36 protein-coding genes, 9 tRNA genes and 1 riboswitch are annotated in these 43,946 nt (G+C 46.7%); of the genes, 39 read left to right on the top strand and 6 right to left on the bottom strand.

Translation table 11 applies throughout. From position 1 onward, the window contains the following. Nucleotides 1–122 precede the first annotated feature (122 nt). The 19 genes from A8709_RS13015 to A8709_RS12925 all read left to right on the top strand — a co-directional run bounded on the left by A8709_RS13015 (nt 123) and on the right by A8709_RS12925 (nt 8,541). Nucleotides 123–197: transfer RNA gene (locus A8709_RS13015), tRNA-Glu, on the top strand. 22 nt (nt 198–219) lie between these two features. Next, nucleotides 220–292, top strand: a tRNA-Val gene (locus A8709_RS13010). Between the two features lie 73 nt (nt 293–365). After that, a tRNA-Met gene (locus A8709_RS13005) sits at nt 366–442 on the top strand. A gap of 30 nt (nt 443–472) precedes the next feature. After that, nucleotides 473–549, top strand: a tRNA-Asp gene (locus tag A8709_RS13000). 19 nt (nt 550–568) lie between these two features. Beyond that, nucleotides 569–641, top strand: a tRNA-Lys gene (locus A8709_RS12995). A 207-nt stretch (nt 642–848) separates the two neighbouring features. Beyond that, nucleotides 849–1,514: a Crp/Fnr family transcriptional regulator gene (locus A8709_RS12990; protein ID WP_065852816.1), complete on the top strand. Its 666-nt coding sequence runs from the start codon at nt 849–851 to the stop codon at nt 1,512–1,514. 27 nt (nt 1,515–1,541) lie between these two features. Continuing rightward, on the top strand, nt 1,542–2,381 hold the full coding sequence (locus A8709_RS12985) for an ABC transporter ATP-binding protein (protein ID WP_065852815.1): 840 nt from the start codon (nt 1,542–1,544) through the stop codon (nt 2,379–2,381). Next, nucleotides 2,371–3,078: an ABC transporter permease gene (locus A8709_RS12980; protein WP_244163177.1), complete on the top strand. Its 708-nt coding sequence runs from the start codon at nt 2,371–2,373 to the stop codon at nt 3,076–3,078. Before A8709_RS12985 ends, A8709_RS12980 begins: the two co-directional genes overlap by 11 nt. Nucleotides 3,079–3,110: 32 nt before the next feature. Continuing rightward, nucleotides 3,111–4,142, top strand: coding sequence for an ABC transporter substrate-binding protein (locus A8709_RS12975; RefSeq protein ID WP_065852814.1), 1,032 nt, complete (start codon nt 3,111–3,113; stop codon nt 4,140–4,142). A 12-nt stretch (nt 4,143–4,154) separates the two neighbouring features. Next, on the top strand, nt 4,155–5,075 hold the full coding sequence (locus A8709_RS12970; RefSeq protein ID WP_065852813.1) for an MBL fold metallo-hydrolase: 921 nt from the start codon (nt 4,155–4,157) through the stop codon (nt 5,073–5,075). 152 nt (nt 5,076–5,227) lie between these two features. After that, the gene (locus A8709_RS12965; RefSeq protein WP_065852812.1) at nt 5,228–5,479 is read left to right on the top strand and encodes a DUF1450 domain-containing protein; all 252 of its coding nucleotides are present in this window, start codon (nt 5,228–5,230) and stop codon (nt 5,477–5,479) included. Nucleotides 5,480–5,592: 113 nt separating this feature from the next. Then, nucleotides 5,593–6,102: a ferritin gene (locus A8709_RS12960; protein ID WP_065852811.1), complete on the top strand. Its 510-nt coding sequence runs from the start codon at nt 5,593–5,595 to the stop codon at nt 6,100–6,102. A 133-nt stretch (nt 6,103–6,235) separates the two neighbouring features. Beyond that, on the top strand, nt 6,236–6,862 hold the full coding sequence (locus tag A8709_RS12955; protein WP_065852810.1) for a GyrI-like domain-containing protein: 627 nt from the start codon (nt 6,236–6,238) through the stop codon (nt 6,860–6,862). A 53-nt stretch (nt 6,863–6,915) separates the two neighbouring features. Further along, on the top strand, nt 6,916–7,371 hold the full coding sequence (locus A8709_RS12950) for a coiled-coil domain-containing protein (protein WP_065852809.1): 456 nt from the start codon (nt 6,916–6,918) through the stop codon (nt 7,369–7,371). A gap of 24 nt (nt 7,372–7,395) precedes the next feature. Continuing rightward, a complete protein-coding gene (locus A8709_RS12945) occupies nt 7,396–8,094 on the top strand; it encodes an AIM24 family protein (protein ID WP_065852808.1) in 699 nt (232 codons plus the stop codon). Between the two features lie 102 nt (nt 8,095–8,196). Next, a tRNA-Gly gene (locus A8709_RS12940) sits at nt 8,197–8,271 on the top strand. Nucleotides 8,272–8,277: 6 nt separating this feature from the next. After that, a tRNA-Arg gene (locus A8709_RS12935) sits at nt 8,278–8,354 on the top strand. A 20-nt stretch (nt 8,355–8,374) separates the two neighbouring features. Then, a tRNA-Pro gene (locus A8709_RS12930) sits at nt 8,375–8,451 on the top strand. A 19-nt stretch (nt 8,452–8,470) separates the two neighbouring features. Further along, nucleotides 8,471–8,541, top strand: a tRNA-Gly gene (locus tag A8709_RS12925). A gap of 261 nt (nt 8,542–8,802) precedes the next feature. Here the strand turns inward: A8709_RS12925 and A8709_RS12920 are convergent. Further along, complete coding sequence (locus tag A8709_RS12920) at nt 8,803–9,540, bottom strand: M14 family metallopeptidase (protein ID WP_065852807.1); 738 nt, start codon at nt 9,538–9,540, stop codon at nt 8,803–8,805. Between the two features lie 289 nt (nt 9,541–9,829). Here A8709_RS12920 and A8709_RS12915 point away from each other — a divergent pair, with 289 nt between their 5' ends. Both A8709_RS12915 and A8709_RS12910 read left to right on the top strand, forming a co-directional pair. Then, nucleotides 9,830–12,217, top strand: coding sequence for an FAD-dependent oxidoreductase (locus tag A8709_RS12915; RefSeq protein ID WP_244163176.1), 2,388 nt, complete (start codon nt 9,830–9,832; stop codon nt 12,215–12,217). Between the two features lie 132 nt (nt 12,218–12,349). Then, nucleotides 12,350–13,297 carry an acetylxylan esterase gene (locus tag A8709_RS12910; protein WP_065852805.1) on the top strand — a complete coding sequence of 316 codons (948 nt, stop codon included), beginning with the start codon at nt 12,350–12,352 and terminating at the stop codon, nt 13,295–13,297. 3 nt (nt 13,298–13,300) lie between these two features. On the opposite strand, the gene A8709_RS12905 is transcribed toward A8709_RS12910, so the two are convergent. Both A8709_RS12905 and A8709_RS12900 read right to left on the bottom strand, forming a co-directional pair. Next, a complete protein-coding gene (locus tag A8709_RS12905; protein ID WP_065852804.1) occupies nt 13,301–14,896 on the bottom strand; it encodes a helix-turn-helix domain-containing protein in 1,596 nt (531 codons plus the stop codon). Next, nucleotides 14,874–16,616 (bottom strand): sensor histidine kinase, encoded by a 1,743-nt coding sequence (locus tag A8709_RS12900; RefSeq protein WP_065852803.1) that lies wholly within the window; start codon nt 16,614–16,616, stop codon nt 14,874–14,876. Before A8709_RS12900 ends, A8709_RS12905 begins: the two co-directional genes overlap by 23 nt. 523 nt (nt 16,617–17,139) lie before the next feature. Between A8709_RS12900 and A8709_RS12895 the strand changes: the two genes are divergently transcribed. The 9 genes from A8709_RS12895 (at nt 17,140) to A8709_RS12855 (ending at nt 30,685) form a co-directional block, all read left to right on the top strand. Then, on the top strand, nt 17,140–21,738 hold the full coding sequence (locus tag A8709_RS12895; RefSeq protein ID WP_065852802.1) for a 3-keto-alpha-glucoside-1,2-lyase-like domain-containing protein: 4,599 nt from the start codon (nt 17,140–17,142) through the stop codon (nt 21,736–21,738). 279 nt (nt 21,739–22,017) lie between these two features. Next, complete coding sequence (locus tag A8709_RS12890; RefSeq protein ID WP_065852801.1) at nt 22,018–22,980, top strand: ABC transporter permease; 963 nt, start codon at nt 22,018–22,020, stop codon at nt 22,978–22,980. A 31-nt stretch (nt 22,981–23,011) separates the two neighbouring features. Further along, nucleotides 23,012–23,902 (top strand): carbohydrate ABC transporter permease, encoded by an 891-nt coding sequence (locus tag A8709_RS12885; RefSeq protein ID WP_065852800.1) that lies wholly within the window; start codon nt 23,012–23,014, stop codon nt 23,900–23,902. Nucleotides 23,903–23,931: 29 nt separating this feature from the next. After that, entirely contained in the window at nt 23,932–25,560 is a 1,629-nt protein-coding gene (locus A8709_RS12880) for a type 2 periplasmic-binding domain-containing protein (RefSeq protein ID WP_065852799.1), read from the top strand. Between the two features lie 232 nt (nt 25,561–25,792). Then, nucleotides 25,793–26,926, top strand: coding sequence for a Gfo/Idh/MocA family protein (locus A8709_RS12875; RefSeq protein WP_065852798.1), 1,134 nt, complete (start codon nt 25,793–25,795; stop codon nt 26,924–26,926). Between the two features lie 25 nt (nt 26,927–26,951). Further along, the gene (locus A8709_RS12870) at nt 26,952–28,049 is read left to right on the top strand and encodes a Gfo/Idh/MocA family protein (protein ID WP_065852797.1); all 1,098 of its coding nucleotides are present in this window, start codon (nt 26,952–26,954) and stop codon (nt 28,047–28,049) included. An 86-nt stretch (nt 28,050–28,135) separates the two neighbouring features. Beyond that, a complete protein-coding gene (locus A8709_RS12865; RefSeq protein WP_065852796.1) occupies nt 28,136–28,657 on the top strand; it encodes a GNAT family N-acetyltransferase in 522 nt (173 codons plus the stop codon). A 123-nt stretch (nt 28,658–28,780) separates the two neighbouring features. Next, nucleotides 28,781–28,942, top strand: a riboswitch (cyclic di-AMP (ydaO/yuaA leader). 3 nt (nt 28,943–28,945) lie between these two features. Next, nucleotides 28,946–29,842: a C40 family peptidase gene (locus tag A8709_RS12860; RefSeq protein ID WP_244163175.1), complete on the top strand. Its 897-nt coding sequence runs from the start codon at nt 28,946–28,948 to the stop codon at nt 29,840–29,842. A gap of 225 nt (nt 29,843–30,067) precedes the next feature. Next, nucleotides 30,068–30,685, top strand: a complete 618-nt coding sequence (locus A8709_RS12855; protein WP_208607677.1) for a hypothetical protein — start codon at nt 30,068–30,070, stop codon at nt 30,683–30,685. Between the two features lie 141 nt (nt 30,686–30,826). Here A8709_RS12855 and A8709_RS12850 read toward each other — a convergent pair whose 3' ends face one another. Then, nucleotides 30,827–32,014: a glycosyltransferase family 2 protein gene (locus A8709_RS12850; RefSeq protein ID WP_065852794.1), complete on the bottom strand. Its 1,188-nt coding sequence runs from the start codon at nt 32,012–32,014 to the stop codon at nt 30,827–30,829. A 96-nt stretch (nt 32,015–32,110) separates the two neighbouring features. Here A8709_RS12850 and yyaC point away from each other — a divergent pair, with 96 nt between their 5' ends. Next, nucleotides 32,111–32,650: a spore protease YyaC gene (gene yyaC, locus A8709_RS12845; RefSeq protein WP_065852793.1), complete on the top strand. Its 540-nt coding sequence runs from the start codon at nt 32,111–32,113 to the stop codon at nt 32,648–32,650. A 71-nt stretch (nt 32,651–32,721) separates the two neighbouring features. Beyond that, the gene (locus A8709_RS12840) at nt 32,722–34,677 is read left to right on the top strand and encodes an ABC transporter ATP-binding protein (protein WP_065852792.1); all 1,956 of its coding nucleotides are present in this window, start codon (nt 32,722–32,724) and stop codon (nt 34,675–34,677) included. Between the two features lie 981 nt (nt 34,678–35,658). On the opposite strand, the gene A8709_RS12835 is transcribed toward A8709_RS12840, so the two are convergent. Next, the gene (locus tag A8709_RS12835) at nt 35,659–36,267 is read right to left on the bottom strand and encodes a CcdC protein domain-containing protein (protein WP_065852791.1); all 609 of its coding nucleotides are present in this window, start codon (nt 36,265–36,267) and stop codon (nt 35,659–35,661) included. A 162-nt stretch (nt 36,268–36,429) separates the two neighbouring features. Between A8709_RS12835 and A8709_RS12830 the strand changes: the two genes are divergently transcribed. The 4 genes from A8709_RS12830 to A8709_RS12815 all read left to right on the top strand — a co-directional run bounded on the left by A8709_RS12830 (nt 36,430) and on the right by A8709_RS12815 (nt 38,472). Next, a complete protein-coding gene (locus tag A8709_RS12830) occupies nt 36,430–36,726 on the top strand; it encodes a hypothetical protein (RefSeq protein WP_065852790.1) in 297 nt (98 codons plus the stop codon). Next, a complete protein-coding gene (locus A8709_RS12825) occupies nt 36,720–37,355 on the top strand; it encodes an HAD-IA family hydrolase (RefSeq protein ID WP_065852789.1) in 636 nt (211 codons plus the stop codon). The genes A8709_RS12830 and A8709_RS12825 overlap by 7 nt, the downstream gene beginning before the upstream one ends. A 209-nt stretch (nt 37,356–37,564) precedes the next feature. Next, nucleotides 37,565–38,038 (top strand): signal peptidase II, encoded by a 474-nt coding sequence (lspA, locus tag A8709_RS12820; protein WP_065852788.1) that lies wholly within the window; start codon nt 37,565–37,567, stop codon nt 38,036–38,038. A 92-nt stretch (nt 38,039–38,130) separates the two neighbouring features. Further along, a complete protein-coding gene (locus A8709_RS12815; protein WP_065852787.1) occupies nt 38,131–38,472 on the top strand; it encodes a hypothetical protein in 342 nt (113 codons plus the stop codon). A gap of 91 nt (nt 38,473–38,563) precedes the next feature. On the opposite strand, the gene A8709_RS12810 is transcribed toward A8709_RS12815, so the two are convergent. After that, entirely contained in the window at nt 38,564–40,714 is a 2,151-nt protein-coding gene (locus A8709_RS12810; RefSeq protein WP_065852786.1) for a DNA topoisomerase III, read from the bottom strand. A gap of 179 nt (nt 40,715–40,893) precedes the next feature. Here A8709_RS12810 and A8709_RS12805 point away from each other — a divergent pair, with 179 nt between their 5' ends. From A8709_RS12805 to A8709_RS12795, 3 genes are all read left to right on the top strand, one after another. Next, complete coding sequence (locus A8709_RS12805) at nt 40,894–42,519, top strand: sensor domain-containing diguanylate cyclase (RefSeq protein WP_065852785.1); 1,626 nt, start codon at nt 40,894–40,896, stop codon at nt 42,517–42,519. A 21-nt stretch (nt 42,520–42,540) separates the two neighbouring features. Next, complete coding sequence (locus tag A8709_RS12800) at nt 42,541–43,224, top strand: NAD(P)H-binding protein (protein ID WP_065852784.1); 684 nt, start codon at nt 42,541–42,543, stop codon at nt 43,222–43,224. A gap of 123 nt (nt 43,225–43,347) precedes the next feature. Next, nucleotides 43,348–43,641, top strand: a complete 294-nt coding sequence (locus A8709_RS12795) for a Dabb family protein (RefSeq protein ID WP_065852783.1) — start codon at nt 43,348–43,350, stop codon at nt 43,639–43,641. The last annotated feature ends 305 nt before the right edge of the window (nt 43,642–43,946 follow it).

Genomic DNA, 43,946 nt, shown 5'->3' with positions numbered 1-43,946 from the left:
GGTGTCCGAGCTGGCCGAAGGAGCACGATTGGAAATCGTGTAGGCGTCACAAGCGTCTCGAGGGTTCGAATCCCTCTCTCTCCGCCATAAGAACTTTTACATGAAACAAAGCTTGTATACGAGGCCCGTTGGTCAAGTGGTTAAGACACCTCCCTTTCACGGAGGTAACAGGGGTTCGAGTCCCCTACGGGTCACCACTAAAATTTTGTTTATTCCCATGGAGGCTTAGCTCAGCTGGGAGAGCATCTGCCTTACAAGCAGAGGGTCGGCGGTTCGATCCCGTCAGCCTCCATATTATCTTTTCAGAAGAAATTTGGATATCTCGAACTTCTCTGGTAAATAATAAAATATCATGCTTGTAATGTCGCGGGGTGGAGCAGCCCGGTAGCTCGTCGGGCTCATAACCCGAAGGCCGCAGGTTCAAATCCTGCCCCCGCAACCAACCTCATAGTCGAGGATCTTTACATAGTGTGGAGCTGTGGTGTAGTGGCCCAACATGCCTGCCTGTCACGCAGGAGACCGCGGGTTCGAATCCCGTCAGCTCCGCCATTTTTTTTATGCAAGACATGAGTCATTAGCTCAGTTGGTAGAGCACCTGACTTTTAATCAGGGTGTCGTAGGTTCGAATCCTACATGACTCACTTTTTATGTAATTTAAGATCGAATCTCATATAAATTGCTTTAAGCAAAACCCTTCAATTCATGTTGAAGGGTTTTTTGTTGTTTATTTTTTTATTTTGTCAGCTAAACGACATTTCACACACGGCATTTATGATAGTATACATATAACGCATCGGAATACTAGGAAATAAGAGTGCGCAGTAAGTGACGAATGAGGTGGATGATAGATGGATTCAATCATAAATCAGAACGATTTTCAGGAAAATGACAGTGTGAAGGAAGTTATTCTTCGTGCTTTCCATCAATATGGCGTACCGAGAGTGTACAACAAAAATGAATTTATTTTTCAAGAGAATGATCCGCCTCAGGCTGCTTTTTATGTGGAAACGGGATTGATCAAAATTTCACAGTCGTCCCAGGAAGGGCAAGGGATAACGTTGTTCCTGCGCTACGCGGGTGAGATTTTTGGCAATGCAGAGCTGTTAACGAATCTGCAACGCAAGCGGTATGCGAAGTGCTTGGTTGATAGTCAGATCATTGCATTGGATTCGCGTAAATTCCTTGAATTAGCCAAGGGAGATTCAGAATTCGCCTATGCGTTAGCTGTAATTGGAGCGAGAAGGCTTCTGCAAACGCAGAATATTGTGGAAATCTTAATCAGTCGGCCTGTGGCTTGGAGATTAGCGTGGTTTCTAGTTCAGATGGGCAAACAGCAGGATGGCAGGGTAGAGGTGCAATTGCAATTAAGCCATGAGGAAATCTCCTATGTAATTGGTTGCAGCAGGCAGGCCGTTACCGAAACACTAAGCAAGTGGAAAGAAAAAGCGTTGATAGATTACACAAAGAAAAAAGTTGTGATTATGAATCCGAGCCGTTTTTTTACAGACATCTAATCCTAAGTTGGGCTGGAAGGTGAATCCATGATAGAAATTAACAAGGTTAGCAAAGCTTTTGCCCAAAAGAGTGGAAAATCTTATCATGCATTGGATCAGGTTTCTTTTACCGTCAAAAAAGGTGAATTTGTTTCTTTGCTAGGGCCTTCCGGCTGCGGGAAATCCACGTTATTGAATCTCATTGCAGGCTTTGAGAAGCACTATGACGGACAGATCGAAGTGAATGGGGAGAAAGTAAGGGGACCTGGACCAGATCGTGTTGTTGTTTTTCAGGAGCATGGTTTATTCCCCTGGTTGACGGTGCTGGATAATGTTGCATTTGGATTAAAGCAAAGAGGAATGGCGAAAAAAGAACGCTACGAGCTTGCTTATGAACAGATTAAAGCTGTGCATTTAAGCAAATTTATCGACCGGTATCCCCATGAGCTTTCCGGAGGGATGAAGCAGCGTGTTTCCATCGCCAGGGCGCTCGTCATGGATCCTGATATTCTCTTAATGGATGAACCCTTCGCAGCCTTAGATGAGCAGACACGGTTTATTTTGCAAAAAGATTTGGAAGAAATATGGCAGAAAACACAAAAAACGATCTTGTTTATCACGCACAATATTCGTGAAGCGATTGTTCTCTCAGAGCGTGTGTTGGTCATGTCTACGCAGCCAGGCAGAATTAAGAAGGAATTTGCCGTGCAAGCAGGAAGACCCCATGATATCGGTGATCCACTGATCCATCATTTGGAGAGCACCATAATGGAAACTCTCACAGAGGAGCTGGAGAAGGTTGTAAGAGCGGAGGTGGGCCATGAATACAGCATTAAGAAGAATCATTTTCCTAATTCTACTGCTAGTAGTATGGGAGATGGGATATAGAATTTTTCAATGGGGCTGGAAGTTCCCTTCACCCGTTCAAACATTCGAAGCATTCTATTACGGATTTACACAAGGGCATTTGCTTGGTGCCATGGTTTCAAGTCTTCGCCGTCTGTTGATTTCCTTTGTCATTTCGATCGGGATAGGAACGACGTTGGGATTTCTGTTTGCCCGGTATCGATTCTTCGATGAGACCTTTGGTTTCCTGGTTGTGGCCCTTCAGACCGTTCCGAGTATTGCATGGCTGCCTTTCGCCATCATTTGGTTTGGGCTGAATGATACGGCCGTTATATTCATAACGACAATCGGAGCAACTTGGACCATGTCCATGTCTAGTCGTACAGGGATTATGCATGTTTCGGTCATCCATATACGGGCTGCAGAGATGATGGGCACGGGCAGAGGTTTTCGCATGTTTTTTCAGGTGATGCTGCCAGCAGCCTTCCCACACCTCATAACGGGAGTACGAGTCGCATGGGCTTTTGCATGGCGCGCGCTGACAGCGGGAGAGCTGATTGCCAAAGGCTTGGGGCTTGGTCAGACGCTGCAGGACAGCCGTAGTATAGGCGATACAGCTACAATTCTTTGTGTCGTCGTGATTATCGCAGTGATTGGAACGATCTCGGATCATTTTTGCTTCAAACGGCTTGAGGATAACATTATGCTGCGTTATGGCTTAATTACAAGTAAAAGATAGCTAAATCATAAGAAAAAGGTGGGGGAAATAACATGAAAAAGCTTGCAGGTTTACTTAGTTTGTTACTTATGTTTACTTTGGTCATTTCAGCTTGCGGAACGAAGAGTAATTCAGCTTCATCCACAGAGAATCTTACAGTGAAAGTGGGTATTTTGAAAAATGTGACCCATGCTCCGGGCTTTGTCGCTTTACAGAATGGCTATTTCCAGAACGGTTTCGGGAAAAATGTGAAAATTGAAGTCACTGGTTTTGATAACGGCTCTGACTTCTCTACAGCCATGGCAACGAATCAAATCGATATTGGCTTTGTTGGTCCAGGGCCTGCAATAAACCAATATTTGAAGAGCAAAAACTTCCGAGTCATTTCGGGCTCGAATAACGGCGGCGCTGTTTTAATTGCAAGGAAGGATGCGGGCATCAAATCGGTGAAGGATTTGGTTGGGAAAACCGTGGCGATTCCTACAAAAGGCAGTACGAACGAAATATCACTGCGTTTATTATTGCAGCAAGAAGGTTTGAAAGTCTCAACGGATACATCCGGCGTACAGATGATCACGAGAGCCCCTGCAGATACGCTAGTTGCGATCAGACAAAAAGAGGTTGATGCTACCTTGATCCCTGAGCCGTGGGGCACACAAATGGTTGAAGAAGGAATTGGACAGGTGCTAGTCGATTGGGATAAAATCCCGCCGAATAACGGCGATTATCCGCTAACTCTCTTATTGGCTAGTGACGATTTCCTTAAAAACCATCGCGACTTAGCAAAGAAGGCAATTAAAGCGAATTTAGACGGGATTAATTTTATTAAAGAAAACCCAACCAAAGCTTACGATTTAGTGAGTGCGGAGCTCAAGGAGCTTAGCGGTAAAGGGATGGATGCCAAGCTGATCAAAGCGGCCTTAGACCATTTGAAACTAACGGATGAAGTGAATGCGGATGCGATTAAGGCGATGGCCAAGGTTTCTTTTGACGCAGGGTATATCAAGGGCTTGAAGGAAGATGAGCTGGATTTAAGCAAATTCATCGACTTATCCCTGTTAAATGAAGTTAAGAAGGAGAAATAGGAGGTACATCCCATGCAAATACAAACGCAAGAAAAGCTATTGCCAGCGTTCCACGAGCATTTAAAGGTTATTCTATTAGGGACGGGGACTCCCCGCGCATTTTATGGCAGAGCCAAAGCTGGGGTTGCTGTCTTAGCTGGTGATAAAGCGTTTTTAGTCGATTGTGGAGGCGCAGCCGTTGATCAATTAATCAAAGCGGGCGTGATGCCGCAGCGGATTTCGGATGTTTTATTCACACATCATCATAGTGATCACAATTCAGGATTCTTCGATGTGTTTATTTCAAGCTGGCGCACGCATGTCATTGCAGATCGTGTATTTGAGGGACGCTCAGTCCCGATGAATGTGTACGGACCGACAACGACGAAAGAAATTATCGGGAAAATGCGTGAATCCTTCGATTTTGACGCGAATCTTAGGGTGAATTATAATCTCTCTGCGGACCAAGGCGCGAAAATAAATTATCATGAAAGCAACGAAGGCATTGTATATGATCATGACGGGTTGAAGATAACCGCTTTTGAAGTGGACCACAAACCTGTTTACCCTGCGCTTGCCTATAAGTTTGAGTATAATGGAAAATCGGTAGTTATTTCTGGCGATACGATTCCTGTAGAAAACATGGTTACGTACAGCGAGGGAATCGACCTGCTTATCCATGAATCTTACAACAAGGAATGGTTGGATGCCCTAATTGCGAAGTTCCCTGAACAAGCGGCATCGCTTTCGAATCCTGCCAAATATCACTCGACTACGCTGGAGGTTGCTGAAATCGCTAGACGGGCTGGCGTTAAGCATCTTGTACTGACCCATCATATTCCGGCTCCAGCAGCAACAGTTGAAGCAGAAGCGGAGTATAGTCAAGGCATGCAGGAGATTTATCCGGGCAAAATAACCATGGGACGCGATCTTATGGAATTTGATTTAAGTTAACCAGCAACTCGTGAGCTTTCTTTCATCCTTTTAGTAGGAGAGGGAAAGCTCTTTTTGTCGTACAAGCTTAGATAATTTTTAGTTGACATTGATTATTATTATCACTAATATCAAGAGTAGCGTTACACGTGAAGAGCGGGGAGAGATCGCGGATGAAGACGATTAAATACTGCTGTCGAAATGAGAAATTCGGATCCAAACAAATATATAAATCCATTAAGAATGAGTTCCCAGACCTGAAGCAGAAGAAGAAAGATTGCCTGGGCAATTGCAGACACTGCAAGAAAGAATGCATTGCGATGATCGGGAAGAAGAAGCTTCTATGCGCTGAGTCACCTGACCAACTGTATGCGCAGATTAAGCAAATTATCACGTCTTCTAAGGTTGAAAGTGTGATGGCTTGAACACGGATCTGCTAAAATTGTTACTTCCGTTTGTATTTGTATGCACAATTCTGGTAATCTTGTATGTATGGGGAATACGCAAGAGATAACCATAATGAAAGGTGTGTGCACAGATGCTAAACGATACACTAACTGAAGCGCTCAACGAGCAGATGAATTATGAGTTTTATTCCGCGCACGTCTACTTGGCGATTGCTGGTTATTGCGCTGCGGAAAGTTTGGATGGGTTCTCGAACTTTTTCATTGTACAAGCTGAGGAAGAGAAATTTCATGCGATGAAGATTTTCAAATTTATTAATGACCGTGGAAAAAAGGTCAAATTCGCAGGCATGGATACACCGGTGAACCGCTATGAATCCATCTTAGATGCTTTTGAACATGCGTATTTGCATGAACAAGAAGTGACGAAGCGCATTTATCACCTTTCAGACTTAGCCCTGAATGATAGAGAGCACGCAACGATGCAGTTCTTGAAATGGTTCATTGACGAGCAGGTCGAGGAAGAAGCAATGTTTGATAGCATCATCAACAAGCTGAAACGTATCGATACAGATAGCAATGCTTTCTTCATGTTGGATGCTGAGTTTGCACAACGCTCATTCACGCCACCAACTGCGGAATAATTACATACGTTTTTAAAGGATAAAAACTTACTTGTTTCGCATATCTGTGCGAGGGGTAAGTTTTTTTCTGTTCGCTGACGTATAGTTGTCAGGGTTTATTTTGTATAGTAGAAGAAGGAAGGGAGATGTAAACATGGATAAATTAGATCTAACGAAGGCTTACAAAATGTATTACAACGCGCCATCTAAACCACAGTTGGTTGAGTTTGAAACGATTTGGTATTTGTCGATTGTTGGACAAGGGGACCCGGACAGTGATACCTTCGCCAATGCGACAGAAGCGCTCTATACGGTCGCCTATAGTGTGAAAGGGGATTATAAGAAGCAGGAGTTGGATTTTGCAGTAGCTAAGCTAGAAGGGCAATGGTGGGTGGATGGGGACCCAAAAAAGGCGTTAGAAGTGCCGAGAGAAGAGTGGCATTGGAAACTGCTTATTCGGATGCCTGATTATGTAACATCGGATCGTGTTGAAGAAGCACGTAAGTTGGCTGCAGCCAAGAAAAAAGATCTCAAGGTAATAGCCGATATACAGTACGAATCTTTACACGAGGGCGTCTGTGTGCAAATGATGCATGTGGGTCCTTATTCGACAGAGCCAGAGACGCTTGCCCAGATCGAGCATTTTATTGAAGGGAATCATCTTCGTTATAGTGGGCTTCATCATGAGATCTATCTATCTGACCCGCGAAAGACAGCGTCTGGGAAATTAAAAACGATTTTGCGGTACCCGGTTCAAACGATAGAAGTGGTGAAGGGGTGAATTTTGCTGTAAAATAGAATATAATGTCGAGATGCATGTGGGGAGGCAATCGGATGAGGCTTCGTAAAATCATAAAAATGGGACAAGCCGTAGTCGTGCTTGTGTTCTTCATTGGGATTATGTGTCCTGCGCCTGTTGCCCAAGCCTCATGGCTAGATCGGATCAAAGATATCTATCAGTTGCCAAGTAATGTAGAGCAAATCCAGAAAGATTATGAAGCAACGAAACAGCAATTAGAGGATCAAAAGAATAAATTAACCGATGCTGTCGAGCAGTCGAAAGCGATTGAAGAACGCCTACAAAGCCAGAATGAGACCCTCAAGAAAGATAACGAGCAATTACAGGAACGGATAAAGGCCATGGAGCAAGTGGCTTTAGATAAAGATAAACGGAATCGCAAGATCATGTATATGATTATTACGGCTGCGGCATTGATTATTGGCTATTTCATGTTCGGTCGGGTATTTCGATTCATCGTTTGGCGGAGACAGAAGCGCGGGCTTCGATAGCGGGTAAAATTCGGGGGTGTGTGAATGAAAGTTATCTATGAAGAAGCGAGTTCACAAGCCCGAATGGCTACGATGCAGCTCGATAAGGGCGAGGCTGTGCATGTGCTGCATCCCAACCAAATCGTAGCGTTCCAAGGGAGACCGGAGCAACGAGAAGATTCTTTTATGAAGTTGCCGAGCATGTTCCGGAAAAAGCGGCTGATTCAGTGTTTGATGAAGGGGCCTGCTCAATTCATGCTAGGGCTTCCTGAAGGCTATAGCTTGGCTGTTGTGCCCCTAGAAGACGAGGACGACCTGCTGTTTGAGTTTCGTCATGTGTTGTTCTATACGGAAGGCGTGACCTTCACAACGCATTTACAGAGCGTTAAGAATACAGTGATTACGCAGGATTTGGTGAAAATGCAGTTTCATGGGCCGGGTTCCCTTGGCCTGTTGACGGCGGGGCCGTTATTTCATATGGCTCTAGATGAGAAGCTGCCCTTATATGTCGATGTCAGCTGTCTTGTCGCGTATCCGCGGCAGGCGAAGCTTCGATTGTGTGTTTATGGCAATACGCTGGCCAGTCAGCATATGAATTATCATTGGGAGATCACAGGCCAAGGCCATGTATTGATGCAGCCCTGTAAGCCGGATCCCAAATTGGATGAGCATATGAAATCGGATGGTTTGCTGCGGCGAATCGCGCGGGAAGTTTTGCCTTTCGGCGGGGTTTTTATCAAATAAAATCGGCTAGAAAAAAACAGTTGCAATTGTTATGAATTCCTGATATATTATTCCTTGTCGCCTCAGAGAAACACTTACTGAGCGAGAGGCAATTAACACGATGCGGAAGTGGCTCAGCGGTAGAGCATCGCCTTGCCAAGGCGAGGGTCGCGGGTTCGATCCCCGTCTTCCGCTCCAATATTTGCGCCCTTAGCTCAGCTGGATAGAGTATTTGACTACGAATCAAAAGGTCGGGAGTTCGAATCTCTCAGGGCGCGCCATTTTCACTCTATATACACTTCGGGACGTAGCTCAGCTTGGTAGAGCACCTGCTTTGGGAGCAGGGGGTCGCATGTTCAAATCGTGTCGTCCCGACCATTTTAGAAATTGTTGATATGCGGGCGTAGTTTAATGGTAGAACTTCAGCCTTCCAAGCTGATCGCGCGGGTTCGATTCCCGCCGCCCGCTTAAATAAGAAAGGACCACCTTCGGGTGGTTCTTTCTTTTATCTAGGGAATTGAACCCCAGGGTTCGACCGTCCGTGCATACATCCATGAATCAACCTAAGTAGGACGAGCGTCCAAATATACCACCAGTTGCTTCCGGAGGAAGCTTTTAATAAGAATTTGGAGTATTCCCGCCGCCCGCTTAAATAAAAAAGATCACCTTCGGGTGGTCTTTTTTATTTAATTCGGCAGGGAGTAGAATTGGCTCAGTAGGGCGAGCGTCCTAATATACCGCGCCGGCCACGGGCCGCAACTCCCTTACGTAGCGCATGATCGCCCGCGTAACGGCATAAATCGGTTGATCGATGTAATCGCGGTTATGGTCGTGTGGAGCCCTTCCTTTGCCTTGGTCGCCGTTTTCGACACCGTCGATGTCAACGAACGGCACGAAATGGATGCAAAATCGATCGAGAAATGCAGAATGGTCCGCGATCAAGAACGCTAGCAAACCTTCTAGTACGTAGTTCACCGTCGATTCGCACGCGTGGTGACGACTGGAGAGGAAGATATGCTCTTGCGCATTCGCGTTGCCGATGAGGAAGAGCGGCACATCACTCTTTTTTTCGGTAAGACAGAGGGTATCTCGGCGCACGATAGAATTGTCTTGGAACCTCTCATAAAATTGTTCGAGGTGGTGCAATTGATAGGGCAGTGAAAAAGCGAAGTAAGCCTCTGGATGGTCGGAATTAAAGCGGTAAACGAACGATTTGGCGTTCATTACGCTTTGTTCCCCGAGCCATGTCCAGTTTATGCCGTCCAGGCTGTAAGCGGGTCCCCAAGGTCCAACCACTTCACCATGCATGAATTCGAAGACGACTTCCCTTTCTTCGTCGCATCGGACGCAGAAGTTCCAGTAAAACCACCAATAGGAATCCCGGATGTCCTGCTCCAGTCTCACGACTTCACCCAAAGAAATAACCTTTATATTGCCACCTGCATAGTCCGAATGGATCTGGATCACGCACGTAACCCTCCTTTAGGCCGTCTCTCTGCGGTATGTGGCCTATCCCAATATATGGAATAAACGCCTTCGCACAATGTTGTGACAGCGTTTTCTTCATGTCCACCTCAGTATAGCGACTAAAAGCCGCGAGCTACATAGCGCCGTTTTTGATTTGATACCTCTATTTTGTTTTCGACAAATTCACTTTCGGATGCCAAAATGAAGGCATCAAATCAAAAATGGTGATATTTTAAAGTACACGCACTCACGTTAAAGTGGAGAGGAGGAAAAGAAAGCGCAATCATCCATGGATAGGTGGATGTGGCTGCATAAAGGGAGACTAAGAGAAATGGCGAGTGACTTCAAGGATACGAGCACAGCGGGCAATCAATCAGGGCGAAAGCACCAATATAAGACGGAAACGTATGATGTTGTCGTATGTGGAGGTGGACTAGCAGGCTTCTGTGCGGCAGTGGCATCAGCCAGACATGGAGCAAGAACCTGTCTCGTGCAGGATCGACCGGTATTCGGAGGCAATAGCTCGTCCGAAGTGCGTGTTACGCCGCATGGCGCGGGGGCATTTCATGTTTATGCGAAGGAAACAGGGATCATTTCGGAGTTAACGATTGAGGAACGCGCGCGAAATCATGAACCGATATTTGAAAACGGCTGGACCAACAGCGTGTGGGATATGACGATGTATGACATGGCGCAGCAGACCGAGAATTTGACCTTTTATTTGAACACGTCCATTTTTGATGTGCGGATGGCTAATGAGCGGAGAATCGCGTCAGTTGTGGGTTATGTGGCTAATGCGGAGCTTGAGCTTGAGCTCATCGCGGATGTGTTTGTGGACTGCACAGGCGATGGCATCGTTGCGGATCGTGCGGGTTGTGAATGGCGCATGGGTTCCGAGGGACGCGAGGAGTTCAATGAGCCGCATGCCCCCTTACAAGCCAGTGGGGATGTGATGGGCAATTCTATTCATTTTAAAACGAAGGATATCGGCTATCCAGCTCCGTTTACTGCACCCGATTGGGCAGCGAAGCTTGATAATCCGGACTTTTTCTATAAGCAGGGTCGCAAGCCGAATGATATCCGAGGTGGCTATTGGTGGATCGAGATTGGGGTGCCTTGGCATACGATTTATGAAAGTGAAGATATACGCCATGAGCTGACACGGTATGTGCTTGGTATTTGGGATTGGATGAAGAATAAAGATCCGCTCACGAAAGAACTTGCAGCCAATCACGCGATTGACTGGATTGGGCAGGTACCTGGCAAACGGGAAAGTCGTAGAATTATGGGGCAATACTTGATGACGGAGCATGATCCGATCAACCGAACGGTATTTGAGGATGAAATCGCCTATGGAGGCTGGTTTCTGGATTTGCACACACCAGGAGGACTCCATGCTCCGACCAGCGAACATGCCAGTTCGGAAGGGTATAGTGAGACGACAGAATATGCAGTGAAAAGCTATTGTGGTCCTTATGGCATTCCGCTTCGGTCGACGATTGCCAAGGATGTTGACAATTTGATGATGGCGGGACGAAATATCTCGGTGACCCATGCTGCGCTTGGCACTGTGCGTGTCATGGCGACGACGGCGCTCATTGGGCAGGCTGTAGGAACGTCGGCAGCGATCGCGCTGAGGAAAGGGTTAGCACTTGCTGATGTGCCAAGCGAGGCGATTCGTGAAGTGAAGCAGACGCTGCTGCGCGACGGGTGCTTCTTGCTGAACACGACGAACGAGGATGAGCTCGATCTAGCGCGCAACGCGCGCGTGACAGCAAGCAGCCAAGCGGCAGTAAGCGGCGCTGAAGTGAAAGAGGAATTGCGCGCATCTGGTGAACTGGGGCATCACGATGAGCTCCTGCGTCAACGTAAGGGGCAATGGATTGCAATTTCGGAAGGAGTTCTGAACCGCGTGTCGGTCTGTGTGACGAATCAGAGTGACACACCTCAAATCGTGGTCGCGAAAATCATTCCGGTGGATCATATCTGGGATTATCGCTCAGAAGCGAACCCTGCGCTAGCTACTACAGAATTGGAAATCATGCCAGGAACGTACCAATGGATCGATTGGGATGTACAGTTGAGTGAAGCGGATGGTCTGAAATTGGGGAGCTATGTGCGTTTGGATCTACTTGCAAATCCATACATTGCTTGGCATTGTGGAGACGGGATTGTACCAGGACATACGTGTGCGTATGAAATGGGATCAAGCAAAATGCGCAGGGATTGGAACGGACCTACGCGGAGTTTCCGTGTGGAGCCTGCACAGCATGCGTACAGCCCGGAGCACGTCATCAGCGGGGTAACAAGACCGTACCACTTCACGAATCTATGGCGCTCAGATGCGAATGAGGAGCTTCCACAGTGGCTTGAATTGCAGTGGGAGGAGCAGCAATCCATTAGGCAGATCGAGCTGACCTTCCCAGGCAATATTCTGTGGGAATATCACGGATATGCGCCATTCCATCACGATCCACAGTGTCCGAAGGATTATCGGATTGAAGCCGAGCAGCAGGGTACGTGGGTACAGGTGCTTGCGGTGAAAGGGAATTACCAACGGCATTGCCGCCATACGCTGGAGAAGGCGATTCAGACGAAGAAGCTGCGTATTGTAATTGATGCGACGAATGGCGATCCATCGGCAGCAATCTATGAAGTACGGTGCTATCAAACTTAATATAAGGTTGGCGAATAGCCCTAGGTGTATGTAACTAGGGCTATTTACACCGCTTTTTTTATCTTTCATTTCCAATAGATGTCATGTACACTTGGGATATTATAACAAATAACACGAAGGAGATTTACCTTTATGAACGCAATCGAAAGTCGAATTCAGGGTCTAACGCAGTATAGGCCAGATTTGACGGCCCCTCAAGACCTGCATGCATTTTGGGAGAGGGTCTATGAGGAGGCTGCTCAAAAGGTAACGTATACGAGGGAGCCAGAAGAAACTCCTTTCGTCAAAGCGACAGTGAGTAGGATCGTATTGGAGGGGGCTGCAGGGACGCCGATCCACGCTTGGCTTCTACTGCCTAACATAGGTAATAGTTCGGAAAAGGTCCCTTGTGTGGTTACCTTTCCTGGCTATTCAGGCTCGAAAGGAAAGCCCGAGGATCATGCCGCATGGTTACTTATGGGATATGCTGTACTAGCCGTTGACGTTCGCGGGCAAGGCGGAGACAGCGGTAATACGCTAACACAGGATTATGGCATGACGAAGGGCTGGATTACACAAGGCATCCTCGATGCCGAGAAAAGCTATTATCGCGCAGTCGCGATTGATTCGCTGCGTGCCCTGCAATGTGCACTGGAACAACCGGAAATCGACAGCGAACGCGTATTCGTATTCGGAGGAAGCCAAGGGGGCGGCTTAGCCCTGCTCATGTCTGCGCTTGAGATGCGCATTCGGGCTGTAGTTGCCCATGTGCCAAATCTATGTCACATGGATCTCGGTCTGCTGAATTCCGTTAGCTCGCTTAGCGAGGCTGCGGATTTCGTGACGCGATTCCCAGAACACTTGTCAAGTGTTCTGAAGACGATTTCCTATTTTGACATTATGAATCTCGGAGATTGCATCGGGCAGCCTGTCCATGTAACGGTTGGGTTGAAGGATACGACCTGCTTGCCGGAGGCTATTTTTGCCGCTTATAACCGAATCGAGTCCACACATAAATCCATTGAAGTGTATCCATTCATGGGGCATGCGATGCCACCGGGGTTCCATGCGGCAGCACATGCGTTTTTCGCTAAGTGGTAAGTCTTACATCGATTTCCGATGTTCTTTCGGGGAAACGCCGAAATAATTTTTAAAAGCGCGTGAGAAATGATAGAGATTGCCATACCCTACCTTTTCCGAGATCTCATTGATCCGTAAGGTGGGGTCTTTGAGCAGCTTCTGTGCCTCCTCCATGCGGACCTTGATGAGGTAAGCGGTGAAGGTTAAACCGGTTCTCTCCTTAAATAGCTTGCTGAAGTAAGAATAGTTCATCGAGACGCGATTAGCGACCTCAGCGAGCTGTAAATCGCGGTTATAATGCTCACGTACAATGGTTTCCGCAAGTGTAATAACCGTTTCGTTGAGACCCGCGTGGTCAGAAATCTGATGCTTCGTATCAGTTGCATAGCTCTTCAAGTAGTGGCGAAGCTCCGCAAGCGTATGAAACGTATCGAAGGCTGCTGCTTGCTCCCCTTCTTCGAATAGGAAGCGATCATGCACATGGCGATGAATTTCGGACAGGATGAGATCATAGATCGCCTTGAGCTGCTCTAAGGACATCTGGGAACGCAGTGCATCGCTAAGATGGCGATCAACCCAGAGGGAGATACGTTCCAGATGAAGGGTTTCGACCGCTTGCTTAATTTCCTCTATATCCTTCTTCGCAGGCAGCCAAGCTTCGTTGCGGACCGCAGGCTCTACGGCTGCTAATACCTCGCCCGGTTCTCTTACAATCCGCTCAGACATCGCATAATACGCCTGCTTATAGAGGTGCGATAATTCATTCAAGCCTTGCCCAGGCTGACTGATTGAGGCGATAGGTGTTCGCTGCTGGCCTTTTCTAAGCGTACGTACGACTCGGTTAAGTAAAGCTAGTACAGTCGGATGGGCAAGATTATTAACGTAGTTAAATACAAGCCCAATACTTCCTTGCGTATCGTGAAAAGCGAGATAGCTTAGAAGTTGTGTGATCCCCTGCTCGTGAATGAGGTGCTCGATACAGTCATTCACGATGTCCAAATGCTCTTCACTGAAGGTAATATCATCGAACGTTAGATTAGCTACGACGAATAGTGGATGAGTGAAATAAGCTTCGAGCGATTGCTGAGATTCGGAGTCTTTATTCCCCAGAGAGGAGTCCGTTGCAGAGTCAGAAGCTGTGGGCACTCGCTTCGATCCATGGATCATAAGCGGCAGCCTTGCAGCAAGCAAGGCTCTGGCATCTAGCTGACTGCGTTCAGCGAGCTGATCGTTCAATTGATCGGTCTGTATGCTGACGATGGCAGCCTGCACTTGTTTGCCAAGCTCATCGGAGGCCGCTGGCTTCAAGAGGTAATCCAGCGCGCCGTATTTGAAGGCTTCGCGCACATAGGGATAATCACCGTACCCGCTCAGCATAATGAATTTCGTATGGGTCAGCTGCGTGGACAGCTGTTTAATTAATTGAATACCGTCTAACTCCGGCATTCGAATATCTGTAATGATGATATGTGGCTGCAGGTGCAGCGCTAGCTCAAGCCCTTGTAGACCGCCGATAGCAAGGTGAATGTCACGGATACCGGGTACATTAGCCCTCTCGAGCTTGGCCTTTACGCCACAGGCAATCAATTCCTCGTCATCAATAATTAATAGTGTGTACATCGTCATCCTCCTGGATCTTTCTTGATTCATAAGGAAGGGTTAATATCGTCTCTGCATATTGACCTTGTGTGCTGATTAACCGTAAAGGATATTGTTCGCCATAAAATAACTTCAATCGTTCATTAATATTACCCAGACCAATACTTTCTCGCTCTTTCTCGCCTTTACCCACATACACGGAAGTACGGAACTGCTCGTTGAGCTGGGTTAACCGTGCAGCCTCGATGCCAACGCCATTATCTTTTACACATAACCGAATTGTAGAGTCATTCTCTAATGTAACATGGATATCGATGGTGAGTGTATCTTGCTTCGCAAAGCCATGCTTTACACTATTCTCTACAATAGGCTGCAGGATGAACTTCAATACTTGTGTGGCGAGAAGTTCACTAGGGACGTGAATTTGGAAATGAATACTATCTCCAAATTTAACCTTCTGTAGATTTATATACTGCTCTAAGTAGCGAAGCTCGTCTTCTAAAGCAGCAAATTTGGCGTGACTTTCCATGTTATATCGCATCATTTTTCCAAAGTCGGCCATAGCGTCGGATACCTCATATTGACCGGCAATCTCCATTTTGGAACTGAAAATATCTAAGGTGTTGTAAATGAAATGCGGATTAATCTGGGCTTGGAGCGCCATGAGCTGGGCATCCTTATGCATGGTTTCTTTCTTGACCATATCACTGAGCAATAACGTAATTTTATTGAGCAAAATGTTGAATTTCTCGGAAATGACCCCGAATTCATCCCTGCGTAGGATCGGAATGGGCTTGAAGCCCATTTCAATGGCGTGATCCATCTGTTTAATGCTCGTTTTCATTTTACTTAGCGTTAGCTTGAGTACGTAGTAAAAGGCAAACAATAAGATGATAAAGGTAAGAATGGAGACGAGATTTGCTGCAACCTGAACGGATCCTAGCAAAGGTGGGATAGGAATCGCCATTACGATACTATGTTGAACACCTTTCAATGTATCGGTGACGTATAAATAGCCTGCTTTCTTCGCAAAGCCTTGTGTGAATAGGGCGGGTGTTGCGTCAAATAGGGCTTGAGTGTCTGGCTTGTGATCATTGGATACAATCGTATGATTGGCATCCAAAATAAACACAGATTGATTCGCAATATTTGGATTTAAAGCGGGTTCAAGCAAATCACTTAAACGCACATCGATAATGGACATACCTAGATAAGTGCCTTCAATGGAAATCATTTTTTGGATATATCGGAAAATGTCACCGCCATCGGCCCTATTCAGTAGCCAGAGGGACTTCTTCGTAGAGGCCATGAATGTATTGTACCAAGGCTCGAGCTGTACCTTTTTCTCGGAGTAAAAGGAGCCAAATCCTTCAGGGATGGAATCATTGTTCATATAGATGTAAATTTGCTGGGCATTAACCTTCTGGAATAACATGGCATAGTTAACCAGCGGTGCTGCGTAATTGAAATAGGTATCCAATGAATTTTTCTCTAACGAATACGGTTCACCGAGAAATTGCTGAAAGCGATAATTATAAGTGATATTATTGCTAACGCTTTCAATAAGGTCGATTTTATTCTCAATTGTATGCTTAATCTGCTTCACAGTGGTCTGGGAGTTAGCCAGTAATTGCGATTGGATATAGCGCTGCGATTGGTTGTATGTATACAGACCTAGCACGCTGAAGGGAATTAATATGAAAAAAATAAAGGCAAGCGTCACTTTACTTTTAATACTCATGGCGTTTAGGGTGCGTGGCAAGAGAACTCCTTCTTTCTTCGTAGTAGGCTTGTAAGGAGGATTCGACATGCGGTGAGCGATACCTTTCTGGAGAAGAACATATCCCAAATGAAGGTATCAAAACAAAAACGATGATATTTTTATAAGCGCTTACAAAATATATAGTGAGGATATGTTTCAGAAGTTGCTTTGCTTTATGGATGTATTGATATCAAGTCGGATGGCTTCAACGGTAAATGCAATAAAAATCGGGATTAACAAAATTATTTACAGGTTGGCATATGCAATGTTCCGTGATTGTTAGTTACTTCACGCATTTGCATATGCCTCTTTATCCTCTCCCGCTATAAACGAGAAAACCTTATAAAGGCGAGTGAATTGAAAGGAGGTGGTTAAGACCGCATAAATCAGCGAGATACGGCTAGGAGAGAACGTAATCGAATTAGAGAGAATGAGAACGATTTGGAAATGGTTATGTTCGCAAAAACGGGTTTTACAAAAAAAGTGTACTGGAGGATCGAAAATGAGAAAGGGCAGGATTACTAAGGTTTCAGTTACGCTGGCTTTTGCATTATTACTGCAGTTATTTGGAGCGGTAGGGCAGGCTCCAACTGCAAGCGCGGCCCCCATTGTTGCGGATAGCACATGGAAGGCTATTGATACGACATTGGCGGTAGCACCTGGAAGTGCGCTGGACTTGTCCTACTTGAATCAAACACCAGCTGGAACGAAAGGCTTCGTAAAGATTGATGCGGATGGTGATTATTATTTTACGGATGAGCCCAATAAGAAAGTAAAATTCTTTGGTACCAACCTTAACGGCAGCTATGGTACGGATCCAACCCGGGAAGAAATGGTTATTATCGCCGACCGGCTTGCTGCTATGGGTTATAATGCGGTGCGACTCCATGACAATGATGATAATGTTGAGTGGGCAGTAGGACTTATGGTGAAACCTACTTCCACGACGGTTACATTAAATCCGGTCAAACTGGATAACTTTGAGTACTTCGTTTCTTTGCTGAAGGCACGAGGCATTTATATCGATCTCGACCTTCTGGCTTATGCGGATTACTCTAGTGTACCAAGCTTAAGCAAAGACAAATACGGCTCATTCCCTGCCAAATATATGGCAACGCTTTTTCCGGACGGTAAAGCGATTTGGCAATCATTTGCTCAGCAGTGGCTTACTCATGTTAATCCGTACACCGGACTTGCCTTGAAGGATGATCCTATATTGATGGGGCTGTCTCCCATGAATGAAACTATTCTTTATAATGCTAATTTTTCAAACGCAGGTGTAAAAGAATGGTTGAAAGCAGACTTTAATACGTTTCTGGCTGGTAAAGCACGTCTGCCTATCACAACATTTCCAGATATGTTTTGGACTGCAGATCCGAGTATTCGTGATGATCTTGCCGAATACTTCACAGAAAAAGCGTTATCTTCCCATAATGAAATGAAAAATTACCTTAAAGATGTAATTGGCGTAAAGGTACCCATTGGAGGAATTAACTACATTAATGATTCTTTGGCCAACTACTGGCGAACAAACACAGATGTTCATGAAACACACTTATATAATGGGCTTGTAGATGGAAGGGGAGCCTCATTCTCTTTTACCCCGGCGTCACATCCTCGTTACAGTATGGTATTTGCTCCAGAATCAGCAGCTAATTATCCGCCGCAATCTGGAGGGACTCTATTTAAAAATTATATTCCTGGTCTTGCCCTTGGGCAGCTGTACCAGAAGCCTTTTGCATTAACTGAATATAATCAGGAGTTTCCAACGAAAGGCAGAGACGACCTTGGATTGATGGTGGCCGCGACCGGCGCCTTCAATGGCTGGGATATGCTAAACAGGTTTGAATATGTTGCCCGTGTAAGTGAGGCTACTAAACAAAGTGCAACTTTGGGTGGTTTTACTTCATTTGATACCCTAACAGATACCTTGGTAACGATGTCCGAATATCAAAGCACCCTTCTTTTCCGTAAAGGTCATATCACTCCAAGCGAACCTAAATTTGTCATTGTCAGGGATCAGACATCGGTTAAGACGCATGGGGCATCAACGGAGAATGAAGATTTAGAGATTAATCGAATGTATATACCGCATCTGTTCAAGATGGTTACCGTGTACGCAGATAAGCCTGGTGAACCCTATGCCATCTATAAAATCACACCTGAGCTTACACCTGAGCAAATCGCAAGCGGTAATCTTCCTGCCCAGAATAAGATATCCATTACGAATAGCATGACCTTAAAGCAGGTTGCGGAGACGTTTATTAATGCTATTGATGATGTCAATCTGAAAAACAACATGCTCTCTAATCTGAATCAAAATAAGCTGGTTTCGGACACGGGTGAGCTTATATTTGATCTTAATCTAAATACCTATCTGATCAATACCCCTTACGTAATTGGAGCTGTAGGCACGTTGAATAACAACTTATTTGAGCTTGGTCCTGTATCTATGAAGGCAAGTGTGGATAAAGGAACCGTATCCGCAGCAACGCTTGATGATAAATCGCTAGACAAAAGCGAGAGAATGCTGGTCATCTATACAACCGATGCAGCGGCGACAGGGGAAGATACGATTCAAGATCCTCTCGATAGCAAGAAGAGGACCTATGTAAGAGGGAAATTGCCGACACTTGCCAAACACGAGACAATGGAATTCCATCTGAAGACGACACTCATCCCAGCAGGGTACAAAGCTTACAAGCTGGCGACAAACGGTGTACGGCTGCAGGAAATTCCCGTGATGGCCACAGGAAAAGACGTATTTGTCCAGCTTGATACGGATAAAGGCTTCGCCTTTGAACTGGTTTACGATCCATTGTACACGAATGATTTTGAGTCAGGTGCAGCGGATTGGACCTCAGTTAAAGGAAACTTTGCGCTTCAAACAGAGAGCAGCGGCAATCATGTTTATCAATCGACAAAGGAATCGACTGCTGTGGTTGCACAAACGAGTGGAACCGACTATTTTGTTGAGTCAGATGTGCGAATTGTTAGTCATAAAGATACGGTAGGACTTCTCGCCCGGTATGTGGATCCAGACAATTATTATAGCTTCACCTATGATGCGCTGTTCGGAAAGGCAATCATTGAGAAACGCAGCAATGGTACATCCGTTGTGCTTCAAACAGCGACCGGTGTGACATTACCGTTGGATGTTATGAACAAGTTGAGGTTTGAAGTGGTAGGCAGTAACCTATATGGCTATATCAATGGTCAATTGGTGGTTACAGCAACAGACAGCTCGATTGCAAGCGGCTCCGCCGGAATTTTAACGAAGGACCTTGAACTCCCGGCAGGCTTCCCTTGGGGCGCAGCAACACAACAATGGATAGCTGCGCTAGGAAGCGCAGTGAGTAGTGAAATCAATGCAATTACTGGCTCTAATGAGACGTTTCTGACTGGATTAACCGAATTCCTGAAGCGGGTGAAGGGCCCAGTCTCCTATGATAATTTTATCGTTGCTTATAGAGATGTGACAGCACCAACGGCACCTTCGAATGTGGCAGCAACTGTGCTATCGTCCTATGAAATATCGTTATCTTGGACTCCGTCTATAGATATTGATAGCGTGGCCAGTTACATCATTTATCGCGATGGTCAACAAATTGCATCCATAAATGGTGTGAACACAAGCTACAAGGATACAGGTCTGAGCTTAGGTACAACGTATCATTACACGGTCAAAGCCACTGATCCTGCGAATAATGTATCCGCAGCAAGTGAAGAGGTGGCAGCTACGACGAAGAATACGCTGCTTGAGGACAATTTCGAATCGGGAAGCGCGAGTGCATGGTCCGTTGTCTCAGGATGGGGGACTTTCAGTGTCGTGACCGACGGCAGCACGAAAGCCTACTTGTCCGATAATGCGGATAAAGGAGCTACGAAATCCGTAGCAGGACTCCCCACATGGACCAATTACAGTGTAGAAGCTAAGGGTAAAATGGATCAACAGAGCGGTCGCATGGGTCTAGTTGCCCGATACGTTGATTACAACAACTATTACACCATGACTTATGATAATTACTCGAAGAAAGTGTTTATTTCGAAGCTCCAGAATGGTGTTACAACCGACTTGGTTGTTTCAGCGGCCTTAGCGCCCCTGCCTGCAGGTGTTTACAACACGTATCGCTTCACCGTGAATGGGAATACCCTGCAAGCTTATGTGAATGGACAGCTGCTTGCCATGGTTACGGACAGCACATTCACTACAGGTATGACAGGTGTGTACACGCACATGTTGAAAGGTTACTTTGACGACGTTGTGGTTCATGTGATTCCTGACCCTGACACGGTGGCGCCTACCGCGCCTACAGGATTGACGGCTACCGCATTATCGTCCAGTGAAGTTGCCCTATCATGGGAGCAATCATCGGACAATGCGGGTGTGACAGGCTACACGATTGCACGTGATGGGCAAGATATTGCGACAGTTACGGGTGCGGTATACACCTTCAAAGACACAGGACTAAGTCTAGCGACGACCTATCACTACACGGTTAAGGCATTTGATAAGGCTAACAATGTCTCCGATGCAAGTAGTGAAGCTATCGTAACGACCAAAAGCACACTGTTGGAAGATAATTTCGAGTCTGGAAACGCGAGCAGTTGGAGTGTTGTTTCTGGATGGGGAACATTCTCTGTTGTAACAGACGGCAGCACGAAAGCCTACCTCTCTAATAACGCGGATAAAGGGGCGACCAAATCCGTTGCAGGTGCATCTACATGGACGAACTACACGGTTGAGGCCAAGGCTAAGATGGAGGCGACAAGTGGTCGAATCGGTCTAGTCGCTAGATTCGTTGATTACAACAACTATTACACAATGTCTTATGATAATTTTTTGAAGAAAGTCTTCATCACGAAGCTGCAAAATGGCACCTCAACCGATTTGGTCATTTCAACGGCTATAGCGCCACTGGCTGCAGGAATGTATCATACACTTAAATTCACTGTGAATGGGACTACACTGCAAGCTTATGTGAATGGGCAGCTTATCATCACAGCCACGGACAGCACGTTCTCAGCTGGGAAGATCGGTGTGTACACGCATCAGCTGAAAGGCTATTTTGATGATGTGGTGGTCAGCGTTACGCCATAAGAAATAAGCTGGAAACTAACCCGTCATTGGTAACTTTTACTGATGGCGGGTATTGCATGTTGGAAACAGTAGCAAGGGGGCATTGAAAGAAAAACATATCCCAAATGAAGGTATCAAAACAAAAATCGTGATATTTTTATAAGCGCTTTCAAAATGTATAGTAAGGATATGCTTCAGAAGTCGCTTTGCTATAGCAGCCGTGAAGTTGGTAAATAAAAAGAGAAACATTGCCATCTCTTATGCTAAAAGGGAAGGCAGTATATCGGGGAGGAACACAATGTGGATGGAACCGTAAAGTCGAAAATCAGTGTACAATCCCCAGGGGTAGCCACATCAAGTAAATGGCTTCGCTTCAAGAGTCAGTTCGCACTGCAAAGCATGGTTTGGCCGGGGATCTTGTTTCTGCTCGTATTTTCGTATGTTCCTATGTATGGCATTCTGATTGCATTTAAGGAATACGATCTATTCTTGGGAGTGATGGGTTCACCGTGGATCGGATTCACACACTTCAAAGATCTCCTGACTGATCCGAATTTCTTGAATGTATTGAGGAACACACTGGCGATGAATGGTTTGGGGTTAATTCTTGAGTTCCCTGCACCCATTGTATTTGCACTCTTCTTGAATGAACTAACGAAGAAGCGCTTCAAGAGAATTGTGCAAACGATTTCGTACTTGCCCCATTTTGCTTCGTGGGTCATTTTTGGCGGCTTAGTCCTGACCGTGCTGTCACCTTCGAATGGTATCCTCAACCTCATATTAACGAGTTTGCATATCATCGATGAACCGATTAATTTCATCGCCAATCCACATCTATTCTGGATCATTATGGTGTGTGCCGAAATTTTGAAGAACATTGGATGGGGTGCAATTATCTATATCGCTGCGATTGCAGGTGTAGATCAGGAAATGTATGAAGCAGCGAGGATCGATGGTGCAGGCAGACTGCAGCGCATGTGGTATGTCACGCTGCCAGCTATTATGGGGACGGTTGTTATTATGCTTATATTTAAGATTAGTGCGATCTTGAATACGGGCTTCGAACAAATTATGGTGATGCAGAATCCGCTGAATCTGGATGTGAGTGAAACGCTTGATACCTACGTCTACAAGGTTGGACTAAGGCAGATGAGGTACTCCTATTCAACGGCGGTGGGTTTAGCGAAATCAGTAGTGGCACTGTTGCTGTTGTTTGCTGCGAACTATGCATCCCGTAAAGTAACCGATAACAGCTTGTTCTAATAAGGATGCCTGCAGACAAGGAGGAGCACAAATGGAGTTGCGTTCCAAAGGGGACAAATGGTTTGATGTATTTAATATCATCTTCATGTTGTTTGTAGTTGTCGTAACGTTGGCACCGTTCTGGTTTGCCTTGGTTGGTTCGTTTAATGATGGCGTCGATTACTTGAGAGGAAGCGTTTACTTATGGCCTCGTGAATTTACGTTGGCGAATTATCAAGCTGTACTTTCAGATAGCGGTCTATATCACGCGTATTTCATTACAATCAGTAAAACACTGGTTGGCATGTCCACGCATATCGCGTTAACAGCGCTTGTAGCGTACGGGATGTCTCGTAAAGAATTAAAAGGTCGTAATTTTTATCTCCTGATTATGATGATAGCCATGTTCTTTTATGGAGGTTTAATTCCAACGTACTTGCTTTACAAGCAGATTGGACTACTAAATAATTTCTTGGTCTATATTATTCCCTCGATGTTTAGTATTTGGGATATGATTATTATCATGTCCTTCTTCCGGACGCTGCCGGAACCCATTTTTGAATCTGCAAGGATGGATGGGGCAGGTGAGTATCGTATTTTCATCCAATTGGTATTACCGTTAACGAAGCCTGTTCTGGCAGCTATTGCCTTGTTTAACGGGGTATACCAATGGAATACGTATATGGATGCCATGATGTTTACAACGAAGAGCTCACTAGAGACTGTTCAACTCGTTCTTATGCGTTTGGTAACGGATGCCTCCTATGGAGAAGCATTAGGTCAACAGGCTTCCATGTATATGCCAGATGAAGCGAAGCATATTAGTCCTGCTACATTGAAACTTGCCATGATGGTTGCAACAACAGCGCCTATCGTCGCAATCTATCCTTTCTTACAGAAGTATTTCGTCAAAGGTGTACTGATTGGTTCTGTGAAAGGTTAATTTTACCGATACTAAGGGGGCAAAACAAAGTGAAAAAAAGCATGATTAGTTTAGGGCTTGTAACAACCATGTTCGGCACATTATTAGTCGCATGTTCCACAGATAAGGGGGCAGAGACATCCGCTTCACCAAAGTCATCGGCTGCTGCTACAGCTACAGCGACAGCTAAACCAGATGATAAGACACCTATCAAGATTACTTGGTTCGTGGATCAAGAATCCTACAAGAAAATCTGGGATCCGGTAAATAACCTGTTGGACAAGAAAATTACGGAAGACACGGGTGTATCCATTGAATTTACATCGGGTAGTGATGATAAACTAAGTGCACTTATCGCCTCTGGAGACATTCCGGATATGATTACTGTAGATAAAAGTGTACCGCAACGGGGTGTCCTTGAGAAATCAGGCTTGGTCGCTCCATTGGATGAGTTAATCAAGAAATACGATCCATCGTTCAATGTTGCTAAATCCATGCAGGACTGGTTCCGTAATCCAGATGGTCATTTCTATGGTTATGCCAATTATTTCTACGCGAAAGAGACATTTAAACCAGGTGATGCGATATTCAGTAACCAAGGTTTATACGCTCGTAAAGATATTATGGATCAACTTGGCATCAAACCTGAGGATTTCAGTACCAAAGAAGGCTTAGTTACAGTGCTCAAGAAGGTAAAGGATGCCAAGATCAAGTATAATGGCTTCGACGTTACTCCTGCCTACTTCGATCCATGGGTAATCTCAGGCTTCTTCGGTAACCCACGTGAGGATGCACAAGGGAATTTGGTGGATCGTGAGAGAACACCAGAGGCACTAGAAGCTTATCAGTTCCTTAACAGACTCTATCGTGAAGGCTTGTTGCCGGAAGATAGCCAAACATTGACGCCAACACAGCTTACTGAAAAAGTAAATAATGGTGCAGTCTTTGCTCTAACGAACAAAGCGATTAAGTGGGATGCGTTATATGCTAAAGATCCGAAGACCGTTTACGTAGCTGTGGGACCTGTTAAGGGTGATAAAGGGAATCAGCCGGCGATTGATCCGGTAGCAGCTTCTGGCTGGACGCTTACGATGGTTAACAGCAAAGCGAAGAATCAAGATCGTATTATTAAACTCATGCACTACCTCTCCTCCGATGAAATGAGCTTGAATGTCACCTATGGTCCAAAAGGCATCACATGGGACTATGATGCGGATGGCAAAGTAAAGTTAACGGATGAGTTCATTAAGGCAAGATCAGAAGATGCGGCTAAAGCGCAATTGAAGTATGGCAATACGACATTAAACTGGTTGATTAACTATGCACCGATTAACCGCACGTTACCTTTGAATGGTGCAATGGAAATTGAAAAATCAAAAGGAAATATATACTTCAGTAAGTATTTGTATGACGCGCTTCCGTTTGAATCAATTTCACCGCTAGGTGGTACGGAAGAAGCGGGTATCAATGCGAAGCGTGATGAATTACGTATAAAAACAAGAGCCAAAATGATTCTTGCGAAAACACCTGAGGATGTAGAGAAATTCTACAAAGATGGCATTGAAGCAGAAGAGAAGCTTGGATCCAAAAAATTGGAAGACTATCAAAACAAGAAGTTCCAAGAGGCCAAAAAAGCGTTAGGCATTCAGTTCGCTTGGCCAGCTAACGTCAAGAAGTAAGCAGGTAAGGGATATAATCAAACAATGGCATATGCAACGTATCGTGATGGGTCACTTTCTTCACACGCTTGCATATGCCTTTTTGTAGATTTTACAAAGGATAGGATGCATAGAGAGGAACAGAGCAGATGAGACAGGCGATGAATTTCAACACGGATTGATGAGCTACAAGCGATCCGTAAACGATGGCCCACTCTTTTTTAAAAATTACAAGAAAGAAGCGTGAATCCACATGGAAAATATTTTGAAAATCGGCATTATCGGCTGCGGAGGGATTGCGAACCAAAAACATATGCCTGCTCTCGCCAGTCTGTCGCATCTTGGGAAGATGGTTGCTTTTTGCGATATTGTAGACGAAAGGGCGATCAAGGCAGCTGCTGAATTCGGCGATGCTGATGCCAAAGTGTATAGCGATTACAAGGAACTATTGAAGGACGAATCCATTGATGTGGTGCATGTGCTGACGCCTAATCTCTATCACGCTCCTATTACTGTGGACGCTTTGGAAGCAGGCAAGCATGTGATGTGTGAAAAACCGATGGCGATTAATTCTACCGAAGCGAAGCGAATGTTGGATGCCGCGAAGAAAAGTGGCAAAAAGCTGACGATCGGTTACCAAAATCGCTTCAACGAAGAGTCGCTTGTTGTGCATAAAGCTTGCTCATCTGGCGACTTAGGCGACATTTATATGGCCAAAGCGCACGCGGTACGTAGAAAAGCTGTACCCACCTGGGGTGTTTTTACAGATAAAAAGCTGCAAGGCGGCGGAGCATTAATCGATATTGGGACGCACGCTTTGGATCTAACGCTTTGGTGTATGGACAATTATAAGCCTAAATCGGTAACGGGTTCTGTCTACTATAAGCTGAAAGACAACACGGAGGGGAATTTGTTCGGCCCATGGGATCCAGCAACGATCGATGTGGAGGATTCTGCTTTTGCTTTTATTAAAATGGAGAACGGCGCCAGCATATTCTTGGAATGCTCCTGGGCTCTTAATACAACAGAAGTGAAAGAAGCTAAAACTTCGTTGTTTGGTGTGGAAGGCGGAGCGGAAATGAAAGCAGGCCCGGATGGCAAAACGGAGCTTGTCTTTAATACCGCGAAGTACGGCAAACTCGTTGATTTTAAGCCGAATACGCGCGCCAGTGTTGCTTATTTCAACGGTGCCGAGGGGAGTCCTGGCGTATTAGAGGCTAAGCAATGGCTAGAGTGTATCATTCACGATACGGAGCCACTCGTCAAAGCGGAACAAGCGTATGTCGTCACCCAAATATTAGAGGCTGTATATCGGTCGGCTGAAACTGGACAGACAGTGGAGTTAGCAACAAACAGTGACCACAATACGTTACTATACTCGAAATAAAAAGCAGGATGACGGAGGGGTAAGCTTGAGGAAAGTTAAAGTAGGGATTATTGGCTGCGGAAATATCAGCTCGGTCTATTTCGAGACCGGGAAAAAGTTTGAAATCATCGATATCGTGGCTTGCGCAGATTTGGAATTGGAACGGGCACAATCCAGAGCGGAAGAGTTTCATATTCCTAAAGCTTGTACGGTAGATGAGCTGATTTCTGATCCGGAAATCGAGATTGTCGTTAATTTAACGATACCAAGTGCTCATGCGGAGATACATAAGCGAGCTTTGGAAGCTGGTAAACATACATACGGGGAAAAACCTATCGCCATCGAACTGGAAGATGCACAGAACATTCTGGCCCTAGCGAAGTCAAAAGGCCTGCTAGTTGGCTCTGCACCGGATACATTCCTGGGTGGAGGTATTCAGACCTGCCGTAAAATCATCGATGATGGCTGGATAGGCGAGCCTATTGCCGCAACAGCCTTTATGATGTCGCATGGACCCGAAAGTTTCCATCCGAACCCTGATTTCCTATACCAAAAGGGAGCGGGTCCGTTATTTGATATGGGACCCTATTATCTCACTGCTTTAGTGAATTTAATCGGACCTGTTCGCCGGATCGCAGGTTCTACTCGTGTGACGTTCAAAGAACGGACAGTGACGGGCCAACATCAGTATGGCAGGAAATTCCCTGTTGAGACTCCGACGCACATCAGCGGTACGTTAGATTTTGAGAATGGCGCGATTGGAACGATTGTAACCAGTTTTGACGTCTGCGGAACTCATATTCCGAGCATTGAAATTCATGGAACATCGGGATCATTGATCGTTCCGGATCCTAATCATTTCGGCGGTTCGATTTATCTCAAAAGACAGGATTATGCTGAGTTTAAAGAAGTTCCTTTCACACATGGTTTTACAACGAACAGTCGCGGTCTAGGCTTAATGGATATGGCCTATGCTATCGTAAATGGGACGGAACATCGGGCGAGCGGCGAATTGGCCTATCACGTCTTAGAAATCATGCATGGGATGTTCATCTCCTCGGACGAAGGCAAGTACTATGATACTAAGAGTATCTGCAAAATTCCGGAACCCTTGCCATTGGATATGCCGAAAAACGGGTTTTAAGGGGATTTAAACGTGTGCGAACTAAGCTGAATTTGTAAGTTTCCTCGCAGTTGGTTACCCTATAGGTAGAAGGAAGGTGCCAACAGATGGAGAAACAAACATCGTTTGACGAGGTATTCAAGCTGATGGAAGCAGCTTTTCCGGTTACGGAAATAAGAACGTATGAAGGGCAGCGCGGGCTGCTTACGCATCCCAACTATCGGCTGCATGTGAATAGAGATGAGAGTGGGGACATCCGTGGCTTTTTGGCCAGCTGGAACTTTAGCGCATTCCGGTTTGTAGAGCATATTGCCGTCAATGCGGCTATACGAGGTGGAGGCATTGGAAAACAAATGCTGACGGATTATATAAACAGCGGGACAACGCCCGTTGTGCTTGAAGTGGAGCCGCCGGATACCCATGATGCCCAGCGTAGAATTGAATTTTATCGCCGCTGCGGTTTTCATTTGAATCTATTTCCCTATGAACAACCTCCTTTAAGAGATGGGCAGCCGCACCTGCCTTTACATATCATGAGTTATCCCAATCCATTGACGGAAAATGAGTTCGTTCCCTTCAAAAATATCCTGCTCACAGAGGTATATGGACAGTCTGTAGGCTCAGTTTAATGAAATGATGTGAAGACAGCTGCTCGCTTAATGAGCGGCTGTTTTTTGCTTTTCGCACAGAAAGGAAACACTTACCATTTCGCAAAAGTTGTCAGACTTTATCGAACTATGCTAGTCTAACATAGACAAAAAATGCCGAATCTGGAGCATCAAAAGCTCTAGTACGGGGGACTTCTTTACTTGGGGTGAATGAATACACAGTTAGTCGCAGACTAATTGAGTGTACTAGGGAAAACCTCTTCCCGAACCCGTCAACTAACCTCGGAGGCTTCAAGGAGGCACAACGTTTTGAAAGTTTTCGCAAAAAGGTTTATTTGTTCATGCGCTCTTCTAGGCGCCGCATTAGTGATGTACACCGCACCATCTGCTCACGCAGCAAGCATCGATTCCTCGGTGAAGGTTCAGGTGAATGATGAATTGCTTCAATTCCCTGAAGTTCAGCCGTTTATCGATGAGGAAGGTGTGCTTCAAGTTCCATTGCGTGTGCTCTCAGAGAAGCTAGGCTATCAAGTTAGCTGGGCCAAGCAAGGCAATGGCGTTCTTGTTACGCTCGTGAACAAAGACATGTCGATTCATCTGGGTACAGACGAAGATCACGCACTTGTGAACAGCAAGGTGATTACGTTAGAAAGCAGCCCAACTTTGCATGAAGGGAATACGTTTGTTCCACTTCGTTTCATCACCGAAACATTCGGATCCGCGATTGAGTGGAATGATGCGAACAAAATCGCCATCGTAGATGTCGACGGTAAGTCGCATAAACCAGCTTGGATCGCACCTCCGCCAGCACCGAAAGCAGCTCCTGCAGCACCAAAAGTCGTACAGCCTACCGTTTCAGAACAAATTATTCAAGCTGCGACGGCTTATCAAGGAACGCCTTACCGTTGGGGAGGTACAACACCGAGTGGTTTCGATTGTTCAGGTTTTGTACGCTATTTATTCGAGGCAAAGGGCATTGACCTGCCGCGTACTTCTGTGCAAATGTATGATCAAGCGGGAACGCGAGTGACCGATTTGAAGACGGGGGATCTGGTATTCTTCGCTTCAGGCATTGTGAATCATGTCGGCATTTATTTGGGAAATAATCAATTCATTTCCGCGACAACATCCGGTGGTGTAGCCATCGATAGTCTCAGCAGCTCCTACTGGGGTTCGAGATATGTAGGCGCTAAACGCGTTCTGTAAATGTGATCGTTGGAAAATGTGTAAGAGCATACGTTCGTAATGTCTTTCGAAAAAGAAAGCATAACGGGCCTATGCTCTTTTTTTGGCTGTTTTTGCGCGAAATCCTGCGATTTTTATCGAATTTTTGAGGATTATAGCCTATAATGAAAAAATGGTTGGAAGAAAGTAGGTGACACGTACGGCATGCAAGTCAGTGTCTGGAAAAGCTGGTTTCATAGAATAAAATTGTCGGGTCGAACAGATCGCATGTTTAGCGTGGAATCGAGTCCTGCCATACCGGAAGACATTCGGGAAGTGATTGAGCAATTTTTTCGAACCTATCATCATTTCAAAGGGGCAAGGCAGTTTCAGACGGATACGTTTATCAAAGAAGTCTTCTATGCAACGAAGCAGGATCCGAAGGATCAGCGTTCGATTGAAGAAATGGAAGCTTATATTCAGCGTAAAAATGTGCATCGACTGCGTCTGAAATCCTATGTAATTGATGAGTATTTGCGCATCGGCGAAAAGGTGTGCATGATCGGTGTGACGAGGGAGTTCAGCAATGCTCACCGCAATCGCGTATTATATTTTATCATCCAAGAAGATGGGGTTTGGCGGTTCCATCATATCGTGAGATCACTTCACGGTAAAATCCTAGAGAAGTTCCAAGTGAAGGAACAGATGGGATTCGTGGTCGGCGACGATAAAGTCGCGCTTCTCTTTCTCACCCATGCAGATTCCGCGGATGCGACTTCCTTTATTTTGGGAGATTATGTCCATATGGAAGGCTTCTTGGAAGTAGAGCAAGAGGTAAGCGGTCAACTTTTTTATCGCGTTGTGCGAATGAATCGGGTGCATTAATCAGTCCGACATAGATAACTACATAATCGACAAATAAGATAAATACATAATCCTACATAGAAGATAAATACATACATAAATAAGCTTTGCTCATTGGAGTAACGCTTATTTGAAGTTTCACTTATATATGGCTAGCGAGCCCTATTTGTTGGTTGGCGAGGGCTTCTTTTTCAATTCTTTCAAGGAATAGAAGGTCCCTCTCCAGATGATGCCGCCTTGCTTCCAAGTGAGCCATACGGAGCGGACGATGGTGTAAAGCAGCAGTGCTGCACTGATGGGAAGCAGGTATGCCTCGTTACCGCGTTGACTCATCAGATGGAACATGAGCTTGCGATACAGCCAGATTTGTAAACACACAGCGACGGCTAGCAGGGCGCCCCGCCAATCCCATAGGAGAATGAGACCGAGCCAAGGCCCGATAAAGAAGATCAACTGTCCCAGGCAAGCTAGTACAGCGACGGTGTAACTATAGCGGAAGCCGGAGAATAAATTCTTTTCTAGGCCAGTGATGGCCTCTTGAAGAGAGCGGTACCACTCTACTTGTAAGAGATGCTTGCCAGAAAGTACCTTTTGTCTGAAGCCGGCTCTTTTGAGAAAAATACCTAATTGGAGGTCGTCATCAGGCCTAAGGGCAATGGCTTGGTGCGTACCGATGGCTTCATACGCCTTGCGGCTTACCATATTGAAAGCGCCGATCCCAATGCCCGGCTCACGGGCGCTCTCACGGTTGGCACGCCAAGGGCGAACGAATAAAGAGAACGAGAACAGAAAGAAATGAACGAACCCGCGCAGCAGAGCGCCTTTGGCCAGCATATGCGGGGTTAATGTGAGATGATCGACCTCGTTTTGCTTCATATAGGTGACTGCATCTTGAATCGTGCTTGGCGCAAAAAGAATATCAGCATCTGTAAAAAGGATGTACTGGCCTCTAGCCTGCAGATACCCTTGGTAGAGTGCGTGGTTTTTGCCTAGCCAGCCTTTGGGCAGCTGTGTAATGTGGATGATTTGGAGCTTCGTGTGAATGTCGCTTTTACCTTCGGACCATTGTCGTAGTTCGTCCAGCCGAACTCCGGTAGCGTCTTGGGAACGATCGTTCACAGCAATAATTTCAAGTCGCGGATAGTGCTGGGATAGTAAATGTTGAACCGTTTCACGAATGGTGCCCTCTTCTTCTTTGGCAGCAATTATTACGGAAACAAGTGGGGGCTTCTCTAGAAGCTTGGTGGATGGAGGTAAGGTAGAAAGTAAATGAATGTTTCTCTGCACTTCAATGAGAGCATAAAACCAATAGAGCAAAGTCAGAATAGCAAGGATCCCTAAAGTAGACATGGTATATCTCCTTGTGAAAGAATAGAAGTTGACCGCATTATATCATTCATTAGGAGTGAGGGGAAATATCTCTGCATACCTGAAGGGGAGGCCATGATGGAGGAAGAACGGATTGAACACTTGGAGCAATTTTGGAAAAAGATGAATGGTGAGCATTTGGCTCTGTCCCTTAAAAAGATTGCGATACAGTCGGAACTTAGCCCGAGCAAGGTGACTTTTGTCTGTATTGGCACAGATAGATCGACGGGAGATTCCTTGGGCCCAATGGTGGGCAGTAAGCTTGCGGAGCTCGGCTATCCGTCTGTGATTGGCACTTTAAAAGCACCGTGTGATGCAAGTAATTTAGTCATGCGTCTGGAGGAAATTCCTCAGGGCACGATGGTTATCGCGATTGATGCTTGTTTGGGACAAAAATTAAGTGTAGGTATGTACCAACTATCGAATCAGCCTTTGGCTCCAGGGAAATCCGTCGGAAAAGTGCTACCGCCGATTGGCGACTATACCATTGCGGCGATCGTGAATGCCGATGGGCCAAGACAGTATAATATTTTGCAAACGACTTCGTTATATTATGTGCTAAACATGGCTGATGAGGTGACGAAAGCTATTAGCTATGGAATTCCTGTACAAGTATAACCATGTGTGATGAGAAGGATCGGAGTGATTAGTGAGTGATAGGAGCAGGTGGACCAGGCGGGCCTGGAGGGATGGGACGGCTTTCCGATCGGAATCGGCCCAAGGCGAAGCTGAAGGATGTATCGGTACGAAGGATTTTGCAATTGTTCAAAAGGTATTGGGCACAAATTATTGTGATTATTGGCTTGGCGCTGCTTGCGGCAGTGATTGGGCTTATCCCGCCTCTGGTCATGAAAGAAATCATTGATACGGCGATTCCGCAGGGGCGTGTCAAACTGTTGTCGGTTATGGCGCTGATGATGATCTTGCTTCCTGTGTTGAGCGGTATGCTCGGCGTGTGGCAGAACCATCTTAATACCAAAGTAACCCAAGGGGTTATTCGGGATTTGGGGCAGTCGTTGTTCCATAATTTGCAGCGGCAATCGATGGCGTTCTTCACTGACGCACGTTCCGGAGAAATTGTGCAGCGGATTACGGGCGATGTGCAGTCTGTACAAAGTGTAGTTACGTCGATCGTCGTATCTTCCATCACGCAGATCGTGATTGTGTTCACAACCATCGGTATTTTATTCGCGCTGGATTGGAAGCTGGCGATTATTTCTGTGCTGATTTTGCCGCTTTTCGTGCTACCTGTCAAAAGGGTATCCAAGATGCGGAAAGAACTTCGGGTTGAAACGCAAAAAGTACGTTCGGATATCACCTCACAGCTCAATGAGAATTTCGGTATATCGGGCGCGCTATTGACGCGGATTTTCGGCCGAGAGAAACAGCAAGAGCAAGCTTTTACGACGATGAATCAAAAGGTCATGGATCTCGAGCTGCGGCTCAATCTGGTTGGCCGTTGGTTCGGGATGGCCACAAGTACATTAGGGCCGCTTGGCACGGCGATTATTTATATCTACGGCGGATACTCCGTCATACAAGGCCATATGACATTAGGCTCGATCGTCGCGTTTACGGCGTATTTGGGTAGGTTGTATATGCCGGTTGGTACACTGCTCAACCTGCAGGTAGAGGTGGCGACAGCGCTGGGCGTGTTCCAGCGAATTTTTGAGTATCAGGACATGGTGCCTGATGTCATGGATGCCGAGGATGCGTTCGAGCTCGGACCGGTAAAGGGACGTGTGGCGTATAAGGGAGTTTCTTTTGCTTATAAGCCGGATAAAGGTGGGGAGAGAGGGAAGGTTGGGAAGCCGGCAGAGCGAGGGACGGCTGGAGAGCTGGCAGAGCGCGGGAAGGCTGGGGAACTGGTAGAGCGAGGGAAGGCTGGAGAGCTGGCAGAGCGAGGGAAGGCTGGGGAGCTGGAAGAGCGAGGGAAGGCTGTTCAGTATGCGCTGCGCGACATCACTTTCGAGGCGCAACCGGGTGAAATGGTTGCGCTCGTTGGGCCTAGCGGCGCCGGGAAGTCGACGCTGATTGGGATGATCGCTCGACTGTACGATCCGACAGCAGGTAGTATTGAGGTCGACGGCGTGAACGTTCGTGCCGTCGAATTGGCGTCACTGCGCGCGCAGATCGCGTACGTGACGCAGGAGTCGTTTCTGTTCCACGCGACGATTGGCGACAACTTGCGCTTTGCGCGGGAGGACGCTACGCGTGAGGAGATGGAGGCCGCTTGCCGGCAGGCTTACATCCACGATTTCATCATGTCGTTACCCGAAGGGTACGACACGATGGTTGGTGAGCGTGGACACCGGCTCTCCGGTGGCGAGCGCCAGCGGATCGCGATTGCTCGTGCGATCCTGAAGCGCCCGCGCATCCTCATTCTCGATGAGGCGACGTCGCACTTGGACTCGGAATCCGAGTCCTATGTGCAGGCGGCGCTCGAGAAGCTGATGCAAGGGCGCACGACGCTTGTGATCGCGCACCGGCTCTCCACGGTGCTAGCCGCCGATCACATTCTGGTGATCGAAGCGGGCAGCGTCGTGGAGCGAGGCACGCACAGCGAGCTGCTTGCGAAGGAAGGGCTGTACGCACGGCTGTACAGCACGCAGTTCGCGAAAGCTGCCGAGGAGGCAGCGAAGTAGGGGGCGGTGGCGAGGTTGTAACGCCCAAAAAGGGCGCTATAGCCTAGCCGCGTCGACTGGCATGGCCGAGAAAGCCTATCGTAAGGCCCGCAAAGGGCCTTACAGTAGAACTGGCCAGCCGAACGCGCCGCGTAACGCCCAAAAAGGGCGTTACAGCGCAGACGCATCGGTTCGCTGGGCGAAAAAGCCTGTCGTAAGGCCCGGAAAGGGCCTTACAGTAGAACTTGCCCGCGTTACGCGCCGCGTAACGTCCAAAAGGGGCGCTACAGTGCAGCCGCGTCGGCACGCTGGGCCGGAATAACCTACCGTAAGGCCCCAAAAGGGCCCTACAGCAGAACTGACCCGCCGAACACGCCGCGTAACACCCAAAAGGGCGCTTACAGTGCAGCTGTGTCGGCACGTTGGACCGGAAAGCCCACCGTAAGGCCCGAAGGCCTTACAGTAGAACTTGCCCGTGTTACAGCCAACCGTCGGTACGCTTTGCTGAATCTTACTATTGCACACATAAAAAGGGATGCTCCCAAGGTCATCTGACCAATGGGAGCATCCCTTTTCCTTGAATGTAACTGAACATGAGCAGCTCCACCTCAAGTCCTCGCCTTGAAACACGAAACTTCCTACAAACCACCACCGCAAATCACGCGCCCCATTGGATAAATACACCAGATTGCCCTTAAAAGTAGCTAAAAATTAGATTTCATTGGACAAATCCACTCCGGAGTAGAAAGAGTGGCCTTTTTCAGCCATTATTCGGATAATTCACTGGAGAAATCCAATGGATTGCTCTTTTTCCGCCAAAATTGGGAGTTTACACTGGACATTTCCAGTAGAATCGGGATAATGTCCGTGGGTTGCAGGGTTGCAGGGTTGCAGGGTTGCAGGGTTGCAGGGTTGCAGGGTTGCAGGTTTTAACGAGTACACTATTTCAGCAATTCAGCATTACTCAAGATCAGTCCAATTCATCGGCGTACACAAATCCCGCTAGTCCAGAATCCGAACACCCGCTTGTGATGGATGAGCTCCCGTCCCTGTTCCACTGTTTCCAGCACCAGCACCACCAACGGAGCCATCTGTCGGAGCAGTAGCATCCAATTTAGCACCTTCCCGCAGCAAATATCCGAAAAATAACACATAGTACGACACGATGATGAAGAAGACGCCTGCGGTGACGGGATCTTTGGAGAATTGTGAGAAATCAGCAGGATTGATTTGGGTGGTTGACCCTGTGGAAATGGCAATCGAGGCGTAGCGGTAAGCGATACGGCCAAGGAATAGAATAAGCACGGTGACTTCGACCCAGAGGTGTGTCCGATAGTACCAGCCATCACTTCGATGCTCGAAGCGGGTATGGCGAATTGCGGTGAGACCTAGGAAGGTACCGCCAGCAAGGCCGATTAAATACCCAATGAAATGAATGGGATGCACAAAGCCAAGGAGGAAGATGATGACACCGAGGATACTGAACAGCGACAGACGAAAGGTGAGGCGGCCACGGGAAAGCTTTTGAAAGCCAATGGAGCGCTTGGTTCGTCGATAGATAATAAAGCCAATGATGAGAACCGGAATCACATAATGCATCGCGTCTTGCATGGGGGGAATCCTCCAAATCACATAGTCTTTCCTTATTGTAGCAAATTTGGACGGTGCATCGTGCGAAATGTTATTCCGTTTACAAAATTGTGTCATACACTTAATAGTAGTGCGATAAACTTACTATTACACACTCTAAGTGCCGCAAGGAGTTGACGGTAAATGGCTCTGATTACTCATGTTAATGTAGCTAACGCAGTAAATGAAATTTACTGTTGTCTTCGTAATAAAATTGTGAAGCTAGACGCGCAGCAGAAGGAGCAGTTTTGCAAAGGTTGTAAAATGTTCGCAGGTAGTGCGGCGGGCTACGAGCGAAGTGTGTCCTGTGTGTGGGAGGATTTACGGACGGTGAATAATCCGCATGTGGTCCTAGATCCAGCCCAAGAGTTTATTCATAACCAAATTCGCCAAGTGCCGCCCGAGGGTCCGGCCTTATTTGTATATACACCAAGATGGTAAAGCACATTCTGTTTGATTTTGATGGGACACTCGTCGATTCAAGAGCACTGCTGGTTAAGCTTTACAATGAAATGGCTGTCCAGCATCGGTTTCGTCCTATTCGTGAGCAAGACCTGATGTCGCTGCGCTCCATGTCAATCTCTGAACGTGTAGACCGGTTAGGCGTACCTGTGCTTCAAATTCCTAAGCTTATGGTCGCAGGGCGACAGCTGTATCATGAGAATATCCGAACGGTGCAGATCGTACCTGGCATGAAAGAGATCATTGCGAAGCTTTCCTCACAAGGGTTGAAGAGTTCAATACTTTCTTCCAATTCAGAGGCAAACATCCGTCTATTTTTGAGGAAAAATAAGCTGGAGAGCGCGTTTAAGGAGATCATATCGGCGAAGCATATCTTCGGAAAGCACCACTCGATTCGCAAAGTGATGAAGCAATGGGGAACATCGCCTACACGGATGATTTATGTGGGGGATGAATTGCGGGATATTGAATCTTGCAAAAAATTGGGCGTACCCATCATCGCCGTGACGTGGGGGTATGATTCTCCACAGCTGTTAAGCAGCGGCCACCCGGACTATCTCGTTCATACACCAGGAGAATTATACCGGACGTTAATGAGTTTAAGTTGAGGTTACGGTTTAGCCTGATGTAGCCGAGGTCGATTTCATTGGATTGTGATTATGTAAAAAGGAAGAAGAGCCGCCACAGGACATGGACTGAGGTGGCTTTTTGGCATGCGCGAAGACGGTGAGCGCAGAATTAGCAGTTAGGTACGATTTTCAAGTAAAATAGAAAAGTAAAGCGAGAAGTCAGAATCACGATAGGAGAGAGATGAACGATGTTATTTTATTCGATTATTTTTGTGATAACGGCTGTTGATCAGATGTCTAAGTATTGGATACGCAATGTGCTCAAGGTTGGGGAATCCATGCCCTTTTATAAAGATTTCATTTCATTTACGTATTATCAAAATAGTGGGGCAGCCGGCAGCTCGTTGCAAGGATGGGCTCCTTTATTAGGCTTGCTAGCGGTTCTGATTGTAGCCGGAATCTGGTGGTACCGTAGAAAAGGCGGCCTGCAAGGCACCATGAAGGAAATTGCAGCAGCGCTGCTTGTCGGTGGAGCGATTGGGAACGGAATTGAGCGGCTGCTCTTCGGGAAGGTCACGGATTTCATCGTCATTCACTCGGGGAATGGGGTTATGAATCTAGCGGACATGGCCATTAATTTAGGTGTTGTGCTGTATGTGGTGGACATGCTGCTGTCACAGAGAGTAAATTGGAAGAGAAAAGGAAGAAAAGTACAAATTTAGGGACGAAAGTCCTTCTTTTTCTCTAAATACTAGATCTAAAGAACTATTTATGATATCCTTCAAGTAGGCAAATGCAAGTGGAGGGATGTCATATGAAGGCGGATCGACAAGCACTTGTTGATGAGTTTTTTGCGATGATTCGAAAGCTGAACCGAACAGGTTCAGATATTATGTATGTCAGGGATTTTTTCTGGCGATCGTCAGAAACGAGAGGCTTTGTTACGCCTACAGTTGAGTTTTTGACCGTTCTCAAAACGTATAACGCGGTTCTTTTTCATGAATTTCGTAAATCGCTTGTTCCCAACACCAGTATGCATATCCTAGCGAATGTTCATATGGAAGCGGGAGACGCACTGATTAGTTTAGGCATTACGAACTTGGAAGAACTCGAGTTAGCCGTAAAAGGCAGAATTTTAACGAAAAGTACCACTTAATTGTTACCAGTATGCGAATAACATGAGCATGTAAATGTTGATTATAGTGTACAAAAGCCCAAGCGATGAAGCGTCGCTTGGGCTTTATGAGTTATTCTTCCTTCTTTTGCTGCAAAGCAGCAAGCAGCTTGTCTGCGAGTGAGTTACCCAGCTGAGCTTGATCGGAGAACTTCTCGATCAGTTGTCGGTTGGCTTTGGCATTCGCTTTGCGACCACCGCCGGTAGACTCCCCATCGATTTTCTCTACGACATTGCACGGACGGCATTGGAAATACTTGCCGGCTTTACCCGTGTGGAGTTCCATTTTTTTATGACAATGCGGACACCGATGGTTCGTTAATTGACCGTCGGCTTCCCGTTTATAGGAGCACTCGCGACTTGAGCACACAAGGTAACGGCCGCGTTTGCCTTTCACTTCTTGCAGCAGCTCACCGCAATCCGGGCATTTACTGCCGGTTAAATTATGAGGTTTATACGCAGCGGAGCTTCGTTTCACCTCATCAACCAGCTCCGCTGCTTTCTTGCGAATGCCGCTAAGGAAAGCTTCCATGCTGCCTTTCCCTTTGGAAATTCGCTCAAGTTCCTGCTCCCAGCGAGCAGTTAGTTCTGGTGAGCGAAGCTCCTCGGAGGCGAGTTCAATAAGCTGAGTGCCCTTGCCGGTAGGCATCAGCAAAGAGCCTTGACGCTCGATGGTGTCGGAGGACACGAGCTTCTCGATAATATCGGCGCGCGTTGCAGGTGTGCCTAGGCCGAATTTTTCCATTTGTGAGAGCAAGGAAGCTTCGTTATGCCGAGAAGGCGGCTTCGTCTGACGGCCGATTTGTCTGATGTTGCGTGCAGTTACGGCTTCTTTCTCCGAAGCTTTTGGCAGTAATTGAGCTGACGAATCATCCTCGGAATCAGCTTCGTCTCGGTCCGGATCTGTGAAGTCCGTCGCACCGTATACCTCTTTCCAGCCCGCCTGTTTCACAACTTTGCCAGAAGCATAGAGCTTCTCTCCGGCGATTTCGATCGTCAGCTTCGTTTCATCATACCGGCAAGGCCCGCTGAACAACGCGAGGAACCTGCGGAGGATAAGGTCATACAGGCGGCGTTCATCCGCACTTAACGTGGCGAGTGAGATCGCTTCTCCTGTCGGGATAATCGCATGATGATCGCTTACTTTGCTGTCATCAACAATCCGTTTCGTGATGGTCAGCGGCTTGCGAATAAACGGTGCAGCCAGCGCTGCATAAGGGCCGATTGCTGCGCCTTTTAATCGTCCGAGCAGGGTCGGAACCATATCGGAGGTCAAGTAGCGCGAGTCTGTTCGCGGATACGTCACGAGCTTATACTGCTCATACAACCGCTGCAGCACGTTCGATGTCTGTTTGGCAGAGAAGCCGAATTTGCGATTCGCATCGCGCTGCAGCTCGGTCAAATCATAAGCGAGCGGATGCGGGATCTGCTTCTCGGTTTGCTGCACCTGCACGATGCGGCCGCTCTGGCCGTGCAGCTTGGCTTTTAAGGCATCGGCACGCTCGCGATCAAAGATGCGCGAGTCGCCGGTTTTCGGGTCCCGCCATTGGGCGCGAAAGGACCCGAGCTCGGCTTCGATCAACCAGTAGTCGACGGACCGGAAATCCCGGATTTCCGCCTCACGGTTGATCATCATAGCCAGCGTGGGCGTCTGCACACGCCCAGCGGACAAGGACGCGCCGAACTTGCTGGTCAGCGCGCGCGTCACATTGAGGCCGATGAGCCAATCGGCCTCGGAACGGCAGACGGCTGCCTGATACAGCCGGTTGTAGTCCGTGCCGGGCTTCAGCTGCGCGAAGCCCTCGCGAATCGCCTGATCCGTCTGCGACGAGATCCAAAGCCGTTTGAACGGCTTCTTCCAGCGGATCAGCTCCATAATCCAGCGCGCGACGAGTTCGCCTTCGCGCCCCGCATCCGTCGCAATGACCAGTTCTGCAAGGTCACCCCGCCGGCTGAGATGCTCGATCGCACGGTATTGCTGCGACGTTTCTTTCATAACTTTGAGCTTCATTTTGCTCGGAATAATAGGTAGGTCTTCAAGGTTCCACGTCTTATATTTCGGATCATAATCATCGGGCTCAGCGAGTGTGACGAGATGGCCAAGCGCCCAAGTGACGACATATTTGGCACCTTCGTAATGGTGTTTTTGCTTCTGATTACAGCCGAGCACACGTGCGATTTCCTTGGCGACACTTGGTTTTTCAGTTAGTACGAGAATTTTCATCGGGATCATAACCTCTTTTCTACTTAGGAAATAGCATAAGCCAAAGAGCCCATCTTTACAAACCTATCAAGATATAGGAATATTCAAACGCTTATGACGAAATAAAGCGGATTCTGTCTATTTTAGTCCGAATATAAGGTATAATAGTGATAAATCGAATGAAAAGGGGGGAAACCTTGATGGGGCGCATGCTTTCTCTTTTTTCCAATCATACCATTAAAATGAGACTTCAACTCTGGATCAGTGCCAGTATCGTGATCCTTGCGTTCTCTATCATTGTTCCTTTTTATTCTATAGAGAAGAAAAATCGGCTAGATGAAGCCAGCGTTCAATTGAAACAAGTGATTGCTTTGCAAAGTTTATATATCGAGCGGTGGAATCAAGAGAAACTGGATGCGATTAAACGATTTACGCTTTCCGATAATGCGAAGTTTCATCATATTGGTGATTTAAAACGAGAATTTCAAGATTATGCGCAAGTGAATTCGGAATTCGCATCCATTATGTTCGTGGAGCCCGACGGTTATATTCGATCCGACACGGATCCTAAGAAACAGATGTATGTAGGGGATCGGCAGTATTACATCCGGGGGAAGGACAAGAAAAGCTTCATCTCTGGTGTCATTGTGACAAAGGAATCAGGGATACCGATTATTACATTCTCCGCACCTGTTCTAGGCGATCATAATGACTTCAAAGGTGTGGTGGTGGGGATTGTCACACTTGAGATGTTGAATAAACTAATCTCACGGCTAAGTTTTGGCGATTCAGGTGAAGTCTATGTCCTGGATGGGCAAGGGAATATTGTAACTGCCTCTAATCATTCCGGGGTGAATGGCATCACACAGCAGGTTACTTCAGAAATTTATCATCGTGCCATCACCAACAGTACTGTTCGAACCGCATATACAGGATTCCGGGGCGAGCGTGTTTATGGAGAGTATCAATGGTCTCAGGAGAAAGCTTGGCTTGTCGTTGGTGAAATTACGCAGAAAGAAGTATTTCATAAGCTGAATGCCTTAGGCATAACTATCATTATTATTTCATTGATAGCGCTTCTACTCAGTATTGTCGCTGCGATTATGATTGCTTCGAAGATTGAGAGGCCCATACGGTATTTATTGCGAGCCACCAAGGTTATCCAAAAAGGGAATTATGATTATCAAATCAATGCTGACAAAATTAGAACAGCTCCGGCTGAACTCAAACAATTAGTTACCACGTTTAATTTGATGTCGGATCGCTTGAAATCGAACATATCCTTGTTGGAGTACTCGGCATGGATGGATCAGTTAACCGAGATGCATAACCGTCGTTATATGATGCTGAAAGGAAATGCGCAATTACAGCATTGTATCGCCTCCGGCCATACGTGCTCGGTCATGATGATGGATATTGATTATTTCAAGAAAATTAATGATACGTACGGTCATTTAGTCGGTGATGGCGTGCTCCACCATGTCGCGGGTATTCTGAAACGGTATGAAGGCCCGGATGTGATCGCTGCTCGATATGGCGGGGAGGAGTTCATCGTGCTGCTTCTGCGCCAAGATGCGCAAGAAACGGCTGCGTTAGCGGCGGAATTGCGAGAGCTGTTAATGGCAGAGCCCTACAGGAATGAACAGATTACTGTTAAAATTACGGCAAGCATGGGGATCGCGGAATATGCACATACGCTGGAATATGGGACCATGGTGCTGGAAGACATGGTTTCTCGCGCGGATCATGCCCTCTATCGGGCGAAATCCGGCGGTAGAAACCGTGTTGAGATTGATCGCAGAGGGATAGATGAGGATCATGTGTAAAATAGGAGCTGGAGGCGTGCTATGAAGGGACAAACAGCAATTGTTGCAGGCGGAACAGGTCTTGTCGGAAGAGAATTAATCAAGCAGCTTGCAGCAGATTCAGATTATGATCGCGTGATTGCGCTTGTTCGTAAGAAAACGAGCGGTGAAAATCTGGGTGGGCAGGGGAAAGTCGAACAACGGGTTATCGATTTCAATAAGCTGGGAGATGCACTCAAGGCATCTGAAATCGCGCATGCACATGTTTTTTGCACCTTAGGCACGACAATCAAAAAGGCTGGTTCCCAGCAACAATTTCGTAGAGTAGACCTCGATTATCCCTTACAGCTAGCTGAATTAGCAAGCAAGGGACAGGCCGATGCTTTCGCGATCGTGACCGCGATGGGCGCGGACCGCAATTCTGCCTTTTTCTACAACAAGGTCAAAGGTGAGGTAGAGGATCGGCTGCGGAAGCTGCGGCTGCGTGCCGTATACTTGCTTAGACCTTCGCTGATCCTAGGTGATCGAGACGAGCGTCGTCTAGGGGAGAAGCTGGGTATCCTATTGTCTCGAGCGATTACCCCGCTTATGGTGGGCCGTCTGCGGACGTATCGTCCGATTCATGAGAGCACGATAGCGACGGGGCTAATTCGTTCAGCGAAGTCGGGTCAAACAGGAGTGAAGGTGCTAGCTTCGGATCGAATTGCAGCTTTGGCTGGCAAGTAACGGTAGCCGAGCTTAGCCCGAGGGTATCGGAAGTTATGAATTGCTTCGATCGCCATTTTGTCATAAGATTAGGGACGTTGATTATTTATTCCCTTAACGAAAATAGAAAGAAGGTACACACCCATGATCGATCATATCGTCCTTGTTAAATTTGGTGAAACGACTACGCAGGAGCAGCTTCAAGAGGTCGTTGACCGCTTTAAAGCGCTTCGCGCTCATCTTACAGGTATCGTGGATATTCAAGCGGGCATTAACTTTTCTGAGAAAAATCAAGGTTTCCAAGTTGTATTATCTGTACGATTCGAGGATCGCACAGCGCTGGCTGCTTACGGCCCTAACCCAGAGCATCAAGCGGTTGCTGCCTACATTCGCGAGGTTGGCCGAGTGGACAGCTTGATCGTGGATATTGAGATTTAGGGTTTTGGTTTCAATGTGTGAAACTTCTGGTTGGGGACGAGCAGCATCAGGAGTTCGAGCTGGAAGCTGATGTACTAGCAGTAGCAAGAGTGAAACGCAAGATCAGATGCTTGAACTGGAAGCTAATACAGTAGTTGGAGAAGAACTGGAACCGCAGCTGGAGGAAGGGAACGTAGTTCCGCTATTTCAACCAGATAAGCTGGAATTGGCGAGATAGGGAACGAGGATCCGCTATTTTGTTGTTTTTAACCTAAAATAGGGGAAAGCGAGCAAATAGCGTACTCACGTTCCGTTACTCCGGATTT

Origin of the sequence: Paenibacillus pectinilyticus (genome assembly GCF_001700435.1) — a bacterium.
Lineage (GTDB): Bacteria > Bacillota > Bacilli > Paenibacillales > NBRC-103111 > Paenibacillus_E > Paenibacillus_E pectinilyticus.
This window is presented reverse-complemented; position numbering and strand designations above follow the sequence as displayed.

Excerpts from the sequence above, each read along its gene's own strand:
- A8709_RS12990 (WP_065852816.1), top strand. The coding sequence starts at position 849 with ATGGATTCAATCATAAATCAGAACGATTTTCAGGAAAATGACAGTGTG.
- A8709_RS12985 (WP_065852815.1), top strand. The coding sequence starts at position 1,542 with ATGATAGAAATTAACAAGGTTAGCAAAGCTTTTGCCCAAAAGAGTGGA.
- A8709_RS12980 (WP_244163177.1), top strand. The coding sequence starts at position 2,371 with ATGGGATATAGAATTTTTCAATGGGGCTGGAAGTTCCCTTCACCCGTT.
- A8709_RS12975 (WP_065852814.1), top strand. The coding sequence starts at position 3,111 with ATGAAAAAGCTTGCAGGTTTACTTAGTTTGTTACTTATGTTTACTTTG.
- A8709_RS12970 (WP_065852813.1), top strand. The coding sequence starts at position 4,155 with ATGCAAATACAAACGCAAGAAAAGCTATTGCCAGCGTTCCACGAGCAT.
- A8709_RS12965 (WP_065852812.1), top strand. The coding sequence starts at position 5,228 with ATGAAGACGATTAAATACTGCTGTCGAAATGAGAAATTCGGATCCAAA.
- A8709_RS12960 (WP_065852811.1), top strand. The coding sequence starts at position 5,593 with ATGCTAAACGATACACTAACTGAAGCGCTCAACGAGCAGATGAATTAT.
- A8709_RS12955 (WP_065852810.1), top strand. The coding sequence starts at position 6,236 with ATGGATAAATTAGATCTAACGAAGGCTTACAAAATGTATTACAACGCG.
- A8709_RS12950 (WP_065852809.1), top strand. The coding sequence starts at position 6,916 with ATGAGGCTTCGTAAAATCATAAAAATGGGACAAGCCGTAGTCGTGCTT.
- A8709_RS12945 (WP_065852808.1), top strand. The coding sequence starts at position 7,396 with ATGAAAGTTATCTATGAAGAAGCGAGTTCACAAGCCCGAATGGCTACG.
- A8709_RS12915 (WP_244163176.1), top strand. The coding sequence starts at position 9,830 with ATGGATAGGTGGATGTGGCTGCATAAAGGGAGACTAAGAGAAATGGCG.
- A8709_RS12910 (WP_065852805.1), top strand. The coding sequence starts at position 12,350 with ATGAACGCAATCGAAAGTCGAATTCAGGGTCTAACGCAGTATAGGCCA.
- A8709_RS12905 (WP_065852804.1), bottom strand. The coding sequence starts at position 14,896 with ATGTACACACTATTAATTATTGATGACGAGGAATTGATTGCCTGTGGC.
- A8709_RS12900 (WP_065852803.1), bottom strand. The coding sequence starts at position 16,616 with ATGAGTATTAAAAGTAAAGTGACGCTTGCCTTTATTTTTTTCATATTA.
- A8709_RS12895 (WP_065852802.1), top strand. The coding sequence starts at position 17,140 with ATGAGAAAGGGCAGGATTACTAAGGTTTCAGTTACGCTGGCTTTTGCA.
- A8709_RS12885 (WP_065852800.1), top strand. The coding sequence starts at position 23,012 with ATGGAGTTGCGTTCCAAAGGGGACAAATGGTTTGATGTATTTAATATC.
- A8709_RS12875 (WP_065852798.1), top strand. The coding sequence starts at position 25,793 with ATGGAAAATATTTTGAAAATCGGCATTATCGGCTGCGGAGGGATTGCG.
- A8709_RS12865 (WP_065852796.1), top strand. The coding sequence starts at position 28,136 with ATGGAGAAACAAACATCGTTTGACGAGGTATTCAAGCTGATGGAAGCA.
- A8709_RS12850 (WP_065852794.1), bottom strand. The coding sequence starts at position 32,014 with ATGTCTACTTTAGGGATCCTTGCTATTCTGACTTTGCTCTATTGGTTT.
- yyaC (WP_065852793.1), top strand. The coding sequence starts at position 32,111 with ATGGAGGAAGAACGGATTGAACACTTGGAGCAATTTTGGAAAAAGATG.
- A8709_RS12840 (WP_065852792.1), top strand. The coding sequence starts at position 32,722 with ATGGGACGGCTTTCCGATCGGAATCGGCCCAAGGCGAAGCTGAAGGAT.
- A8709_RS12835 (WP_065852791.1), bottom strand. The coding sequence starts at position 36,267 with ATGCAAGACGCGATGCATTATGTGATTCCGGTTCTCATCATTGGCTTT.
- A8709_RS12830 (WP_065852790.1), top strand. The coding sequence starts at position 36,430 with ATGGCTCTGATTACTCATGTTAATGTAGCTAACGCAGTAAATGAAATT.
- A8709_RS12825 (WP_065852789.1), top strand. The coding sequence starts at position 36,720 with ATGGTAAAGCACATTCTGTTTGATTTTGATGGGACACTCGTCGATTCA.
- lspA (WP_065852788.1), top strand. The coding sequence starts at position 37,565 with ATGTTATTTTATTCGATTATTTTTGTGATAACGGCTGTTGATCAGATG.
- A8709_RS12815 (WP_065852787.1), top strand. The coding sequence starts at position 38,131 with ATGAAGGCGGATCGACAAGCACTTGTTGATGAGTTTTTTGCGATGATT.
- A8709_RS12810 (WP_065852786.1), bottom strand. The coding sequence starts at position 40,714 with ATGAAAATTCTCGTACTAACTGAAAAACCAAGTGTCGCCAAGGAAATC.
- A8709_RS12805 (WP_065852785.1), top strand. The coding sequence starts at position 40,894 with ATGGGGCGCATGCTTTCTCTTTTTTCCAATCATACCATTAAAATGAGA.
- A8709_RS12800 (WP_065852784.1), top strand. The coding sequence starts at position 42,541 with ATGAAGGGACAAACAGCAATTGTTGCAGGCGGAACAGGTCTTGTCGGA.
- A8709_RS12795 (WP_065852783.1), top strand. The coding sequence starts at position 43,348 with ATGATCGATCATATCGTCCTTGTTAAATTTGGTGAAACGACTACGCAG.